This window comes from Isoptericola sp. NPDC055881 (assembly GCF_053615895.1).
Genome location: NZ_JBSHCR010000038.1, coordinates 1 through 43279 on the forward strand (window position 1 = coordinate 1; position 43279 = coordinate 43279).

Annotated in this window: 42 protein-coding genes, 1 other RNA gene and 1 pseudogene; 28 read left to right on the forward strand and 16 right to left on the reverse strand. The window is 73.3% G+C overall.

The features are described from left to right. Positions 1-40: 40 nt before the first annotated feature. The 6 genes from ACWGKI_RS12670 to ACWGKI_RS12695 form a co-directional block, all read right to left on the reverse strand. Positions 41-1825 (reverse strand): ATP-binding protein, encoded by a 1785-nt coding sequence (locus tag ACWGKI_RS12670; protein ID WP_380242175.1) that lies wholly within the window; start codon positions 1823-1825, stop codon positions 41-43. Between the two features lie 189 nt (positions 1826-2014). After that, entirely contained in the window at positions 2015-2662 is a 648-nt protein-coding gene (locus ACWGKI_RS12675; RefSeq protein WP_452187409.1) for a Maf family protein, read from the reverse strand. Between the two features lie 55 nt (positions 2663-2717). Continuing rightward, positions 2718-3644 carry an AEC family transporter gene (locus ACWGKI_RS12680; RefSeq protein WP_452187411.1) on the reverse strand — a complete coding sequence of 309 codons (927 nt, stop codon included), beginning with the start codon at positions 3642-3644 and terminating at the stop codon, positions 2718-2720. 30 nt (positions 3645-3674) lie between these two features. Next, complete coding sequence (locus tag ACWGKI_RS12685) at positions 3675-5432, reverse strand: DUF885 domain-containing protein (RefSeq protein ID WP_452187413.1); 1758 nt, start codon at positions 5430-5432, stop codon at positions 3675-3677. Between the two features lie 67 nt (positions 5433-5499). Next, positions 5500-5721: a DUF6458 family protein gene (locus tag ACWGKI_RS12690; RefSeq protein ID WP_380242183.1), complete on the reverse strand. Its 222-nt coding sequence runs from the start codon at positions 5719-5721 to the stop codon at positions 5500-5502. A gap of 102 nt (positions 5722-5823) precedes the next feature. Next, positions 5824-6870 (reverse strand): LacI family DNA-binding transcriptional regulator, encoded by a 1047-nt coding sequence (locus tag ACWGKI_RS12695; protein WP_452187415.1) that lies wholly within the window; start codon positions 6868-6870, stop codon positions 5824-5826. A gap of 248 nt (positions 6871-7118) precedes the next feature. Between ACWGKI_RS12695 and ACWGKI_RS12700 the strand changes: the two genes are divergently transcribed. From ACWGKI_RS12700 to ACWGKI_RS12715, 4 genes are all read left to right on the forward strand, one after another. Beyond that, positions 7119-8111, forward strand: a complete 993-nt coding sequence (locus tag ACWGKI_RS12700) for an ABC transporter permease (protein WP_452187417.1) — start codon at positions 7119-7121, stop codon at positions 8109-8111. Then, positions 8108-9058, forward strand: a complete 951-nt coding sequence (locus tag ACWGKI_RS12705) for a carbohydrate ABC transporter permease (RefSeq protein ID WP_452187418.1) — start codon at positions 8108-8110, stop codon at positions 9056-9058. The genes ACWGKI_RS12700 and ACWGKI_RS12705 overlap by 4 nt, the downstream gene beginning before the upstream one ends. A gap of 63 nt (positions 9059-9121) precedes the next feature. Beyond that, a complete protein-coding gene (locus ACWGKI_RS12710) occupies positions 9122-10768 on the forward strand; it encodes an extracellular solute-binding protein (protein ID WP_452187420.1) in 1647 nt (548 codons plus the stop codon). A 71-nt stretch (positions 10769-10839) separates the two neighbouring features. Further along, positions 10840-12033: a glycerate kinase gene (locus ACWGKI_RS12715; protein WP_452187422.1), complete on the forward strand. Its 1194-nt coding sequence runs from the start codon at positions 10840-10842 to the stop codon at positions 12031-12033. Between the two features lie 24 nt (positions 12034-12057). On the opposite strand, the gene ACWGKI_RS12720 is transcribed toward ACWGKI_RS12715, so the two are convergent. From ACWGKI_RS12720 to ACWGKI_RS12735, 4 genes are read right to left on the reverse strand one after another with little or no spacing between them, the layout of a single operon-like run. Further along, the gene (locus tag ACWGKI_RS12720) at positions 12058-12627 is read right to left on the reverse strand and encodes a hypothetical protein (protein WP_380242195.1); all 570 of its coding nucleotides are present in this window, start codon (positions 12625-12627) and stop codon (positions 12058-12060) included. After that, positions 12624-12890 carry an acyl-CoA carboxylase epsilon subunit gene (locus tag ACWGKI_RS12725; protein WP_380242198.1) on the reverse strand — a complete coding sequence of 89 codons (267 nt, stop codon included), beginning with the start codon at positions 12888-12890 and terminating at the stop codon, positions 12624-12626. Before ACWGKI_RS12725 ends, ACWGKI_RS12720 begins: the two co-directional genes overlap by 4 nt. Continuing rightward, positions 12887-13459 carry a hypothetical protein gene (locus tag ACWGKI_RS12730; protein ID WP_452187424.1) on the reverse strand — a complete coding sequence of 191 codons (573 nt, stop codon included), beginning with the start codon at positions 13457-13459 and terminating at the stop codon, positions 12887-12889. Before ACWGKI_RS12730 ends, ACWGKI_RS12725 begins: the two co-directional genes overlap by 4 nt. A gap of 25 nt (positions 13460-13484) precedes the next feature. Further along, positions 13485-15101: an acyl-CoA carboxylase subunit beta gene (locus ACWGKI_RS12735; RefSeq protein ID WP_380242203.1), complete on the reverse strand. Its 1617-nt coding sequence runs from the start codon at positions 15099-15101 to the stop codon at positions 13485-13487. A 144-nt stretch (positions 15102-15245) separates the two neighbouring features. On the opposite strand from ACWGKI_RS12735, the gene ACWGKI_RS12740 reads away from it, so the two are divergent. Further along, on the forward strand, positions 15246-16121 hold the full coding sequence (locus ACWGKI_RS12740; RefSeq protein ID WP_452187426.1) for a biotin--[acetyl-CoA-carboxylase] ligase: 876 nt from the start codon (positions 15246-15248) through the stop codon (positions 16119-16121). A gap of 19 nt (positions 16122-16140) precedes the next feature. Continuing rightward, positions 16141-17199 carry an adenylate/guanylate cyclase domain-containing protein gene (locus tag ACWGKI_RS12745; protein ID WP_452187428.1) on the forward strand — a complete coding sequence of 353 codons (1059 nt, stop codon included), beginning with the start codon at positions 16141-16143 and terminating at the stop codon, positions 17197-17199. A gap of 13 nt (positions 17200-17212) precedes the next feature. Here ACWGKI_RS12745 and ACWGKI_RS12750 read toward each other — a convergent pair whose 3' ends face one another. Then, entirely contained in the window at positions 17213-18001 is a 789-nt protein-coding gene (locus ACWGKI_RS12750; protein ID WP_452187430.1) for an SOS response-associated peptidase, read from the reverse strand. Positions 18002-18093: 92 nt separating this feature from the next. Between ACWGKI_RS12750 and ACWGKI_RS12755 the strand changes: the two genes are divergently transcribed. Continuing rightward, positions 18094-19323: a multidrug effflux MFS transporter gene (locus ACWGKI_RS12755; protein ID WP_380242211.1), complete on the forward strand. Its 1230-nt coding sequence runs from the start codon at positions 18094-18096 to the stop codon at positions 19321-19323. Positions 19324-19436: 113 nt separating this feature from the next. Here ACWGKI_RS12755 and ACWGKI_RS12760 read toward each other — a convergent pair whose 3' ends face one another. Further along, on the reverse strand, positions 19437-20792 hold the full coding sequence (locus ACWGKI_RS12760) for a permease prefix domain 1-containing protein (RefSeq protein ID WP_380243380.1): 1356 nt from the start codon (positions 20790-20792) through the stop codon (positions 19437-19439). Continuing rightward, positions 20792-21175 carry a PadR family transcriptional regulator gene (locus tag ACWGKI_RS12765; protein ID WP_380243381.1) on the reverse strand — a complete coding sequence of 128 codons (384 nt, stop codon included), beginning with the start codon at positions 21173-21175 and terminating at the stop codon, positions 20792-20794. The genes ACWGKI_RS12760 and ACWGKI_RS12765 overlap by 1 nt, the downstream gene beginning before the upstream one ends. Before the next feature lie 165 nt (positions 21176-21340). Here ACWGKI_RS12765 and ACWGKI_RS12770 point away from each other — a divergent pair, with 165 nt between their 5' ends. Continuing rightward, entirely contained in the window at positions 21341-23659 is a 2319-nt protein-coding gene (locus ACWGKI_RS12770) for an esterase-like activity of phytase family protein (RefSeq protein WP_452187433.1), read from the forward strand. Between the two features lie 85 nt (positions 23660-23744). Next, on the forward strand, positions 23745-24995 hold the full coding sequence (locus ACWGKI_RS12775; RefSeq protein ID WP_452187435.1) for an LCP family protein: 1251 nt from the start codon (positions 23745-23747) through the stop codon (positions 24993-24995). Positions 24996-25063: 68 nt separating this feature from the next. Here ACWGKI_RS12775 and ACWGKI_RS12780 read toward each other — a convergent pair whose 3' ends face one another. Further along, a complete protein-coding gene (locus ACWGKI_RS12780; RefSeq protein ID WP_452187437.1) occupies positions 25064-26011 on the reverse strand; it encodes a LysR family transcriptional regulator ArgP in 948 nt (315 codons plus the stop codon). A gap of 85 nt (positions 26012-26096) precedes the next feature. Between ACWGKI_RS12780 and ACWGKI_RS12785 the strand changes: the two genes are divergently transcribed. Next, positions 26097-26720, forward strand: a complete 624-nt coding sequence (locus tag ACWGKI_RS12785) for a LysE/ArgO family amino acid transporter (protein WP_452187439.1) — start codon at positions 26097-26099, stop codon at positions 26718-26720. Positions 26721-26864: 144 nt separating this feature from the next. Here ACWGKI_RS12785 and ACWGKI_RS12790 read toward each other — a convergent pair whose 3' ends face one another. Next, positions 26865-28088, reverse strand: a complete 1224-nt coding sequence (locus tag ACWGKI_RS12790) for a pyridoxal phosphate-dependent aminotransferase (RefSeq protein ID WP_452187441.1) — start codon at positions 28086-28088, stop codon at positions 26865-26867. Positions 28089-28624: 536 nt separating this feature from the next. On the opposite strand from ACWGKI_RS12790, the gene ACWGKI_RS12795 reads away from it, so the two are divergent. The 11 genes from ACWGKI_RS12795 (at position 28625) to ACWGKI_RS12845 (ending at position 36359) form a co-directional block, all read left to right on the forward strand. Continuing rightward, positions 28625-29407: a hypothetical protein gene (locus ACWGKI_RS12795; protein ID WP_452187442.1), complete on the forward strand. Its 783-nt coding sequence runs from the start codon at positions 28625-28627 to the stop codon at positions 29405-29407. 293 nt (positions 29408-29700) lie between these two features. Next, positions 29701-30963, forward strand: a complete 1263-nt coding sequence (locus ACWGKI_RS12800; RefSeq protein ID WP_452187444.1) for a CpaF family protein — start codon at positions 29701-29703, stop codon at positions 30961-30963. Next, on the forward strand, positions 30963-31820 hold the full coding sequence (locus ACWGKI_RS12805; protein ID WP_452187446.1) for a type II secretion system F family protein: 858 nt from the start codon (positions 30963-30965) through the stop codon (positions 31818-31820). The genes ACWGKI_RS12800 and ACWGKI_RS12805 overlap by 1 nt, the downstream gene beginning before the upstream one ends. Beyond that, positions 31817-32758 carry a type II secretion system F family protein gene (locus ACWGKI_RS12810; RefSeq protein WP_452187448.1) on the forward strand — a complete coding sequence of 314 codons (942 nt, stop codon included), beginning with the start codon at positions 31817-31819 and terminating at the stop codon, positions 32756-32758. The genes ACWGKI_RS12805 and ACWGKI_RS12810 overlap by 4 nt, the downstream gene beginning before the upstream one ends. Before the next feature lie 90 nt (positions 32759-32848). Next, on the forward strand, positions 32849-33040 hold the full coding sequence (locus tag ACWGKI_RS12815) for a hypothetical protein (RefSeq protein WP_380243390.1): 192 nt from the start codon (positions 32849-32851) through the stop codon (positions 33038-33040). A gap of 1 nt (position 33041) precedes the next feature. Continuing rightward, complete coding sequence (locus ACWGKI_RS12820) at positions 33042-33446, forward strand: VOC family protein (protein WP_452187450.1); 405 nt, start codon at positions 33042-33044, stop codon at positions 33444-33446. Then, positions 33446-33844 carry a TadE family protein gene (locus ACWGKI_RS12825; RefSeq protein ID WP_380243392.1) on the forward strand — a complete coding sequence of 133 codons (399 nt, stop codon included), beginning with the start codon at positions 33446-33448 and terminating at the stop codon, positions 33842-33844. Before ACWGKI_RS12820 ends, ACWGKI_RS12825 begins: the two co-directional genes overlap by 1 nt. After that, positions 33841-34368 (forward strand): pilus assembly protein, encoded by a 528-nt coding sequence (locus tag ACWGKI_RS12830; protein WP_452187452.1) that lies wholly within the window; start codon positions 33841-33843, stop codon positions 34366-34368. The genes ACWGKI_RS12825 and ACWGKI_RS12830 overlap by 4 nt, the downstream gene beginning before the upstream one ends. Further along, positions 34365-34862 carry a hypothetical protein gene (locus tag ACWGKI_RS12835; RefSeq protein ID WP_452187454.1) on the forward strand — a complete coding sequence of 166 codons (498 nt, stop codon included), beginning with the start codon at positions 34365-34367 and terminating at the stop codon, positions 34860-34862. The genes ACWGKI_RS12830 and ACWGKI_RS12835 overlap by 4 nt, the downstream gene beginning before the upstream one ends. A gap of 91 nt (positions 34863-34953) precedes the next feature. Then, a complete protein-coding gene (locus ACWGKI_RS12840; protein ID WP_452187456.1) occupies positions 34954-35079 on the forward strand; it encodes a hypothetical protein in 126 nt (41 codons plus the stop codon). A 65-nt stretch (positions 35080-35144) separates the two neighbouring features. After that, a complete protein-coding gene (locus ACWGKI_RS12845; RefSeq protein ID WP_452187458.1) occupies positions 35145-36359 on the forward strand; it encodes a globin domain-containing protein in 1215 nt (404 codons plus the stop codon). 5 nt (positions 36360-36364) lie between these two features. On the opposite strand, the gene ACWGKI_RS12850 is transcribed toward ACWGKI_RS12845, so the two are convergent. Then, complete coding sequence (locus tag ACWGKI_RS12850) at positions 36365-36901, reverse strand: putative glycolipid-binding domain-containing protein (protein WP_452187460.1); 537 nt, start codon at positions 36899-36901, stop codon at positions 36365-36367. 68 nt (positions 36902-36969) lie between these two features. Between ACWGKI_RS12850 and ACWGKI_RS12855 the strand changes: the two genes are divergently transcribed. From ACWGKI_RS12855 to ssrA, 7 genes and pseudogenes are all read left to right on the forward strand, one after another. Beyond that, positions 36970-37338 (forward strand): ankyrin repeat domain-containing protein, encoded by a 369-nt coding sequence (locus ACWGKI_RS12855; RefSeq protein WP_452187462.1) that lies wholly within the window; start codon positions 36970-36972, stop codon positions 37336-37338. A 31-nt stretch (positions 37339-37369) separates the two neighbouring features. Beyond that, positions 37370-38485 carry a peptide chain release factor 2 gene (prfB, locus tag ACWGKI_RS12860; RefSeq protein ID WP_380243399.1) on the forward strand — a complete coding sequence of 372 codons (1116 nt, stop codon included), beginning with the start codon at positions 37370-37372 and terminating at the stop codon, positions 38483-38485. 184 nt (positions 38486-38669) lie between these two features. Further along, a pseudogene (ftsE, locus tag ACWGKI_RS12865) lies at positions 38670-39347 on the forward strand (cell division ATP-binding protein FtsE); the annotation flags it as partial. Between the two features lie 389 nt (positions 39348-39736). Beyond that, positions 39737-40648 carry a permease-like cell division protein FtsX gene (gene ftsX / locus ACWGKI_RS12870; RefSeq protein ID WP_380243400.1) on the forward strand — a complete coding sequence of 304 codons (912 nt, stop codon included), beginning with the start codon at positions 39737-39739 and terminating at the stop codon, positions 40646-40648. 8 nt (positions 40649-40656) lie between these two features. Next, entirely contained in the window at positions 40657-42153 is a 1497-nt protein-coding gene (locus tag ACWGKI_RS12875; protein ID WP_452187465.1) for a peptidoglycan DD-metalloendopeptidase family protein, read from the forward strand. 96 nt (positions 42154-42249) lie between these two features. Then, the gene (gene smpB, locus ACWGKI_RS12880; protein WP_380243402.1) at positions 42250-42750 is read left to right on the forward strand and encodes an SsrA-binding protein SmpB; all 501 of its coding nucleotides are present in this window, start codon (positions 42250-42252) and stop codon (positions 42748-42750) included. A gap of 128 nt (positions 42751-42878) precedes the next feature. Further along, positions 42879-43246, forward strand: a transfer-messenger RNA (tmRNA) gene (gene ssrA, locus ACWGKI_RS12885). The last annotated feature ends 33 nt before the right edge of the window (positions 43247-43279 follow it).

Below are 43279 nucleotides of genomic sequence, written 5' to 3' on the forward strand. Positions count from 1 at the left end.
CATTCGGCCCGCATGAGGATCAGGTCAGCACGCACGATGCTCAGTCGACGATCTCGCAGATGACGGCGCCGGCCGTGACGGTGGCGCCGGGGGCGGCGGACAGCGACCGGACGGTGCCGGCCCGGTGCGCCAGGAGCGGCTGCTCCATCTTCATGGCCTCGAGCACGACGACGAGGTCGCCCTCGGCCACCTGGGCGCCGTCCTCGACGGCGACCTTGACGATGGTGCCCTGCATCGGGGACGCGAGCGTCTCGCCGCTCGCCGCGGCGGACGCGCGGGCGCCCTGGCGGCGGGTCGGACGGCGCGCCGCGTTGGCGCGCCGGGCGCGTCCGGCGGCGACGCCGAGGCCCGCGGGCAGCACGACCTCGAGCCGGCGCCCGCCGACCTCCACGACGACGCGCTCGGCGAGCTCCTCGGACGGCTCGTCGGCGTCGGGCGCGGGGGTGGGGGCGGGCGCGAGGGAGCTCAGCTCGCCCGCGAAGTCGGTCTCGATCCAGCGCGTGTGCACGCGGAACGGGCCGTCGGCGGGGACGAAGTCGTCGGACTCCATCACGGCGCGGTGGAACGGCACGACGGTGGGGATGCCCGCGACCTCGAGCTCGCGCAGCGCGCGGCGGGCGCGCTGCGCCGCCTGCGCACGGGTGGCGCCGGAGACGATCAGCTTGGCGATCATCGAGTCGAACGCGCCGGAGATCGTGTCGCCCTCGACGACGCCGGTGTCGACGCGCACCCCGGGACCGCTCGGCCAGCGCAGCGTGCTCACGGTGCCGGGCGAGGGCAGGAAGCCTGCGGCAGGGTCCTCGCCGTTGATGCGGAACTCGAAGGAGTGGCCGCGCACGGTCGTGGAGTCGTAGCCGAGGGGCTCGCCGGCGGCGATGCGCAGCTGCTCGCGCACCAGGTCGATGCCGGTGACCTCCTCGGTGACCGGGTGCTCGACCTGCAGCCGGGTGTTCACCTCGAGGAAGGACAGGGTGCCGTCGGTGCCGACGAGGAACTCGCACGTGCCGGCGCCCACGTAGCCCGCCTCGCTGAGGATGGCGCGCGACGCGCGGTCCAGCTCGGCCTCCTGCTCCGGGGTGAGGAAGGGCGCGGGCGCCTCCTCGACGAGCTTCTGGTGCCGGCGCTGCAGGGAGCAGTCGCGGGTGGACACCACGACGACGTTGCCGTGCGCGTCGGCCAGGCACTGCGTCTCGACGTGCCGCGGGCGGTCGAGGTAGCGCTCCACGAAGCACTCGCCGCGCCCGAACGCGGCCACGGCCTCGCGCACCGCGGACTCGTACAGCTCGTCGATCTCGTCGGCGCTGCGGGCGACCTTGAGGCCCCGGCCGCCGCCCCCGAACGCCGCCTTGATCGCGATGGGCAGCCCGTGCTCGGCGGCGAAGGCGTGCACCTCGTCGGCGCCCTGCACGGGGTCGGGCGTGCCCGGGACCAGCGGGGCGCCGGCGGCCTGCGCGATGTGCCGCGCGCTCACCTTGTCGCCGAGGGACTCGATCGCCGCGGGCGGCGGGCCGATCCACACCAGGCCGGCGTCGAGCACCGCCTGCGCGAACTGCGCGTTCTCCGACAGGAAGCCGTAGCCCGGGTGCACCGCGTCCGCGCCGGAGCGCCGTGCGACGTCGAGCAGCTTGGCGACGTCGAGGTAGGTGTCGGCGGCGCGCTGGCCCTGCAGCGCGAAGGCCTCGTCGGCGAGCCGGACGTGCAGCGCGTCGCGGTCGGAGTCGGCGTAGACGGCGACGGAGGCGATCCCGGCGTCGGTGCAGGCACGGGCGATGCGGACGGCGATCTCGCCGCGGTTCGCGACGAGGACCTTGCTGATGGTGGGCACGGCTCACGGTAACGCGTGCTCCGTCGTCGTCCTGCACCTGCGGGCCGCCCGCGCAGAAGTCTGTGCCCGGTGCCAACGGCGATCCGGGCCGTTTGGAGGGATCCCACATGGACCTGGGGCATGACGGGTGTCGGACCTGCTCCCCGTTGGTGGTTTCGACAGCCCGGCCGCCCGGCGGGGGTGCGGTCGTCAGTCGCGCAGGTGGCGCCAGGGCACGTCCAGCTCGCCGAGGAGCTCGCGCAGCAGCGGGAGGCTGAGCCCCACCACGCCGTGGTGGTCGCCCTCGACCCGCTCGACGTAGGGGCCGCCGAGCCCGTCGATCGTGAAGGCGCCCGCCACCTCGAGCGGCTCGCCGGTGGCGACGTAGGCGTCGATCTCGTCGTCGTCCAGGTCGGCGAAGTGCACGGTCGTGGCCGACGACGCGCCGAGGGTCGCGCCCGTGCCGCCGTCCTCGTCGTCCCGGAGGTCGACCAGCCAGTGACCGGTGTGCAGCACGGCGGCGCGGCCGCGCATGGCGCGCCAGCGGCGGCGGGCGTCCGCGGCGTCGGCGGGCTTGCCGACGACCTCCCCGTCGAGCTCGAGCATGGAGTCGCACCCGAGCACGAGGGCGGACACGTCGTCCTCCACCTGCCGGCTCACGGCCTCCGCCTTGGCCTGCGCGAGGACGAGGACGGCGTCCGCGGGCTCCAGGTCGTCCTCGGCCCGGCCCCGTGCGGCCGCGAGCACGGCGGGCTCGTCGACGTCGGAGACGACGACCTGCGGGGTGACGCCTGCCGCAGCCAGGGTGGCCAGGCGGGCGGGGGAGCGGGAGGCGAGCACGAGGCTGACGGTAGGCACGGTCGCACCCTACCCACCGGGACCCACCGTGCCGGCCTGCGGAGCGGGGACCGGGTCAGCCCGTGTGCAGCAGCAGGCTCGACACGAGCAGCACGACCGGCGACGCGATCGTGGTGACCAGGACGGTGTCGCGCGCCAGCATCTCGCCCGTACGGAAGCGGGCGGCGTAGTTGTACACGTTCTGCGCGACCGGGAGGGCGGCGAGCGTGACCGCCGTGGCGACCTGCGCGGCGTCGAGCCCGACCACGTACCGGGCCAGGACGAACGCGACGGCCGGCATGACGACCGCCTTCAGGGTGGCTGCCACGACCACCGCCGACCGTCCGCCGGGCTGCTGGAACGGGCGCGCGCCGTGCAGCGACATCCCGAAGGCCAGCAGGATCATCGGCACGGCGGCGCCGCCGAGGATCTCCAGCGGGGCGAGCACCGGCGCCGGCACGCTCCACCCGGTCACGGAGACCACCGCCCCCGCCAGGGAGCCGAGGATGATCGGGTTGCGCACCGGCTGGCTGAGCACGAACCGCACCGACACCCGCCCGGACGTCTGCGCGTCCAGCACGAGCAGCGTCACGGGCGCGAGGACCAGCAGCTGCAGCAGGATCACCGGGACGACGGCGGCCGGGTCGCCCAGCACGTAGACCGCCACCGGCAGGCCGATGTTGTTCGCGTTGACGTACCCGGACGACACCGCCCCGATCGTCGCCTCCGCGGCCGGGCGGCGCAGCCACAGCAGGTTGAGGACGACGAACGCCCCGGCCATCGTGACGGCCGCGACGGCCTGCACGAGCAGCGGGGCCTGGAACAGCTCGCCCACGTCGGCCCGTGCGATGACCGTGAAGAGCAGCGCCGGGCTCGCGACGAAGAACCCGATCCGGTTGAGCGCGGTGCCGGCGTCGGGCCCGCCGAGGCGCAGGCGCGCCGCGACGTACCCGACGCCGATGACCACGCCGATGATCGCGAAGCCGGTGAGGATGCCTTCCATGCGGGGCCGGGCGCCTGGGGGGCCCCGCCGTCAGGCGCGGGGGTCGCGGAGCGCGCCGGTCAGCACGTCGAGGCCCACCGAGCCCAGGCTCAGCGCCTGCGCGTGGAACTCCCGCAGGTCGAACTGGGTGCCGCGGGCGGTCGCCGCGGCCCGGGCGTCCTCGCGCGCCTGCTCCCACAGCCGCTGGCCCACCTTGTAGGAGGGCGCCTGGCCGGGCCAGCCGAGGTACCGGTTGAGCTCGAAGCGCACGAACGACTCGGGCATGTTGACGTTCGCCCGGAGGAACGGCCACGCCTTCTCCGCGTCCCAGGTGCCCCCGCCCCACGCCTCGGGGGCCTTCTTGCCCAGGTGGACGCCGATGTCGAGCACGACGCGGGCGGCGCGCATGCGCTGCGCGTCGAGCATGCCGAAGCGGTCGCCGGGGTCGTCGAGGTGGCCGAGGTCCGCCATGAGTCGCTCGGCGTACAGGGCCCACCCCTCGCCGTGCCCGGAGACCCAGCACATGAGGCGGCGCCAGGAGTTGAGCGTGTCGCGCGCGACCACGGCGGCGGCGCACTGCAGGTGATGGCCCGGCACGCCCTCGTGGTAGACGGTCGTCTTCTCCCGCCAGGTGTTGAACTCGGTGACGTCCGCGGGCACCGACCACCACATGCGGCCCGGCCGCGAGAAGTCGTCGCTCGGCGGCGTGTAGTAGATGCCGCCGGTCTGCGTGGGGGCGATGCGGCACTCGATCGTGCGCACGGGACCCTCGATGTCGAAGTGGGTGCCGGCGAGGTCCTCGATCGCGGCGTCGGCGGTCTCCTGCATCCAGCGACGCAGGGCGTCCGTGCCGTGCAGGGTGCGGGCCGGGTCGGCGTCGAGCGCGGCCACGGCGTCCTCGACGCTCGCACCCGGACCGGCGATCTGGCGCGCCACCGCCTCCTGCTCGGCGACGATCCGGGCCAGCTCGTCCAGGCCCCAGGCGTACGTCTCGTCGAGGTCGACCTCGGCGCCGAGGAACTCGCGGGAGAAGCGCGCGTACCGGTCGCGGCCCACGGCGTCGGCCTCGGGGGCCTGGGGCGCCAGGTCGCGCTCCAGGAAGTCGGCCAGGCGGCCGTACGCGGCGCGGGCGGCGTCCGCGCCACGCTCCAGCTCGGCCCGCACGAGGCTGCAGGCCGCGGAGTCGTCCAGCACGGCGGCAGCGTCCTCGCCGCGCACCAGCCCGCGGAAGAAGGACTCCTCCCCGGCGAGCTCGCGCGACTGCGACACGCCCTCGCGCACCTGGCGGATCGCGGCGACCTGGCCCCGGCGGGCGGCCTCCGTGAGCGAGGCGACGTAGCCCTCGACCGCGTCGGGGACCGCGTTGAGCCGGGCGGCGACGTTCTCCCACGCCTCCACCGAGCCGGTGGGCATGAGGTCGAACACGTCACGCAGCTCCTGCACCGGCGACGCGATGTTGTTGAGGCTGGCGAGCGGCTCGCCCGCCTCGTGCAGCTCGAGCTGGAGGCCGACCCGCTCGCGCATCGCCGCGAGGGTGACGCGGTCGACGGCGTCGAGCGGGCCGCCGGCGCGCTCCGCGGAGTCGAGCTCGCGCAGCACCGCGCGGTCGCTCTCGGCGCGGGCGTCGTGGCCGGCGGGGGACAGGTCGGTCATGAGGTGGTCGAACCCGGACAGGCCGATCGACGTGGCGAGCAGCGGGTCGAGCTCGGCGGAGCGCGCGACGTACGCGTCGGCGACGGCGTCGACGGCGGAGGGCGTGCGCCCCGTCCCACCGGACGGGGTGCTGGAGGTCGGGGTGTGCTGAGTCACACGCCGCAGCCTAGCCCGGCGGGCCAGGCTGCGGCCGCCGGCGGGCGCCGACCGTCAGCGCCGCCCGTCAGACCGGCGGGGGAGTGCGGTCGTCGTACCGCTCGACGCGGTGGCTGGTGTGGGTGCGCTGCCGGTTCTGGACGAGGCCGAGGATCAGGGCGAGCACGCCCGCTCCGATGCAGATGTACCCGACGATGTTCAGGTTCACGACCTCCCACGTGTCCGGGGCGATCGCGAAGGCGAGCACGGCGCCGACGACGATGAGGAAGATGCCGAGTCCGATTCCCATGAGCGTGCCTCCGTTCCTGGTGCGCGGCGGTGTCCGACGCACCGCTCACCCCGATCATGTCGAGCACGGCTCCTCCTCGCGCGTCCTGCGCTGCGTCGTCGCCTATCGGGCGGACGCCTCGCCGCCGCGTCCGTCGCGGACCGGGCCGGTCGACCCGCGCCAGATGATGGTGTTGAGCGGGTCGCTGGGTGGGTCCGGGGTGGGCTCTCCGCGCAGGGTCGCGACCATGCGTGCCATGGCCGCACGACCCAGCCGGTGGTGGTCGACCTGGACGGTCGTGAGGGTCGGCTCGAGGTAGGCGCCGAGCTGCTGGTTGTCCCAGCCCGTGACGCTGAGGTCCCCGGGTATCGACCACCCGCGCTCGCGCGCTCCCTGCACGACCCCGCCCGCGACGGTGTCGGAGGCGGCGACGACGGCCGTCGGACGGTCCTCCGCGGGCAGGGCGTGGACCGCGGCGCGGCCGGAGGCGGCCGACCAGTCGCCCTCGTGCACGAGCGCCGGGCCGAGGCCGAGCCGCTCGACCGTGGCGACGAAGACGTCGCGGCGCCCCCGGGCGGACGCGAAGTCCAGCGCACCGGTCACGTGCAGGAACCGCCGGTGGCCGAGGTCCGCGAGGTGCTCGACGAGCTCGGCGACGGGTGAGCCGTCGGCGAGCTCGCCGACGCCCCGGAAGCTCTCGTCGTAGTCGGCCGACGCGACGATGGCGGCGCGCGCTGGCACCCGGTGCTCGGACGCCGGCGGCAGCGGGGCGAGGGCGAGGACACCCTCGACCTGGCCCGAGTCCGCGAGCTCCAGCACGCGGTCGAACCGCTCCGCGGCCGTCCCCTCCACGGTCAGGGCCTCGATCGTGTACCCGTGCTCGTGCGCGACCTCGATGACGCCGCCGAGGATCTGCGGAGGGCCGTAGGTCGCCACGGCGGGCAGGAGGACGGCGACCCGACCGCTGCGGCGCGTGCGCATCGAGCGGGCCGCGAGGTTCGGCCGGTAGTCGAGCTCCTGGATCGCGCCGGCGACGCGCGCCACGGTCTCCGGACGCATCCGCGGGTCGTCGCGCAGGTAGCGGGAGACGGTCTGGTGGGACACCCCGGCGGCCTTGGCGACCTCCCAGATCGTCGCGCGGCGCTCCTGCCCCGTGCGCTCCTCCGTCATGCCTCGTCCTCGCTGGTCATGGGGCCTCCTCGGCCTGGCGTCCGGTCATTCTGGCACGCCGCGCGACGCCGGGGCGCGAGGCCAGGTAGTTGCGGTGTGATCGATCACCTTCTACGGTGTCGGCCTGAAGTGATCGATCACTTTAGCATCGGTGCGCCGGCACGAGCCGAGGCCCTGACGCACACCGCTCGACGACGAGAGGACCGACCCATGGCACCACGCCCACCCCTCCGGCCGCGGAGGGACGGATGACGGCGCTCGAGGAGGCCACGACCCGGGACAGGCAGGGCACCGCGCCGTCCGCCGACGCCCCCGGTGCCCCGCGCCGGCCGCTGCCGTGGTGGCGCCGGATGGTGCGCGACCGGGCCGTGCTGCTCCTCGCCCTGCCGGCGATGGCCGTCGTCATCGTGTTCCAGTACCTGGCGCTCGGCGGCAACGTCATCGCGTTCCAGGACTACCAGCCGTACCTCGGCATCGGGCGCAGCCTGTGGGTGGGCCTCGAGAACTTCTCGATCCTCTTCTCCGGCGACCCCGAGTTCCTCAACGCGCTGCGCAACACCCTGGTCATCACGCTGCTGCAGACGGTGCTCGTCTTCCCCGCGCCGATCGTCCTGGCGCTGCTGCTGCACAGCCTCGTGTCCAACCGGGTGCGCCAGTGGGTGCAGTCGGTGCTGTACCTGCCGCACTTCCTGTCCTGGGTGATCGTGGTCGCGGTCTTCCAACAGGTGCTCGGCGGGGCCGGCCTCATCAACAACTTCCTGCGGGCGCACGGGTGGCAGCCGATCGACGTCATCGGCAACTCCGACGCGTTCTACGGGCTCGTGACCTCCCAGGTCATCTGGAAGGACACCGGCTGGGCGACCATCCTCTTCCTCGCCGTGCTCGCGGGGATCGACAAGTCGCTGTACGAGGCCTCGGCCGTCGACGGCGCCACCCGGTGGCGCCAGACCTGGCACATCACCCTGCCCGGGATGCGGCCGATCATCATCATGCTGCTGATCCTCAAGCTGGGGGACTCCCTCAGCGTCGGCTTCGAGCAGCTCCTCCTCCAGCAGGACGCCGTCGGGCTCGGCGTGTCCGAGGTGCTGGACACCTACGTCTACAACCAGGGCGTCGTCGGCGGGTACTGGGGCGTCGCGGCCGCCGTCGGGCTGGTCAAGGGCGTGCTCGGCCTCGTCCTGGTGCTCGTCGCCAACAAGGTCGCCCACCTGTTCGGCGAGGAAGGGGTCTACCGCGCATGACCATCACCCGAGAGCCCGTCGCGCCCGCCGCGCCCGCAGGCGTCCCGCCCCGCCGACGGCGCGCCGTCGTCGACGGCGTGGCGATGCCCGGCCCCGCCGAGCGGGCCGTCAAGGCCGTCGTCCTCACCGTCGCGTGCGCGGTGGTGATCCTGCCCTTCGTGGGGATCGTCTCGACCAGTCTCGCGACGCCCGAGCAGGTCACCCGGGCGGGCGGGTTCGTCCTGCTGCCCACGGGGATCGACCTCAGCGCCTACCGGATGATCTTCGCCGGGGGCGTCGTGACGCAGGCCCTGTGGGTCAGCGTCATGGTCACCGCCGTCGGCACCGCGATCAGCCTCGCCCTCACGACCACGCTCGGCTGGGCCCTGAGCCGGCGGGGCGCGTTCGGCGTCCGGGGGATGCTGCTCCTGGTGCTGGTCAGCCTGCTGTTCAACCCCGGCATGATCCCCAGCTACCTGGTGGTCCAGCGGCTCGGCCTGCTCGACAGCCTCTGGGCGCTGATCATCCCCACGTCGGTCTCGGCGTTCAACGTCGTCGTCGTCCGGGCCTTCTTCGTCCAGCTCCCGAACGAGATCATCGACAGCGCCCGCATCGACGGCGCCACCGAGTGGCAGCTGTTCCGCCGTATCGGCCTGCCCCTGTCGAAGCCCGTGCTCGCCGTGGTCGGCCTCTTCTACGGCGTCGGCTACTGGAACGCCTTCTTCAGCGCCCTGCTGTACATCTCCGACTCCAGCAAGTGGCCGCTGCAGCTCGTGCTGCGCACCTACGTGGTGGACGGGTCGCAGCTCGGCTCGCAGGACCTGGGCATCGACGCCTCGGCCCTGCCACCACAGACGTCCCTGCAGATGGCGATCCTCGTGGTCTCCGTCGTGCCGGTGCTCGTGGTCTACCCGTTCCTGCAGCGTCACTTCGCCAAGGGGATGCTCACCGGCGCCGTCAAGGGCTGACGCGCCCTGTCCCCACCCGCACCCGTCAGCGCACCGCCACCCGCTCAACGAGGAGTCCTTCGCATGATCCCCACCCCGCTCGCCGAGGCCCGGATGTCCCGCCGCAACCTGCTGCTCGGCGGCCTCGGCCTGGGCGCGTCCGCCATGCTCGGCACCGCCGCGTGCAGCAACGAGGGCCGCGGCGTCGCCGCGGTCTCCGCCGCCCAGAACGCCTCCGTGCTGCCGAAGTACATCCCCTACACCGGCGTGAAGATCGACATCAAGGGCACCCGGGGCGTGCCCGACACGATGCTCCGGTACCCGGCCAGCCCGAAGAAGGCGGCCTCCGGCCAGCCGGGCGACGGCGAGGACGTGTCGGTGTTCACGATGACCAACAGCCCCGTCCCACCCGCGCTGGAGAAGAACGAGTACTGGCAGGAGCTCAACTCCCGCCTCGGCTTCGCCCTCTCCGTCGCGCTCACGCCGTCCGGCGACTACAACGACCGCTTCCAGACCACGGTCGCCGGCGACCGGCTGCCCGACATCTTCTCCTTCTTCCCGGGCTCGGTCCCCGGCCTGCCGAGCCTCCTGCAGGAACGGGCGACCGACCTCACCGACCTGCTCGCCGGCGACGCCGTCGAGAAGTACCCCTTTCTCGCGAACATCCCCACCGAGAGCTGGCAGAACTGCCTCTACAACGGCAAGGTCATGGCGGTGCCGGTGCCGCGCGGCCCCGCCCAGAGCGGCGTGTTCTACGCCCGCCAGGACTGGTTCGCGTCCGAGGGCATCGACCCCCAGGTGAAGTCCGTGGACGAGTTCCACGCCCTGTGCCAGGACCTCACGGGCGGGAACACGTGGGCGCTCGGACGCGTGCCCCTCGGCTTCCTGCGGCAGATGTACGAGATCCCGAACGGCTGGTCGGACGACGGCGGCACGCTCACCAGCGCGAACCTGCACGAGGCGCAGGAGGAGGCGCTCGAGGCCGCGCGCAAGCTGGTGGCCGCCGGTCTCGTGCACCCCGACGGCGTGACCGCGCAGCAGCCGCAGCGCAAGACGTGGCTGGTGAACGGCACCATCCGGTTCCTCGACGACACGTTCAGCGCCTGGCCGGACTTCTCGAACTACCCGCTCGGGGAAGGGTTCGAGCTCGCGGTGGTGCCCCCGCCGCTCGCCGCGGGCGGCGGCACCGCAGGCATCCACCTGGGCGCGCCCGTCCAGAACGTCACGTCGATCAGCGCGAAGTCCGCCGACCGCGTCGAGGCCCTGCTGGACGTCATCAACTACCTCGCCGCCCCGTTCGGCACCGAGGAGCACCTGTTCAAGACCTACGGCATCGAGGGCGTGCACTACGAGCTCGACGGCACCGACCCGGTGCCGACGGAGAAGGGACGCACCGAGGTGCAGCTCGGCCTCAAGTACGTGGTCGAGGGGCCGTGGGTCAACTTCCAGGCCGGCGACCCGGACGTCGCGCAGGCCGAGCACGACGCCCAGACCGCCGTCGTGCCCACCGCCGTGAAGAACCCCGTGCAGGGCCTGTTCAGCGAGACCGACAGCCGCAAGGGCGGCCAGATCGGCGAGCGGCTCGGCTCGGTGGAGGCGGACATCCTCGCCGGGCGCAAGCCGGTCAGCGCCTGGAAGCCCGCCGTCGCCGCCTGGCGCAAGGGCGGGGGCGACACGATCCGCACCGAGTACGAGGCGGCGCTCGCGGACCGGAAGAAGGCGCAGGGCTGACCGGGCGCCGGGCGCGGGCGGTCGCGAGACGCCCGCGCCCACGCCCGCTCGAACGGCTAGCCTCGTCCTTCGTGCACGAGGACGTGAAGGACATCCCCGACCCGCAGGCCCGCCCCCTGAGCGTGGTGGTCGCGCCCGACTCCTTCAAGGGCAGCGCCACCGCGACGCAGGTCGCCGAGGCGCTCGCCGCCGGGGCCCGCACGGCCCTGGGGGAGGGCGCTCGCGTCCGCACCGTGCCGTTCGCCGACGGCGGCGAGGGCACGCTCGACGCGATCCTCGGGGCGTGGGGGGCCGAGGCCCGCACCTGCCCCACGTCGGACGCCCTGGGTCGCCCGACGACGGCTCGCTACGGCGTCTCCCCCGACGGTCGGACGCTCGCCGTCGAGGCCGCGGAGGCGTACGGGCTGCCCAAGGTCGCCGACGTGCCGCTGCGCGCGCTCGACGCGACCAGCCACGGCGTCGGCACCGTGGTCCTCGCCGCACTCGACGACGCCCCGGCGGCGCAGGAGGTCGTGCTGTTCGTCGGCGGCTCCGCCAGCACGGACGGCGGGGCCGGGCTGCTCACGGCGCTGGGCGCCCGGTTCCTCGACGCGTCCGGCCAGGCCGTGCCGGAGGGCGGTGGCGGGCTGCGGTCCCTGGCCCGCGTCGACCTGTCCGGCATCGACCCGCGCGCCCGCGGGCTGCGGTGGCGCATCGCGTGCGACGTCGACAACCCGCTGCTCGGCCCGCGCGGCGCGGCCGCCGTCTTCGGGCCGCAGAAGGGGGCGACTGCCGCCGACGTGGTCGCGCTCGAGGACGGGCTCGCGCGGCTGGCCGACGCGCTCGCCGGGTCCACCGGGCACGACGCGCGCGACCTGCCCGGCGCGGGCGCGTCGGGCGGGCTGCCCGTGGGCCTGTCCGCCGCGCTGGGGGCGGCGCTGGTCCCCGGCGGCGAGCTCGTCGCCGACGCCGTCGGTCTCGTGGGTGCGCTCGAGGGCGCCGACCTCGTGCTCACGGGGGAGGGGAGGCTCGACGAGCAGTCCCTGCACGGCAAGGTGGTGGACACCGTGGTGCGGCTCGTCGCCGGCCGGGCGGCGGTCGTCGTCGTCGCCGGGGGCGTGGAGCTCACGCCCGGGCAGGTCGCGGACGCCGGGATCGCCGCGGCGTTCTCGCTCGCGCCGGGACCGCGGACGCTCGCGGAGCTCTCCCGGGACGCCGTGGTGGAGCTGGAGCGCACCGCGGCGCACGCGTGCCGGCTGTTCGCCGCGGGACGCGCGTCCCGCTGAAGGCCGCGGCTGCGGCGTCGAGGCTCAGCGACCCCCGGCGCGCCGGCGCAAGGAGTCGGCCCAGCCGCGGTGGTACCGGGCCACGACCGTGTCCGTGCCCGGCGCCCACCAGACCGCCACGGGGTCGCCGTCGCGCGGCGGCAGCGTCTCGTCGTCCGTCGCGCGCACGAGGTACGAGAACGGCTGGTCGTCCGTGCCGTCGTCGGTCGGGTACGCGACGACGCCGCTGAGCAGCAGCCCGGACGACGTGCGCCGCTCCCGCACCAGGACCGAGCCGGTCACCGACCGTGCCCCGGCGGCGAAGGCGGCCGCGGACCGCTGCTCGACGCCCTGCCGCTGGTCGTCGCGATAGCGAACCAGCGCGGCGACGGCGGTGACCATCAGGCCCGCCAGCATCCCCATGAACAGCCACAGCTCGACCGGGCCCGACGGGTCCTCGATCGTGCGGCGCAGCACGTAGAGCGCGACGCTCACCACGAGCGCCGGGGCCCACAGCCAGCGGCGCAGCCAGCCCGGGGGCGGCGGTGCGGGGAACTCGTCCAGCGGGGCGTCGACGTCCTCGGCCCGGTCCACCTGCTGCCAGACGACACTCACGAGTGCAGGCTCCAGCGCCACGCGTCGGCGTTGTGACGGCCCCACCGGCCGCCGAAGCTCTTGGCCGTGACCCCGGCCCCGTTGCCGCGCACCGTGCGGGCGCGGTTGGTCCACTCCTCGACGGGCGTCTCGTCGTCCGGCAGGCCCGGCGCGGACGCGACGGCGGCGAGCCCGGCGACCAGCGCCGCGACCTCGACGTCGTCGGGCCGGCCGCGGACGACGCGCACCTCGCCGCCGGTCTCGCCCTGCCGCTCGCCGGTCATCGCGTGCCCCCCGGCTCGTCGCCGTCCTCGTCCGTGAGCTCGTCGTCGAGGTCGTCGTCGCCGAACTCCACGGCGGCGCCGCGCGAGGTGGCCCACTCCGCGACCTCGTAGCCGCCGTCGAAGAGCCGCTGCGCCACGTCGCCGCCGGCCTCGTCGAGCAGCTCCACCACGCCGTCGAGGGTGGCCGGCGCACCCGGTGCCGGGTCGGCCACGACGAAGCCGAGGTAGAACACCTCGGCCGGCACGGCCCCCTCCGGCGTGTCGTGCGCGTGCTCCGGCTCGTCGTCCTCGTCCGCCTCCCACACGGAGCTCGTGAGGTCGGGGTGCATGCCGAGGCTGTCGTGCAGCGCGTCGAAGACGGCGGCGTTGAGCTGCCCCACGCGGTTCTCCAGGGCGAGCACCCGCGGGTCCTCGTCGGCCTCCGCCGCACCGAACTCGGCGCGCACCCCGACCGCGGTCTGCACGTACTCGTGCAGCGCGGCCGCCAGCGCGTCGACCGCGCGGTGCATCGGTTCGGGGTCCGTCGACCCCAGGGGTGCAGGTCCGTGCGTGGCGTCCTCGTGGCTCATCAGGCGATTGTCCTCCAACCCGGACTCAGAGCGGAATGTTGCCGTGCTTCTTGGGCGGCAGGCTGGCGCGCTTGGTGCGCAGGGCGCGCAGCGCGCGCACCACCTGCACGCGCGTCTCCGACGGCCGGATGACGGCGTCCACGTAGCCGCGCTCGGCGGCGTCCCACGGGTTGACGATCGCGTCCTCGTACTCCGCGACCAGGCGCGCGCGCTCGGCCTCGACGTCGCCGCCCGCCTCCGCGACCTCCTTGAGGGCGGACCGCTGCAGGATGTTCACCGCGCCGGACGCCCCCATCACCGCGACCTGCGCCGTCGGCCAGGCGAGGTTGACGTCGGCGCCGAGCTGCTTGGAGCCCATGACGATGTACGCGCCGCCGTACGCCTTGCGGGTGATGACCGTGACCAGCGGGACCGTGGCCTCCGCGTACGCGTAGATGAGCTTGGCGCCGCGGCGGATGATGCCCTGGTGCTCCTGGCCGACGCCCGGCAGGAACCCGGGCACGTCGACGAACGTCAGGACCGGCAGGTTGAACGCGTCGCAGGTGCGGACGAACCGGGCGGCCTTCTCGGCGGCGTCGATGTCGAGCGTGCCCGCCATGGACAGCGGCTGGTTCGCGATGATGCCGACCGACTGGCCCTCGACGTGGCCGAACCCGATCAGCACGTTCTGCGCGAACAGGGGCTGCACCTCGAGGAACGAGTCCGGGTCGAGGACCGCCTCGACCACCGCGCGCATGTCGTACGGCTGGTTGTCGCTGTCGGGGACGATGACGTCGAGCGCCTCGTCCTCGGGCGTGACCTCCAGCACGGTCTCGTCCTCGGGCGGGAACGACGGCGCGTCGCCCAGGTTGTTCTGCGGCAGGTAGCCCACCAGGTGGCGCACGTAGTCGATCGCGTCGTCCTCGTCCGCGCCGAGGTAGTGCGCCACACCGGACGTCGTGTTGTGGGTGCGGGCGCCGCCGAGCGTCTCGAAGTCGACGTCCTCGCCCGTGACGGTGCGGATCACGTCCGGCCCGGTGATGAACATGTTCGACGTGCCGTCGGCCATCACGATGAAGTCCGTCAGGGCGGGGGAGTACACGGCGCCGCCCGCGCTGGGGCCGAGGATCAGCGAGATCTGCGGGACGACGCCCGAGGCGGCGACGTTGCGACGAAACATCTCCGCGAACTGGGTGAGCGCGGCCACGCCCTCCTGGATGCGCGCCCCGCCACCGTCGGAGATACCGATGATCGGCACGCCCGTGCGCAGCGCGAGGTCCTGCACCTTGGCGATCTTCTGGCCGTGCACCTCCCCGAGCGACCCGCCGAACACGGTGAAGTCCTGGCTGAACACGCACACCTGGCGGCCGTCGATCGTGCCGTGGCCGGTCACGACGCCGTCGCCGGCGACGCGACGCTTGTCGAGGCCGAAGTTGCGGCTGCGGTGCATGGCCAGCGCGTCCAGCTCGACGAAGCTGCCCTCGTCGAGCAGCGCCTCGATGCGCTCGCGGGCGGTCTTCTTGCCGCGGGGGTGCTGTCGCGCCTGCGCCTTCTCCTCGGCGTCGGCGACGGCCTCGGCGCGGCGTCGCTCCAGGTCGGCGAGCTTGGCGGCGGTGCCGGGGCGAGCCGCGGCCTGCTCCTGGGCGGTGGTGGCGTCGTTCACCCGACCGACCCTAGTTGGTGGGTTGCCACGCATCGATGCGCGACAGGCTGCGCCGGACCGCGATTCTTTGGAGGGACCCCACAACGTGTCGTCGCGGACAGGCGCCGGACAGGTGCCGGACAGGTGATGCGGCAGGATCGGGGCGTGAGCCGCGCCCCCCTGGACGTCCCCGCCCTGCGTCGCGACCTGCTCGCGCCGTCCGGCCCCCTCGCGCGGCTCGACGTCGTCGACGTCGCCGCCTCCACCAACACCGAGCTGGTGCAGGCCGTGCGGCGCGACCCGGGCGCGTGGGGCGCCCCCGCCGCGCTCGTCGCCGAGCACCAGCAGGCGGGCCGCGGCCGGGCGGGGCGGGAGTGGCAGACGCCCCCGCGCGCCGCGCTCACCATGTCGGTGCTGCTGCGCCCGCGGCTGCCGGGCGCCGCGCTCGGCTGGCTGCCGCTGCTCGCAGGCCTGGCGGTCGCGCGCACCCTGGAAGCGGCCGGGGTGGTCGGCGCCACCCTGAAGTGGCCGAACGACGTGCTGCTGCCCGCCGCGGACGACGTGCCCGGCCTCGGCCGGGCCAGGAAGGTGGCGGGCGTCCTCGCGGAGGTGGTGCCCGGGGTGCCCGGCCTCGCCGTCGTCGTCGGGGTCGGGCTGAACGTCGACCAGACGGCGGCCGAGCTGCCCGTGCCCACCGCGACGTCCCTCGCCCTGTCCCGACCGGTGTCCCGCCCTGGCGACGCTCCCGGTCGCGGTGCCTTGCTCGGCACCCTGGTGCGCGAGCTCGTCGGGCTCGCCGCAGCCCTCGAGGGGGCGGGCGGCGACGCCGCGGCGGCCGGGCTGGCCCGGCGGTACGCGGCGGCGTCGGCCACGCTGGGCAGGCCGGTGCGAGCCGAGCTCGCCGGGCGGGACGACGTCGTCGAGGGGACGGCGGTGCGTGTCGCGAGCGACGGCTCCCTGGTGATCGCGACGGCCGCGGGCGAGCGGGGCGTGACCGCGGGCGACGTGCACCACCTGCGCACCCAGCGGGGCACCAGGTGACGCTGGCTACAGTGGGGGCGTGACGAGCGACACCACCACCGGACCCGACCTGCCCACCGACGACGGGGCGCGGCGGTCCGGGGACACGGCGGCGCGGCTGGACGAGGAGATCCTCGGTGGTCCGCGGCGGTACACCCTGTCGGACCTCGTGGAGGGGACCGGCCACTCGCAGGAGTTCATCGAGAACTACTGGCGGTGGCTCGGGCTGCCCGTCACGCACCCGGCGGAGGTGGGGTTCACCGACGCCGACATGGAGGCGCTGCGCGAGATCGGCGAGCTCGTGGACACGGAGCGGCTGGACGAGCAGGCGCAGATGACGCTGATCCGCTCGCTGGGGCACACCACGGACCGGCTCGCGCTGTGGCAGGTGGAGGCGTTCGTCGAGCACCTCAGCCGGCGCGACGGCCTGGACGACGTGAGCGCCCGGCTCGCCGCCCTGGACCGCGTGCCCGAGATGGCCGACCGGCTCTCCCGGCAGCTCGAGCACGCCTGGCGGCGCCAGCTCGCCGCGCTCACCGGCCGGCTGGCCACCGAGTTCGGCGGCGCCCGCGGCACGCACGCCGCGCACGGCGACGAGCTGCCCCTGCCACGCGCCGTCGGGTTCGCGGACATCGTGTCGTTCACCAAGCGCACGGCGGGGCTGGGGTCGCAGGAGCTGTCGGAGTTCGTGCAGCTCTTCGAGTCACGGGCGCGCGACGTCATCACCGAGGCCGGTGGCCGGGTGGTCAAGACCATCGGCGACGCCGTGCTGTTCGTGGCCGACGACGTGACGACGGGGGCCGAGGTGGCGCTGGGGCTGGCCGCTCCGCACGCCACGGAGAAGGAGATCCCGGTGCGGGTCGGGTTCGTGTGGGGGCGCGTGCTCTCGCGTTTCGGCGACGTGTTCGGCTCCGACGTCAACCTCGCGTCGCGCATCACCGAGCTCGCCGAGCCCGCCACCGTGCTGGTGGACCCCCACACGGCGTCGCTGCTCGCGTCGTCGTCCCGCTACGCGCTGACCGCGCAGCCCGCGCAGGAGGTCCAGGGCATCGGCGAGATCACGCCGGTGCGGCTGCAGCGCGCCTACACCGGCGCCTGAGCCCGGGGGCGCACTACCTCGGGGTGGTGCCGACCACGTCCGGGTCCCGCGGGTCCGGGTCGGGGTCGATCAGCGACGGCCGGTTGTTCTGCACCGAGCCGACGGCGTCGCCGACGGGGCGCGTGGCCATGGCGACCTGCGGGCCGGTGACCAGACCCATGGCCTGCTCGGCGCCGACCGCGGGATCGAGCCACGCGTCCCACGCGGCGCGGGGGAGCACGACGGGCATCCGGTCGTGGATGCGCTCGAGGTCGGCCGACGCTGCCGTGGTGATCACCGTCGTGGACACGAGCCAGCGGTCCGGGTCGTCGTCCGCCTTCGACCGGTCGCGCCAGAACTCGTAGAGCCCGGCGAGCGCGGCGAGCCCGCCGTCGTCCGGGTGGATCCAGTACGGCTGCTTGGGCACCTTCGCCCGTGCCGGCGCGCCCTCCGGCAGCGCCAGCCTGCGCCACTCGTAGTAGCCGTCCGCCGGCAGCAGGCAGCGCCGGACGCCGAGCGGCTTCGCGAACGCCGGCTTGTCGAGCAGGGTCTCGGTGCGGGCGTTGATCATGCGCGCGCCCACCGACGGGTCCTTCGCCCAGGAGGGGACGAGGCCCCAGCGCGCGAGCTGCAGGGTCCGGGTGATCTCCCCTGTGGCGCCCCCCTCGAGCCGGCGCGGGCGCTCGACGACGATGCGCACGGGGTCGGTCGGAGCCACGTTCCACGAGGGTGGGAGGAGACGGGCGTCCTCGGCGATCTCGGCGAGCGCGAGGTCGTCGGCGATGTCCTGGGCGTCGCGGAAGGACGCGTAGCGGCCGCACATGGATCCATCGTGACGCATCCCACCGACAGTCCGGGGGCGCAGCCCCGACATTCCTCTGGGCACGGTCGTATCGTTTCGATAGCATGGGTGCCATGCCCGACGCCTCCGTGAGACTTCCGCGCGCCCGCTCTCCGTTCCGTTGGGTCCTCATGCTCGGTGCGCTCGCGGCCCTCCCGGCGTTCACCGTCGACATGTACCTGCCGTCCCTGCCCCAGGTGGCGGCCGACCTCGGCTCCTCGGCGTCGTTCGCGCAGCTCTCGGTCTCCGTCATGCTCCTCGGTGGCGCCCTCGGCCAGCTCACGATCGGTCCGCTGTCGGACCGCTTCGGGCGCCGGACGCCCCTGATGTGGGGGCTCGCGCTGCACGTCGTCACGTCGCTGCTGTGCGCCTTCGCCCCGAACATGACGGTGCTCGTCGGGCTGCGCCTGCTGCAGGGCTTTTTCAACGCCGCGTGCGGCGTCGCCTCGATGGCCGTCGTGCGAGACCGCTTCGTGGGGGCCGAGGCGGCGCGCATCCTGTCCCGCCTCATGCTCGTCATCGGCGTCGCGCCGATGCTCGCGCCGACGTTCGGGTCGGCCGTGGCGGCGGCCGCGAGCTGGCGCTGGGTGTTCGGCGTCCTCGCGCTCGCGGGCGTGGCGATGGCGGTCGTGGTGTGGCGGTTCATGCCGGAGACGCTGCCCGCCGTGCGTCGCCAGGCCGGCGGCGCGCGCAGCGTCTTCGCCGGCTACCGCACCCTGGTCCGGGACAAGCAGTTCATGGCGCTCGCCGTGATCCCGGGGCTCGGGCAGGCGGTCCTCATGAGCTACGTGGTCGGCTCGCCGTTCATCTTCCAGGAGGGCTACGGCCTGACCCACGGCCAGTTCGCCCTGCTCTTCGCCGTGAACGGTCTCGGGCTCGTGCTGTCCGCGCAGGTGAACGCCGCCCTGGTGCGGCGGGTCGCGCCGATCCGGCTGCTGCGGGCCGCGCTGGCGATCCAGGGGGTGGTCGGCGTCGGGCTGCTCGTGGTCGCGCTGACCGGCGCGGGCGGTCTCGTCGGCCTGCTCGCCGTGCTCTGGCTGGTGCTGGCCTTCCAGGGCCTCGTCCCCGCCAACGCGTCGGCGATCGCCCTGTCGCGGCACGGCGAGCGGGCGGGCACCGCCGCGGCCGTCATCGGCGCCGTGCAGTCCGGCATCGCCGGCCTGGTCTCGCCGCTGGTCGGGGTGCTCGGCGGAGACGCGGTGGCGATGTCCTGGGTGATGCTCGCCGCCCTGGCGTGCGCGCTGTCCGTGCTCGCGTTCGCCACCCCGGCCTTCCGCCGGGACGGCTGGGTCAAGCTGGCCTGAGCCGCCCCCCGCCCCCAGCCCCCGCCCCCGGCCCCCGGCACCCGGCCCGACGCCGAACAGGCGGTTGTACACCTTCTGACGCGTCAGTAGGTGTACAACCGCCTGTTCGGCCGCTACGCGAAGGCGAAGAGCGGGCCGAAAGCCACGACGACGACGGCCGCCCACACCGGGTAGGCCGGCAGGAAGCGCGTCTGCCAGCGGGTGAGCGCGCCGAACGACCGGCGGTCGCGCAGGAACCCGAGCAGCAGCCAGCCCGAGCGCGCCAGGTGCACGAGCAGCAGGAGGTTGAGCCCGAGGGCGGCCGCCTTATTGGGGCTGACGCCGAACTCGGCGATGCGGGTCAGCATCGCCGTCAGGGCGACGGCGTCCACCGCGAGGGCGGCGACGACGAGCGCCAGCTGCAGGGCGTCGAACCAGCCCGGGCGGGCGAGCGAGTCGCGCGCGGACACCGAGTAGAGCAGCAGGCACAGCACCAGCACGAGGATCGCGTCCATGAGGATGAGCAGGTCGCGGTCCGTGTCGGCGAGGTTGCCGGCCGTGAGCAGCACGACCAGCGTCACCAGGAGCATGACGAGCGTCAGCGGTGTGAACACACGGGTGAGCACCGGGGCGATGTTCTCCACGACGTCCTGCTTCGCCTCGACCAGCCATGCCCCGACGACGACGGCGCCCGGGACCGCGAAGGGCAGGATCCAGTTCTGCATCGCGGGTTCGATGTCCACGCCGACCAGGTTGAGGGTGGCCGCCGTGAGGCCCAGGAGCACCCCGCCGCCGATGGCGAGGAGCGTGACGTACACGACCAGCTCGCCGGTGAACCGTGCGAAGTCCATGCGCGGCTCCTCGGCCCGCCACCGGCCGCCCACGTAGGTGACGCCGACGAGCGCCCACAGCACGAGCGGGGCGTGGATCGCCGCCAGCAGCACGGTGGAGCCGCCGAGGTCGTACGGGTAGACGTTGAGCACCACGGCGAGCGCGGCGAACGGCACCAGCAGCCACAGCAGGACGCGCGCCGAGACGCGGCGCTTCCACGCGAAGTAGGCGGCGAGGAAGGGCGCGGTGAGCAGCGGCAGGTTGCGCACGAGCGCGGTGTCCTCGTGGATCGCGGCGAGGCCGATCTTCGCCGCGACGCCCGCCCCCACCGCGAGCGCGAGGACGACGGCGAGCTCGCGCCAGGTCGGGCCCGCGGCGCCCTCGGGGGCGTCGTCCGGCACGAGCACGAGCTGCTTCCACAGCCGTTCGGAGTGCTCGCGGGCGAACTCGCGGGAGACCGCGTCGAGGTTGCCCATGCGCCGGACCGCGACGAGGAACGCCTCGCCGTCGTCGAGCCCGGTGGCGGTCAGGTCGCTCACCTGCCCGCGCAGGTGGTCCTCCATCTCGTCGACGTCGGCGGCGGAGATGGCGCGGCGCCGCTGGACGTAGGAGCGCCACTGGTCGATCTGCGCCTCGAGGCGCTCGTGCTGCTCGGCCATCACGCCCACCCGTCCGCGAGCGCCGGGCGGGAGGCCGGGCCGGAGCCGGGTGCCTGGGCGGCTCGCCAGACGTGCTGGAGCACGTCCGCGACGACGGACCACTGCTGCTGCCGCTCGGCGAGGGCGTCCCTGCCTGCGGGGGTGATCGCGTAGTGCTTGCGGCGGCGGCCGGCCTCGGAGGTGCCCCAGGTCGCGACGACCAGGTCGAGCCGCTCGAGCCGGTGCAGCAGGGGGTACAGCATCCCGTCGGTCCACTGCATGCGGCCGCCCGACAGCTCGGTGACCCGCTTCAGGATGGCGTACCCGTAGGACTCGCCCTCGGCGAGGATGCCCAGCACGAGCGGGGTGGCGGACGCCGCCACCAGGTCTTTGTCGAAGCGCACGTGGGCTCCCGATATCTAGAAGTACTAGGGGTGCTGAACCTAGCAGATCTAGGGGTGTGACAACAGTGCCCGCGAGAGACCGGCGGGACGGATCGTCATCCAGCGGACCTTCAGGGTTCATCCGGGGTTGGGCGGGCCGTCGCGGGGCGTCGGTGTCATCGGTCCATGACTCGCTCACAGACGCACGCCCGCCTCCTGCGGACGGTCGCTGCGGCGACCGCCGCGGTCGTCGCTCTCACGGCTGCCGGCTCCGCAGCGGCTGCCGGCGGCCGCCCCGACGGTGCCGGCGCCGAAAGCCCCCATCACCGCGGGGCAGCCAGCACCCACCTCGTCCCCACCCTCGAGGGCCGTGCCACCCTGTCGGCCGACTACCTCGCGGAGGGCCCGCCGTCGGGCGCCGCGGCCTCGGCGGGCAACGGTCGCCAGGGGCCGTGGGACGGCCAGGTCGTCCCCGGCTTCTCGGCCATGGTCGACAACGGGGACGGCACGTTCTGGGCCCAGCCGGACAACGGCTTCGGCGCGAAGGGCAACTCCGCCGACTTCCTGCTGCGCAGCTACCTGGTGCGTCCCGACTGGGACACCGGCCGCTCCGGCGGCACGGGCCGCAAGGGTGGGTCGGGGTCGGGACAGATCAAGGTGCTGGACCACATCTCCTACAACGACGCGAACGGACTCCTGGACTTCGACATCGTGCGCGGGGACACGCGCGAGCGGCTGCTCACGGGCGCCGACTTCGACATCGAGTCCGTGGCGCGCGCCGACGACGGCACGCTGTGGGTGGGCGAGGAGTTCGGACCGTTCCTGCTGCACTTCGACGCCGACGGGACGCTGCTCGACAAGCCCTACCCGCTGCCGGGCGGCCTGAAGTCCCCCCAGAACCCGTACCTCGCCGCGGGCGAGACCCCGACCGTGCGCGCGAGCCGCGGCTTCGAGGCCATGGCGCGCTCCGGGCGCTACCTCTACCCGGTGCTCGAGGGTGCGCTGACCACCGACGCGGACCAGCGCCGTCGCGTGATCCACGAGTTCGACACCCGCCGCGGGCAGTACACCGGCCGCACGTGGGCGTACCAGGCCGACCAGGAGGCGAACGTCGTCGGGGACGCGTTCACGGTCGGCAAGAACCGCTTCTGGGTGGTGGAGCGGGACGACTTCGAAGGCCCCGCGGCGGTCACCAAGCGCGTCTACGAGATCGACCTGACGCGTACCGAGCCCGACGGCTCCGGCGGCCGCTACGTCCGCAAGGACCTCGTCCTCGACGCGCTGCGCGTCGCCAACCCGCGCGGCATCGACGCGGGGGAGGGGTACGGCCTCGGCGAGACGTACGCGCTGCCCGTGCAGTCGTTCGAGACGGTGCTGCGCCTGCGCGACGGACGCATCCTCATCGCCAACGACAACAACTACCCGGGCAACTCCGCCCGCCGGCCCGGCACGCCCGACGACACCGAGATGGTCGTCATCGACCTGCGCAAGACGCGGACGCCCGACGACGGCGTGACCGTGATCGGGCACCGGGGGGCGTCCGGGTACCGGCCCGAGCACACCCTCGCCTCCTACGAGCAGGCGATCCTGCAGTGCGCGGACGTCATCGAGCCCGACGTCGTGCCCACGAAGGACGGCGTGCTCGTCGCACGGCACGAGAACGAGATCGGTGGCACGACCGACGTCGCGAAGCACCCCGAGTTCGCCGCGCGCCGCACCACCAAGACGGTCGACGGCGCGGCGGTGACCGGCTGGTTCACCGAGGACTTCACCCTCGCGGAGCTGCGCACCCTGCGGGCCGTGGAGCGCCTGCCCCAGGTGCGGCCGGGCAACAAGGCCTTCGACGGTCTCTACCAGGTGCCCACCCTCGACGAGGTGCTCGACCTCGCCCGGCACTCCCAGACGTGCGACGGCCGCCCCGTCGGCGTGGCCCCAGAGACCAAGCACCCGACCTACTTCGCGTCGATCGGGCTCTCGCTGACCGCGCCTCTCGTGGCGGAGCTCGACGCCCACGGCTACGACTCGCCCCGCGACCCGGTGGTCGTGCAGTCCTTCGAGACCGGGAACCTGCGCGAGCTCGACAGGCTGACCGGCGTGCGCCTGGCCCTCAACGTGTCCGCGAGCGGCGCGCCGTACGACCTCGTGGCGGCGGGCGACCCGCGCACGTACGCCGACCTCGTGACGCCCGCGGGCCTGCGGGGCGTGGCCCGGTACGCCGACATCGCCAGCCTGGAGAAGAACGTCGTCGTCCCGCGCGACGCGGACGGCACGCTCGGCGAGCCCACCTCCGTGGTGCGAGACGCTCACCGGGCCGGGCTCGACGTGTACGCGTGGACGTTCCGCGCGGAGAACCAGTTCCTGCCCGCCGAGTACCGCTCCTCGGCGGACCTCACGGCCCACGGTGACCTGGCCGGCGAGCTCGACGCGTTCCTGGACACCGGCCTGGACGGCGTCTTCGCGGACCAGCCCGGGCTCGCCGTCGCCGCGCTCGCCGCGCGGGACTGACGAGCACTCACGGCACGCGCGGGGGTCGGCGGGTGAAACCGCTGTCCCCCGCGCGTCCGCGCTGCTCACGGCCTAGTATCGCGCTGTGCGGACCCTGCCGCGTCACGCGACCTCTTTCGCCTCGCACCGAGTCGTCCGCTCGACCGCCCTCGTCCTCACCGCGGTGGTGGCGTTCGGGACGGCGACGGCGGTCGCGTCGTTCGTCGACCTGCGCTCCCAGATCGACGTGTCCGACGTCGACGACCTCCTCGCGGAGGACGACCGCCCGCCCGCGGTCGCGACCGAGCAGGACCCGAGCGACCCGTTCGCCGGCAAGGACCTCAACATCCTCGTGATGGGCACCGACTTCCGCGACGCGGCGAACGCCGAGATCGCCGGCGCGGGCGACGAGTTCCACTCCGACACGACGCTGCTCGTGCACATCTCCGGGGACCGCAGCCGCATCGAGGCGGTCTCGATCCCGCGCGACTCCCTCGTCGACATCCCGTCCTGCAAGCTCCCGGGCGGTGGCAGCACCGCGCCGCAGACGAACGCCATGTTCAACACCGCGTTCGCCCTCGGCGGTGGTCCCGGCAAGGACGTCACCGGCGCGGCGGCCTGCACGATCCACACGGTCGAGAAGCTCACGGGCGTGCGGATCGAGGACCACGTCGTCGTGCAGATGAACGGCGTCATCGGCGTCGTCGACGCCATCGGCGGCGTCACCATGTGCCTGCCCGAGGCGGTCAAGGGGCAGCGGGTGGACCTCGACCTGAAGGCCGGGCGGCAGAAGCTCGACGGCTACACGGCGATCAACTTCCTGCGCGCCCGCAAGGGCGAGGGCATGGGCCTCGAGATCGGCAGCGACCTCAAGCGCATCGAGCGGCAGCAGGCGTTCTTCGACGCGACGATGCGCGAGATCCTGTCGCAGAACGTCATCACCGACTCGCCGCGGCTGTACCGCATGGTGCGGAAGATCCTCGGCTCCATCTCGACCGACCCGGACCTCGCCAGCCCGACGGCGCTCGCCGGCCTGGCGTGGAGCATCCGCGACATCGACCCCGCCCGGATCGTGTTCACCTCCGTGCCCGTCGTCGACTCCGTGAGCCAGCCCGGCCGGGTGGAGTGGACGCCCGCGGCGGACGAGATCTGGGCGCGCATCCGCGCCGACAAGGCCCCGCCCGGCACGCCGGCAGCGGAGAAGAAGAAGGGGGCGAAGGCATCCTCCTCGCCGAAGCCGACGGGCGCGACGCCGGTCGACGACGACGTCGCGTCCCCCGGCAAGCAGGCGGGCGAGAAGTCCTCCTCGCCGTCCCCGTCGCCCAGCCCCTCGCTGCTGCCGGGCGTCTGCGCCTGACCCTGGGGGTCTCTCCGTCTGCGCCTGGCCCTCGGTCGTGCCGACCTCGGGCCGACCTCGGGCCGAGCTCAGCGCTGCGGGAGGACGCGGCGCGCCTCGGCACGCAGGGCGCCGGTGACGCGGTCGAGGACCTCCGAGCGCAGCTTCCACTGCTGCAGGTAGACCGGCACGTCGACGACGGCGTCGTCGGCAAGGGTCCGCACCTCGCCCCGCTCGAGGGCGTCCCCGAGCACCGGGAACCGGGCGTCCGGGCCGGGGAGCGGTCCCCACATGCCCCAGCCGAGGCCGCGGCGCACCGCGTCGAGGTACTCGGCCGTGCTCGGCACGTGATGGCGGGGCGGGTCCGGCACCGCCGCGCCCGTCGCGGCGGCACGGTCGCGCAGCCAGACGTCCTGCAGGTCGTCGCCGCGGTTGAAGACGACGACGGGCGCGCGGCCGAGCGCGTCGGCCGTGGGGCCGTCGGGGAACCAGCGCTCGATCATGGCGGGGGTCGCGACGGGGCGGTACCGCGTGATCCCGAGCGGGGCGGAGCTGCAGCCCTGCACGGGCTCGCGCTGGGAGGTGATCGCGGCCATGACGACGCCCGCGGGCAGCAGGTCCACCGTGCGGTCCTGGTCCTCGCGGTACAGGTCGAAGCAGACCCCCTCCACCTGGGCGAGGGCGGGCAGCACCCAGGTGGCCAGGGAGTCGGCGTTCACGGCCAGCGGCACGGTGACGGGCCGGCGGGCGTCGCCGGGATCGCCGCCGTCGTGCGTGGCGCCGGGGCCGAGCGCGCGGCTCGCCTCCGCCCCGAGCAGCTCGACCTGCCGTGCCAGGCGCAGCATCGTGCGGCCCGGCTCCGTGGGGGCGACCGGACGAGTGCGGCGCACCAGCACCGACCCCGCCGCGTTCTCCAGCGCGCGCACGCGCTGGCTCACGGCCGACGGCGTCACGTGCAGCGCCCGCGCGGCGCCCTCGAACGAGCCCTCGGTGATGACGGCGGCCAGCGCCTCGAGCTGGCGGGAGTCCCATCGCACCTCCCCACCGTAGATGAAGCTGTGCTGCATCAGCGGAAGAAACCGTAGATGGACTTCAGCGGGTGGGACTGCCTAGCGTCGTCGCGTGCTCACCGTCCTCGCCGGCCTCGCCTTCGGCCTCTCGCTCATCGTCGCCATCGGCGCGCAGAACGCCTTCGTGCTGCGCCAGGGCGTGCGCCGTGAGCACGTCGGCGTCGTCGTCGCCGTCTGCGCCGCCTCCGACCTGCTCCTGTACGCGGCGGGGACCGCGGGGCTCGGTGCGCTGGTCGTGAGCCACCCGGCCGTGGTGGAGGTCGCGCGCTGGGCAGGTGCCGTCGTCGTCCTCGGCTACGGGGCCCTCGCCGCCCGGCGGGCCTGGCGAGGCGACGAGGCCGGCCTGGAGGCGGCGACTGACCGCAGCGTCCCCGACGCCGGCCGGCGGGTGCGGCCCGTGCTGCTCACGGCCCTCGCGCTCACCTGGCTGAACCCGCACGTGTACCTCGACACGGTGGTGCTGCAGGGGTCGCTCGCCGCGTCGCACGGCGACGCGCGCTGGCTGTTCACCGCCGGGGCGATGGTCTCCAGCGTGCTGTGGTTCGTCGGCCTCGGGTACGGTGCGCGGCTGCTGGCCCCCGTGCTCGCACGGCCGGGCGCCTGGCGCGTCGTGGACGCCGTCGTCGCGGCCATCATGCTGGTCGTCGCAGTCAGCCTGGTGCTGCCCGCGCTCTGACCTCCCGAGCCGAGCTGCTCCCCACCGTGCCGAGGTAGCACGCACGCCGCTGAGGTAGTGCCACCCATGCCGAGGTAGTGCCACGGCTGCCGAGGTAGCACGCGAACTGCCCAGGTAGAGCGGAGTGGCGCGAGGTAGTGCGGGCTAGCGCGGGAGCCGGTGGAGTCGCTCGACCGCCTCGCGCAGCACGTCCTCGCGCTTGACGAACGTGAACCGCACGCGCGCCACGAGAGCGCTCGCCGTGGGGGAGCCGGTGCGGCAGAACGCGGACACGGGAATGCCCACCACCCCTGCGAGCTCCGGCAGCCGCCGGGACAGCTCGTGCCCGTCTGTGACACCGAGTCGCTCGGCAAGATGCTGCCCGTCGGCCACCACGAAATACGTGCCCTGGGGGACGACGACGTCGAGGCCGGCGGCCGTCAGCCCCTCGCACAGCAGGTCGCGGCGGGAGGCGAGCGACGCCGCGAGGGCGCGTGGGGCGGCGTCGTCGTCGAGCGCCTGGGCGATGGCGGGCTGGAAGGGGGCGCCCGAGGTGTAGGTGACGAACTGCTTGACCGTGCGCACCGCGGTGACGAGCTCCGCCGGACCGTGCACCCAGCCCACCTTCCAGCCGGTGAGGCTGAACGTCTTGCCGCTGGAGGACACGGTGAGCGTGCGTTCGCCCATGCCGGGCAGGGTGGCGATCGGCACGTGGGTGGCGTCGTCGAACACGAGGTGCTCGTAGACCTCGTCGGTGAGGACCAGCAGGTCGGCGTCGCGCGCGACGGCGGCGACCTGCTCCAGCTCGACGCGCGTGAGCACGGTGCCCGTGGGGTTGTGCGGGGTGTTGAGGACGATGAGCCGCGTGCGCGGGGTGACGGCGGCGCGCAGGGCGGCGGCGTCGAGCCGGAAGTCGTCGGCGGTCAGCGGCACCGGCACGTGCGTCGCGCCGGCCAGCGCGATCCCCGCGGCGTGCGAGTCGTAGAACGGTTCGAGCGTGATGACCTCGTCCCCCGGTCCGACGAGCGCGAGGAGCGCCGTGGCGATCGCCTCGGTGGCGCCGGTGGTGACCAGCACCTGGGAGTCCGGGTCGACGTCGAGGCCGTAGTGGCGGCGCTGGTGGTCCGCGATCGCGCGGCGCAGCTCGGGCGCGCCGTCGCCCGGTGCGTACTGGTTGCGACCGGCGTCGATCGCGTCCTTGGCTGCCGACCGGATGAACTCCGGCCCGTCGACGTCGGGGAAGCCCTGGCCCAGGTTGATCGCGCCCGTGCGCGCGGCGAGCGACGTCATCTCGGCGAAGATCGTCTGCGCGACGGCGTCGTCCGCGCCGAGCAGTCCTGTCGCGCGCGCGACATCGGTCCAGCGGCCGGGCGGGGGAGAGGTCGGCATGGCTCGACCCTAGCTCTCGGGCAGGGGGGCGCAGCGGCCGCGCTCACAGGCCCCGCGGCGCTCCGCTGGCTGGAGATCGTATCGAGTGGGCCAGGGGCGGCAGGAGCGTGTCCCCGGGCCCACCCGCGTCGACGGCAGAGCGGGATCCACCTATCTGGAGAGCAGAGATCGACTGCCAGGAAAGGGGCGTGATTTCTCGACAATCTGGAAGGGCTTGCTTATTTGAAATTCGTGCGCAATGGAGGTTGCTTTGCAAAGAATTATGGGTACGCGCGGAGAATTCTACATCCGGGGCTCCCGGACTGAAGTCGTTGTGCAGAGTTTGCACGTAGGTCGCCTCGACGTGCAGGCGCAGCGTGGGCGTGGCTCACTCGAACTCGGTCGCTGGACGCTCAGGCGGCGCCTGACGGGGGTGCATAGGCGCAGTGCGCTGATACTCAAGCGCCATTCCTGGCGCAGTCGCGATCCGAGCCGATGAGCCGGGGCCCGGGATGTGCTGCACGTCGCAGTGACGACACCTTCTGAAGGGAGAGCGCATGACGTTCGACGACGTGGCGCGAACCGTCGCAGCCGTCGCGATGGTCGCGGCTGTCGCGATCAACTGGGGTAATCCCGGGGCGATGGAGACGTCCTGCATCGCCGTCCTGCTCGTGCTGTCCGCCGTCCTGAACTGGTGGGCCCGGCGGCGCGCTTCGGCCGCAGGTCCGGATTTCGCGCGAGACGACGCCGACGCCAGTGCTGACTCCAAGATGGACACAGGCACGGCGCGGGCCGAGCGTGACGGCGCGGGCCGCCGGCTGACGCGCCCCGGTGGTGTCATCCTTCTCGCAGTCGTCGTGGCGCTGTCGGGTTGCACGCTCTCAGTCGGCGCCAACAACGGGCCGATCGACCTGTCGACCAACGCCACCATGAACTGTGGCCCGACCAGCAAACCCGTGCAGTCGGACGGTGAGCTCATCCTCGAGAACACCGGTGGCGACACGGTCGTGATCACCCGCGTCGATCTCGTGGACGCGGACGGCGTCGAGCTCGATGGTGCCTACGTCACCGATCTCGCCCTGCAGGGCGACGCGCAGGAAGCCTTGTTCGGCATCGGACTGCCTGTGCCGAAGGCCGGGGAGAACTGGCTGTGGGACGAGCGGCGGGATGCGGTCGGTGCCGAGATCGAGCCCGGCGGCATGTACAGCTTCTTCACGTTCCTGACGCCCGATGCTTCGGGCGGATCGTTCACGGCGACCCGGGTCACCTACAGCTCTGACGGAGCACGGCACCAGATTGCCCAGACAGACATCGCCTGGACGTTTCAGGAGGAATGCTGACCGAGCGGCGGGGTGCTCTCGCTGATGGCGGAGGGGTGGCGCACGCCGTGTAAAGGAAACCCGGCACAGCGACCCTGGGCGCGCGCGTCACGGAAGTCGACGCATGCCCCTCAATATCAATTCCACTTTTCAGATTGTTCACACGTCGTCGAAATGGGCGTCTCGGTGGTCATTCGCCGGCGGAGCGTCACGCGAGTTCGTTTATCCACAGGGGCCCGCGAGTGGCCGCTCGGAATGTCTAATCTGGGGCAGCATTCGCCGCCGGGTGCGGCCATTCGACGAGAGGGAGATCAGTGCCGAACGACGCCCTGGCGCCCACCGGCGCCGCCGCGATCCTCGAGTACGAGGTCCGCGAGCTGGTGCGCCGGCGCGCGCTCGACCCCGTCCGCGACCGCGCAGGGCTCGAACGCCTCGTCTCCGAGGCGGTGGCGGACTACGCCGACCGCGCCACACGGGGCATCGTGCCTCCTCTCATGGATCCGCAGGAGGCGGCCCGGGCCGTGGCCGACTCCCTCGGTGGCCTCGGCCCGCTGCAGCGCTATGTCGACGACCCGGAGGTCGAGGAGATCTGGATCAACGCACCCGCCAAGGTGTTCGTCGCCCGACGCGGGGTGCCCGAGCTGACGACGACGCTCCTCACGACGGGACAGGTGCGCGACCTCGTGGAGCGGATGCTCAAGGCGTCCGGGCGTCGGCTCGACCTCAGCAGCCCGTTCGTGGACGCGTCGCTGCCGGGCGGCGAACGCCTGCACGTGGTCATCCCCGATGTCACGCGTGAGCACATGGCCGTGAACATCCGCAAGCACCTGGTACGGGCGGACCACCTGGACCACCTGGTGCGGCTCGGCTCCCTCACGTCGCACGCCGCAGCGTTCCTCGACGCGGCCGTGCGGGCAGGCCTGAACGTCCTCGTCTCCGGGGCGACGCAGGCAGGCAAGACGACGATGCTCAACGCGCTCGCAGGCTCCATCCCGGCCGGCCAGCGGGTCATCTCGTGCGAGGAGGTCTTCGAGGTCCGTTTCGCCGCCCGCGACCACGTCGCGATGCAGTGCCGCCAGCCCAGCCTCGAGGGCACCGGCGAGATCCCGTTGCGCCGCCTCGTGAAGGAGGCGCTGCGGATGCGGCCGGACCGCATCGTCATCGGCGAGGTGCGCGAGGCGGAGAGCTTCGACATGCTCGTGGCGCTCAACGCCGGGATCCCGGGCATGTGTACGGTGCACGCCAACTCGGCCCGCGAAGCGGTCACCAAGATGTGCACGCTTCCCCTCCTGGCGGGCGAGAACGTGTCCGATCGCTTCGTGGTGCCCACCGTGGCGTCCGCGATCGACGTGGTGGTGCACCTCGACGTCGCGGCGGACGGCGCACGTCAGGTGCGGGAGATCGTGGCCGTGACGGGCCGCGTCGAGGCCGACCGCGTCGAGACCGCCGGGCTGTTCCACCGGCTGCCCGCCGAGCAGGGCGGTGACCTCGTGCGCGGCGACGGCTTCCCGCCCGGTGCGGAGCGGTTCGCACGGGTCGGGGTCGACGTTCGCGCTCTCCTGACGGGCGGACGTTGATGGGAGTGGTGGTCGGCCTCCTGCTCGGGGCGGGTCTCGCGTGCGTGTGGCTGTCGTTCTGGGAGCCGACCGGGCGCCCGCGCCGCCGCGCGGGCCGAGTCGTGGCCGTCCAGGACCTGCTGGTCCAGGCGGGGGCACCGTCGGTCACCCCGGCGGCTCTGTGGTGGCTCAGTGCCACGGCCGGGCTGTTCGTGCTGCTCGCCGGGTTCGCGCTGACGCGGTCCCCGGCCATCTCCGCCTGCTTCGCCCTGATGGCCGCCGTCGCACCTGAGGCCCTCGTCCGGGTCCGCGCGCGCCGGCGCCGGCTGGACCTGCGCGACGTCTGGCCCGAGGTGGTCGACCACCTCGCGTCCGGCGTGCGCGCCGGCCTGTCGCTCCCCGAGGCGCTCGCCCAGCTCGCCGAGCGCGGCCCGGTGGAGCTGCGCGAGCCGTTCGCCCGCTTCGCGGCGGACTACCGGGCGACCGGACGCTTCGGCGACTGCCTGGACCTGCTCAAGGCCCGTCTCGCGGACCCTGTCGCCGACCGGATCGTCGAGGCGCTACGGCTCACCCGCGAAGTCGGTGGTACCGACCTGGGACGCCTGCTGCGCACCCTGTCGTCGTTCTTGCGCGAGGACGCCCGCACGCGCGGGGAGCTCGAGGCGCGCCAGTCGTGGACGGTGAATGGGGCTCGCCTGGCTGCTGCGGGCCCGTGGGTGGTGCTGGCGTTCCTCGCTTCCCGGCCGGAGACCGCGCAGGCGTACGACTCGGCCGCGGGCGTCGCCGTCCTCGCGGCAGGGGCGGGGACGTCCGCCGTGGCCTACTGGTTGATGCGCCGTCTCGGTCGCCTCCCCGAGGAGGGGCGGGTGCTGCGATGACGAGCCTGTCCTTCTCCGTGACCGGAGCCCTGTTGGGCTTGCTCGGCGGCATCGGCCTCCTGCTGGTGGTCGGGGGGCTGCGCGCACGGCGCATCACGCTCGACCAACGCCTCGCCCCGGCGCTCCGCCCCCGCGACGCGACCTCCGGCCTGCTGCGCGAGCAGCCGGTCCGCACGCCGTTCCCGGTGATCGAGCGGTTGCTCGCCCCCTGGGTCGCCGACGCCTCGCACTGGTTCGAGCGGCTCGGCTCCACGCGCGCAGACGTCCGACGACGTCTGGACCGTGCGGGCTGGACGGAGAGCGTCGAGGCGTTCCGTACCCGGCAGGTCGTCTCGGCCGCCCTCGGGCTGGCGGCCGGCCTCGTGCTGGCGCTCGTGCTCGCCACGACCCGGGGCTCCTCGCCGGTGCCGCTCGCGGCGCTCGTGCTGCTGTGCGGGGCGGGTGGCTTCGTGCTGTGCGACCAGTGGCTCAGCCGCGCCGTGCGCCGCCGTGAGGAACGGATGCTGGCCGAGTTCCCCACGAGCGCCGAGCTGCTCGCCCTCGCGGTGACCGCCGGGGAAGGCCCGGTGCCCGCCCTCGAACGAGTGGCCTCGACGGCGCGCGGCGAGCTCTCCGGCGAGATCGCGACCATGCTCGCCGACGTGCGCGCCGGCGCACCGATCGCCGTCGCGCTCACCGTGATGGCCGACCGCACCGGCCTGCCCTCCCTCACCCGGTTCGCCGAAGGAGTGGCCGTCGCCATGGAACGCGGCACCCCGCTCGCCGACGTCCTCCGGGCGCAGGCACAAGACGTGCGGGAGTCCGGCAGGCGTGCCCTCATGGAGGCCGGCGGCAAGAAGGAGGTCGCGATGCTCGTCCCTGTCGTCTTCCTCATCCTCCCGGTCACCGTCGTCTTCGCCGTGTTCCCCTCGCTCGCCACCCTCCAGATCGGATTCTGACCGGTCGCACCGGCCACCGGCCCGCCACCAGTCGTCGACCACCTGCCACCGAACCCACCGCCGACCCGCGGTGCCACCGAAAGGACGACCATGCAGCACGACCAGACCACGAAGCACTCGCACGAGCGCCCCGCACCGGACGACCCCGAGCGCGGTGACGTGCCGGGCTGGGTGCTCGTCACCCTGATGACGGCAGGTCTGGTCGTCGCGCTCTGGGCGATCGCCGGGCCCCTCCTGGAGAACGCGTTCACGCAGGCGATCTCGAGCGTGACGGGACGATGAGATGGCGATCGGGCGACTGCACCATCTGATCGTCGACTGCCCCGAACCGCGGGCGCTCGCAGAGTTCTGGGCGGCGGTCCTCGGCGAGGAGATCACGTACGCGGACGACGACTTCGTCGTGGTCTCGCGCAGCGACCGGCACTCCGGGCTGGCGTTCCAGCGCGCGCCCGACCATCAGGCGCCGGACTGGGGCGACCCGCGAAGGCCGCAGCAGATGCACCTGGACGTCATGGTCGACGACGTGCCCGCCGCCCATCGCCAGGTGCTGGCCCTCGGCGCACGACGCCTCACCGCCGCCGCGCCGGGCGCGGGGGAGGGCGACGTCTACGCCGATCCTGCCGGGCACCCGTTCTGCCTCATCCCCCGCCCGGGGTGGGCCCCGCCGGTCGCCGGCGAGCACCGGTGATGCCGTGCCGGGTCGCCCCGGAGCAGTCAGACGACGAGGCCGGGTCGGCGGTCGCCGAGTTCGTCATGGTCGCCGCCCTGGTGCTCGCCCTCTTCCTCGGCGTGGTGCAGCTGGCGTTCGCGCTGCACGTGCGGGCGCTGGCGGTCGACGCCGCGGCCGAGGGTGCCCGTGTGGCGGCCCGTGCCGACCAGGACCTCGCCGGCGGGGCCGTCCGTACGCGTGAGCTCCTCGCCGCGGCGCTCAGCAGCCGCTACGCCGGTGACGTGTCCGCACGCAGCACGGTGCAGGACGGCCTGGACGTGGTCGAGGTGACGGTGCGGGTTCCCCTTCCCGTGGTGGGGCTGCTCGGCCCGTCGGGTGTCCTCACCCTGCGGGGGCACGCGTTGGAGGAGGCATGACCGCCCGGCTCTCCGGCGGGACCGCCCCCGCCCGAGCCCCCGACCTCGGGGCCGGGTCTGACCCCGAGGCCAGATCTGACCCCGAGTCCGGATCCGACCCGGAGTCCGGCGCCGCGCTCGTCGAGTTCCTCGGCACCGCGGTGCTGCTGCTGGTGCCGCTGGTCTACCTCGTGCTGACGGTCGCGCAGGTCCAGGCGGGAGCGTTCGCGGTCGAGGGCGCGGCGCGGGAGGCGGGCCGGGCGATGGTGACGGCCGACTCGTCCGCGGCCGGCGGCCAGCGCGCGCGGGCCGCCGCCGGCATCGCGTTCGCCGACCAGGGCTTCGCGACGACGGACGGGTCCGTCTCCCTCGAGTGCTCGGCGGACCCGTGCCTGACACCCGGCGCGTCGGTCTCCGTCCGTACCCGCCTGGTGGTGCCGCTGCCGTTCGTTCCCGCCGCGCTGCGCGGCTGGGTGCCCCTGGAGATCCCGGTCACCGCGACGCACGTCGCCACGGTGGACGAGTACGGGCAGGCGCGCCCATGACCGTGCACCGCGCCCACCGGCACCGGAAGGACCAGGGCACGGGCGAGGACGGCCGCATCATGCTGCTCACGGCGGGCGTGGTCGCCCTGGCGCTGATGATCGTCGGCATGGTCGCCTCCGTCACGGCGGTCCACCTCGACCGCAAGCACCTGTACGACCTGGCGGACGCGCTCGCGGCCGACGCCGCCGACGCGATCCCGCCCGAGCGGGCCTACTCAGGCTCGCCCGGCCAGGCGGGCTCGTCCGCGGGTGAAGGGTGGCGCGTCCTCACGTCCGCCGACGTCGAGGCGTCGGTGCACGACTACCTCGCGACGCATCCGGCACAGTCGGCGAACCTCGACGGGCTGCGGCTGGTGGAGGCGTCGTCCCCGGACGGCCGGACCGCGCGCGTGGGCCTGGCCGCGACGTCCCACCCGCCGCTGCTCCGCTGGTTCACGGACTCCGTCGGCGGCGGCTTCACCGTCGCGGCGACGTCGTCCGCCCAGGCCGGCTGAGGTCGGAGCTCCCCCGGGAGCCGGCCCGCGAGGGGCGGGCACCCCACTTCCGCCACGGCGATTCACCCTCGGACTTGGCTAGCCTGCGAAGGTGCAGCCCACCACGTCGACGGACCTCCGACTGCACGACGTGATGCGTCTGGCGGTCCGTGACGGCGAGGCGTCCCTGACCACCCGGGACCTGCTCCCGCGGGTCGGAGCGCGGCCGCCCGGCTGAGACCTCCGCCGCGGGTCCCGACCGGGCCTCGCGACGCGACCGAAGAACAGACAGAGGAGTCCCGCATGCTCACACCGCAGTCCGCCGCCGTCGTCCGTGCCACGCTGCCCGTGGTCGGCGGCGCGATCGGCGACATCACGCCGATCTTCTACCGCCGCATGTTCGCCGCCCACCCCGAGCTGGAGCGCGACCTGTTCAACCGCGGCAACCAGGTCCGCGGCGACCAGCAGCGGGCGCTCGCTGGGGCGGTCGCCGCCTACGCGACGCTCCTCGTCGACGACGGCCCGGACCCTCGCACGGTGCTGGCGCGCATCGCGCACAAGCACGCGTCGCTCGGGATCCTGCCGGAGCAGTACCCGATCGTGCACGAGCACCTGTTCGCCGCGATCGTCGAGGTGCTCGGCGACGCCGTGACGCCGGAGGTGGCCGCCGCGTGGGACGAGGTCTACTGGGACATGGCGGACGCGCTCGTCGAGATCGAGCTGGGCCTGTACGCCGAGGCAGGCGTGACTCCCGGCGACGTGTGGCGAGAGGTCCTGGTGCGCCGCCGGGTGATGGAGTCGCCCGACACGGTCTCGTTCGAGCTCGTCGCCCCCGACGGCGGGCCGTTGCCGGACGCGCGGCCCGGGCAGTACCTCTCCGTAGCCGTGACCCTGCCCGACGGGGCCCGGCAGGTGCGCCAGTACAGCCTGACCGGCGGTGCTGCGCCCCATGCCTGGACCATCTCGGTCAAGGCGGCCCCTGGCGGGACGGACCTCGCGGGGCTCGCGCCCGCGGGGGAGGTGTCGAACCACCTGCACGCCGGCGTGTTCGAGGGCGACGTGCTGGAGGTGTCCTCGCCGTTCGGTGAGCTGACGCTGTCCGACGGCGAGAACCCGCTCGTGCTCGTCTCCGCGGGCATCGGGATCACGCCGATGATCGGCTTCCTGCACCACCTGCGCCGCGCGGGCACCACGCGCCGGGTCGTGGTGCTGCACGCCGACCGGTCGCCCGCCCGGCACGCGCACCGCGCCGAGCTGCGCGCGCTCGTCGACGACCTTCCGACCGCGGAGCTGCACCGCTGGTACGAAGACCTGGGCACGCGTCCGGTGGAGGACCGGCTGCGCGCCGGGTACCTCGACCTCGACGGGGTGGACCTGCCGCACGACGCGGACGCCTACCTCTGCGGCCCGGCGCCGTTCATGACGATGGTCCAGGCCGGTCTCCTGCGTCAGGGCGTCGCGCCCGACCGGATCCATCACGAGGTCTTCGGGCCCGGCACGGAGATCGCCGTCGCCTGACCGGCTCAGCCGCCGCCGGGCAGGCGCACGAACAGCCCCGGGTAGTCGACGACGAACCCGTCGTCGTCCACGGTGACCTCGCGCAGGAAGTCGCCGTCGCGGGACTCGTACACATAGCGGTCGCGGGCGGTCCGGGTGTACCGCTGCGGGTCGAGGGTGACCTCGAACGTGCCGCCGTCCACGTACGCGGTGACGATGTCGGCCGCCGCCTCGACCGCCAGGCCGAGACGGTGGACCGGCAGCGTGTTCGTGAACGGGGAGAAGGACAGGTCGACGTCGACGGCGTCGGCCAGGTCGGGCCGCTCCGAGCCGTCGACGCGCCACGTCCCGTCCGCATCCCGGGCCAGGTCGAGCTGCCGACCCGCGCCGGACCACAGCCGCAGCACCCGGAACTCCCACGCGGGCGTCAGCTCCATCGCATATTCGAGCCGCTCGGGCCCGAGGTCCACCAGCGACCGGGCGCGCAGCACGCCCTCGCGCAGGTCGAGGTCGAGGTGCTCGACGCTGCCCGACGCGAGCCCCCGCCACCGGTACGTCGCCATCGCGGACCACCTCCTCGTGCCCCAGCATCGGACGGGAGCGACGTCCCCGCGCGGGTAGATTCGCGCGCATGACCGCCGACAAGCTGCCCGTGGACCTGGACCAGATGTTCGACCTCGCCCGGGCGGGCGCCGACCTGCTCCTGGAGTTCGTCGACGCCGGGGTCCCGGTCGACCACGCGGACGCACAGGGCAACACCCTGGTCATGCTGGCGGCCTACCACGGGCACGCCGGTCTGGTGCGTGGCCTGGCCGAGCGCGGAGCCGACGTCGACCGCGTCAACGCCCGGGGCCAGTCGCCGCTCGCCGGCGCCGTGTTCAAGGGTGCGGACGACGTGGTCGCGGCGCTCGTCGCCGCGGGTGCGGACCCGGACGCCGGCACGCCGAGCGCCCGCGACACGGCCCGAATGTTCGGGCGGACCCTGCCGCCGGGGGACTGACGCCCGCGGCGGGCGGGTAACCTTGAATCTCGTGGCCACCATCGACTTCCCCGCAGAGATCAAGGCGCTGCGCGCCACCCTCGAGTCCATCGAGGCCGTGAGCGACCCCACCGCCCTGCAGGCGAAGATCGCCGACCTGACCGAGCAGGCGTCCGCCCCCGACCTGTGGGACGACCCCGAGCAGGGGCAGAAGGTCGCGTCCGCGCTGTCCACCACGCAGAACGAGCTGCAGCGCGTCGAGCGCCTGGGCCAGCGCATCGACGACGTCGAGACCCTCGTCGAGATGGGTCTCGAGATGGAGGACGAGGACACGCTGACCGAGGCCGAGGGGGAGGTCGCCGGCATCCGCAAGGACCTCGACGCCCTCGAGGTCCGGACCCTGCTGGCTGGCGAGTACGACGCCCGCGAGGCGGTCGTCACCATCCGCGCCGGGGCCGGTGGCGTCGACGCCGCCGACTTCGCCGAGATGCTCATGCGCATGTACCTGCGCTGGGCCGAGCGCCACGGGTACCCGACCAAGGTCATGGACACCTCGTACGCCGAGGAGGCCGGCCTGAAGTCGGCGACGTTCGAGGTCAACGCGCCGTACGCGTTCGGCAACCTGTCCGTGGAGGCCGGCACCCACCGTCTGGTGCGCATCTCGCCGTTCGACAACCAGGGGCGCCGCCAGACGTCGTTCGCCGCCGTCGAGGTCGTGCCGCTCATCGAGCACACGGACTCCATCGAGATCCCCGAGTCCGAGCTCAAGATCGACGTGTTCCGGTCGTCCGGCCCGGGCGGCCAGTCGGTCAACACGACGGACTCCGCCGTGCGCATGACGCACATCCCGACCGGCACCGTCGTGTCGATGCAGAACGAGAAGTCGCAGATCCAGAACCGCGCCGCCGCCCTGCGCGTCATGCAGTCCCGCCTGCTGCTCATCCGGCAGCAGGAGGAGGCCGCGAAGAAGAAGGAGCTCGCGGGCGACATCAAGGCCACCTGGGGTGACCAGATGCGCTCGTACGTGCTGCAGCCGTACCAGATGGTCAAGGACCTGCGGACCGAGCACGAGTCGGGCAACACGCAGGCCGTGTTCGACGGCGCGATCGACGACTTCATCGAGGCCGGGATCCGCTGGCGTCGCTCCGGCGGCGCCGACGCCGCCTGACGGCCCCGGACGCGACCGGACGACCACATCGTCGCCCCGGTCGACCATCCGGACCCGGGACACACCGGCGTGTCCTTCCTGTGACCCTCCTCCCCGGGTGCGACTCTCGGAAATCGGGCGGCCCGGCCCGGACGTGACCTGACGCCGGTGCCGCACGGTCGACCTGGCAGGGGAGAGGCACGTCGTGATCCGGTTCGAGAACGTCTCGAAGGTCTATGCCCGAGGGGCGCGGCCTGCGCTCGACGACGTCTCCGTCGACGTCTCGAGGGGCGAGTTCGTGTTCCTCGTGGGTGCGTCCGGCTCGGGCAAGAGCACGTTCCTGCGGCTGGTGCTGCGCGAGGAGCGCCCCACCGGCGGCAGCGTGTACGTGGCGGGCCGTGACCTGTCGCGGCTGTCGAGCTGGAAGGTGCCGTCGCTGCGTCGCAGCATCGGGGTGGTCTTCCAGGACTTCCGGCTGCTGCCGAACAAGACCGTCTACGAGAACGTCGCGTTCGCCCTGCAGGTGATCGGCAAGCCGCGGCACACGATCCGGACCACGGTGCCCGAGGTGCTGGAGATGGTGGGCCTCGACGGCAAGGAGAAGCGGCTGCCGCACGAGCTCTCCGGCGGCGAGCAGCAGCGGGTCGCCATCGCGCGGGCCTTCGTGAACCGGCCGCAGATCCTGCTGGCCGACGAGCCGACGGGCAACCTCGACCCGACCACCTCGCTGGGGATCATGCGCCTGCTCGACCGGATCAACCGCACGGGCACCACGGTGGTCATGGCGACGCACGACGACGAGATCGTCAACGAGATGCGCAAGCGCGTCGTCGAGCTGTCCACCGGGTCGGTGGTCCGGGACGAGGTGGACGCCGTCTACGGCGAGCGGGAGTCGATCCTGCCGCAGGTGGGCCAGACGCCGGTGCTCGACGCTCCGGGCCGGGGTGCCCGAGCCGTCGCGCCGCGGGTGCAGGTCTCGCCCGAGCCGGCGGACCTGGAGGCCGAGCGCGCCGCGGAGGCCGCGGCCGCCCGCGCCCAGGCGTCGGAGGACGGTGCCGGCGAGGTGCAGGTGCCCGAACCGTTGCCCTCGCCCACCCCGGAGGTACGTCCGGAAGACGCCCCGACGCTTCGACCAGCGCCAGGCGCGGGGTCGGCACCGTCCACCCCGCCGGCCACCACCGCGCCGGCCACCACCGCGGCGTCCGCCGACGAGGTGGTGCAGCAGGTGCTGCGCGAGCACGAGCGCGTTCGCGCGGGACGGGAGGCCTGAGCGTGCGGCTCCAGTTCGTCGTCACCGAGGTCCTCGGCGGCCTGCGACGCAACCTGTCGATGGTGATCTCCGTGATCCTCGTGACGTTCGTGTCCCTCACCTTCGTGGGCGCGGCCGCGCTGCTGCAGACCCAGGTGACCAAGCTCAAGGGGGACTGGTACGACCTCGTCGAGGTCTCCGTCTTCCTCTGCCCCGAGGGTTCCACCGCGCCGACCTGTGCCGACGGCGAGGCGACGCCCGAGCAGGTCGACGCGCTCCGTGACGTCATCGACACCGAGCTGTCCGACGTGGTGGCCACCACGTACTTCGAGAGCAAGGCGGACGCGTTCAAGGCCTTCACCAAGATGTACCCGGACGGGTACCAGGGCACCCAGCTGACCGAGGACGACATGCAGGCCTCGTTCCGGCTCAAGCTGGTCGACCCTGAGCAGTACCAGGTGGTGGACGACGTCCTCGAGGGGCGCACGGGCGTCGAGGTCGTGGAGGACCAGCGGGAGGTGTTCGAGCCGTTGTTCCTCGCGCTCGGGCGGGCGTCCCTGCTGGCGGCCGGCCTGGCCGGCGTCATGCTGCTGGCCGCCGTGCTGCTGATCACCACCACGATCCGGCTGTCCGCGGTCTCGCGCCGTCGGGAGACGGGCATCATGCGGCTCGTCGGCGCGTCGAACCTGTTCGTGCAGCTGCCGTTCATGCTCGAGGGCGCCATCGCCGCGCTGGTGGGCGCCCTGCTCGCCGTGGGAGGGCTCTGGCTCGCCGTCCAGTACCTGGTGACGGACTGGTTGCAGGACTCCGTCGACTGGGTGGCGTACGTGGACGTGGGCGACGTCCTCCTCATCGCGCCGCTGCTCATCGGCATCGCCGTGCTCCTGGCGGTGGTGTCGTCCGTGGTGACGCTCAACCGGTACACGAGGGTGTGAGATCGCAGATGACGACCCCAGGGACGACCCCGGGCCGGGACCGGGGCCGCGGACGACGCGTGGTGGGCGGGCTCGTCGCCGCCGTGCTCGTGCTCGGCGGTGCGACGACGTCCGCCACCGTGACGGCGGGCGTCACGGCCCGGTCGGCGGCCGCGGACGACATCGACGACCAGCGGGCGGCGGCGGAGGCGAAGCAGCGCGCGAAGGAGCGCGAGCGCGACAGCCTCCAGGAGGAGCTCGAGGACACCAACGCCAAGTTCCGCCAGGCGGTGCTGGACCTCAACGAGGTCGAGGGCCGGCTGCCGGTGGCGCAGGCGGCGCTCGACGCGGCCGAGGCGCGGCTCGAGGAGGCGCGGCGCAAGGCCGCGATCCTCGCGCAGCGGCTGTCCGACGCGGAGGCGGAGGAGGCGTCCGTCTCCGACCAGATCGACGCAGGCAAGGGCAAGGTCGAGGCTGCGCGCGCGGACGTGGTGCAGATGGCGCGCCAGGCCTACCGCAACGGCGACGACACCAGCACGATCGGCATCGTCACCGGCGCCCAGTCGACGGAGGACTTCCTCGCCGAGTACGCCGTGTCGTCCTCGGCGGCGCGCAGCCAGGCGCGCACCCTCACGGACCTGCAGGACGCCGAGGCGGTGGCCCGCAACCAGCAGGCACGCCTCGACGCGATCCGCTCCGCGATCGCCGACCTCAAGCGTGAGGCGGACGCCAACGTGGTCGCGGCCGAGAAGGCGCAGCGCGAGGCCGCGGACCGGAAGGCCGAGGTCGAGCGCCTCATCGCCAAGCAGCAGGCGCTCAAGGCCTCCATCGAGTCGCAGAAGGCGAACGCGCTCGCGGAGCTCAAGCAGAACGAGCAGGCGCAGCAGACCCTCGAGTCCGAGCTCAAGGTGATCATCAAGAAGCAGAAGGCCCGCGACGCCCGGCTCGAGGAGCAGCGGCGGAAGGCCGAGGAGGAGGCGCGTCGCAAGGCTGCCGCCGAGCAGAAGAGCAGCGGCGGCGGGGGCGGTGGCTCCGGCGGCGGTGGCTCCTCCGGGGGCAGCGGCGGCGGCTCCGGCGGAGGCGGCGGTGGCGGTGGGGGCGGTTCGTCGTCCCCGTCGTCCGGCTCGTTCCTCGGGTGGCCGACCAACTACCACGTGGTGACCAGCTCGTACGGGATGCGGTTCCACCCGATCCTGCACTACTGGCGCCTGCACGCCGGGACGGACATCCGGACCTACTGCGGTACGCCCATCTACGCCGCGCAGAGCGGGTACGTCGAGCGGGCCTACTACGGCAGCGGGCCGGGCAACAACGTGCTCATCAACCACGGCACCTACCGCGGCAACAACGTCATGACGCGTTACCTGCACCTGACGTACGACACCGTGCACGTGGGCCAGTACGTCGACAAGGGCCAGGTGATCGGCTACTCCGGCTCGACGGGCACCGCGGAGGCGTGCCACCTGCACTTCGAGGTGTACGTCAACGGCAGCACGACGGACCCGATGGGCGGCTGGCTGAACTGACGGGCGTCCGCGGAGCGCGGAAAAGCCCTGGCCGTCGGCCCGCGCTCCCGTATCCTGGGACGTCGCGAGACCGCGACCCCCCGGGAGGAGGAGATCATGTCCAGGGCCAACGGCGGGGCCAAGAAGAAGCAGGGCGACCCGCGCACGATCGTGGCGAACAACAAGAAGGCCCGCCACGACTACGTGATCGAGGACGTCGTCGAGGCCGGGATCGTGCTGTCCGGCACCGAGGTGAAGGCGCTGCGGATGGGCCGGGCGTCGCTGCTCGACGGGTACGCCGCGATCGACCACGGCGAGGCCTGGCTCGAGAACGTGCACATCCCGGAGTACTTCCAGGGCACCTGGAACAACCACGCGCCGCGGCGCAAGCGCAAGCTGCTGCTGCACCGTGAGGAGATCGACCGGCTCGGCGTCAAGTCCCGGGAGAAGGGGCACACCCTGATCCCGTTGAGCCTGTACTTCCTGGACGGCCGTGCCAAGGTCGAGATCGCCCTGGCGCGAGGCAAGAAGGAGTACGACAAGCGGCAGACGCTCCGCGAGAAGCAGGACATGCGCGAGGCGCAGCGCGCCATCCGGCACCAGGAGCTCCTGGGCTGAGCGCGCGCCCGCCCTGGGCTGTGGAAATAACGGCGCGGGCGCGGCGGTTGATCCTCTAGACTGGAGGACGTCGGCACGGGGTTGCTCGTGGCCGGCAGGGTCGGCAGACCTTGGTTGACAAATGCATAGGGGCTGATCGGTTTCGACGGTGGTCGTGCTTCGAGGAGAAGCGGGCCGAGGATGCAGGCTCATCTCGTGAACGCGTGCCTGCAAACCTATAGGTGCCGATAACAAGCGCACCGACTTCGCCCTCGCCGCCTGAGCGAGTCCCGAAGTCCGTGAGCCCGGGATTGCTCTCGACCCGGTAGCTCACGTCATCTAGAGAGCCACTGCTCGTCGCCCTCGTCACCGGGGCGGCGGGGACACCTAGGTGACTGAGCCCGTCCGCACCTTGTCTGCGTGAGTGCGGGGGCCGAGAAAATCACAGCAGACTGCGCCCGGAGAAGTCCTCGAATGGCGCCACCGGACCCGGGTTCGATTCCCGGCAGCTCCACGTCACGACGACGACCCGCCCGGCTTCTGCCGGGCC

What these genes read in the sequence shown, in the direction of transcription:
- ACWGKI_RS12680 (WP_452187411.1), bottom strand. Translation starts at nt 3,644, where the DNA reads ATGGAAGGCATCCTCACCGGCTTCGCGATCATCGGCGTGGTCATCGGC.
- ACWGKI_RS12690 (WP_380242183.1), bottom strand. Translation starts at nt 5,721, where the DNA reads ATGGGAATCGGACTCGGCATCTTCCTCATCGTCGTCGGCGCCGTGCTC.
- ACWGKI_RS12695 (WP_452187415.1), bottom strand. Translation starts at nt 6,870, where the DNA reads ATGACGGAGGAGCGCACGGGGCAGGAGCGCCGCGCGACGATCTGGGAG.
- ACWGKI_RS12700 (WP_452187417.1), top strand. Translation starts at nt 7,119, where the DNA reads ATGACGGCGCTCGAGGAGGCCACGACCCGGGACAGGCAGGGCACCGCG.
- ACWGKI_RS12705 (WP_452187418.1), top strand. Translation starts at nt 8,108, where the DNA reads ATGACCATCACCCGAGAGCCCGTCGCGCCCGCCGCGCCCGCAGGCGTC.
- ACWGKI_RS12710 (WP_452187420.1), top strand. Translation starts at nt 9,122, where the DNA reads ATGATCCCCACCCCGCTCGCCGAGGCCCGGATGTCCCGCCGCAACCTG.
- ACWGKI_RS12725 (WP_380242198.1), bottom strand. Translation starts at nt 12,890, where the DNA reads ATGACCGGCGAGCGGCAGGGCGAGACCGGCGGCGAGGTGCGCGTCGTC.
- ACWGKI_RS12730 (WP_452187424.1), bottom strand. Translation starts at nt 13,459, where the DNA reads ATGAGCCACGAGGACGCCACGCACGGACCTGCACCCCTGGGGTCGACG.
- ACWGKI_RS12750 (WP_452187430.1), bottom strand. Translation starts at nt 18,001, where the DNA reads ATGTGCGGCCGCTACGCGTCCTTCCGCGACGCCCAGGACATCGCCGAC.
- ACWGKI_RS12755 (WP_380242211.1), top strand. Translation starts at nt 18,094, where the DNA reads ATGCCCGACGCCTCCGTGAGACTTCCGCGCGCCCGCTCTCCGTTCCGT.
- ACWGKI_RS12760 (WP_380243380.1), bottom strand. Translation starts at nt 20,792, where the DNA reads ATGGCCGAGCAGCACGAGCGCCTCGAGGCGCAGATCGACCAGTGGCGC.
- ACWGKI_RS12770 (WP_452187433.1), top strand. Translation starts at nt 21,341, where the DNA reads ATGACTCGCTCACAGACGCACGCCCGCCTCCTGCGGACGGTCGCTGCG.
- ACWGKI_RS12790 (WP_452187441.1), bottom strand. Translation starts at nt 28,088, where the DNA reads ATGCCGACCTCTCCCCCGCCCGGCCGCTGGACCGATGTCGCGCGCGCG.
- ACWGKI_RS12795 (WP_452187442.1), top strand. Translation starts at nt 28,625, where the DNA reads ATGACGTTCGACGACGTGGCGCGAACCGTCGCAGCCGTCGCGATGGTC.
- ACWGKI_RS12805 (WP_452187446.1), top strand. Translation starts at nt 30,963, where the DNA reads ATGGGAGTGGTGGTCGGCCTCCTGCTCGGGGCGGGTCTCGCGTGCGTG.
- ACWGKI_RS12810 (WP_452187448.1), top strand. Translation starts at nt 31,817, where the DNA reads ATGACGAGCCTGTCCTTCTCCGTGACCGGAGCCCTGTTGGGCTTGCTC.
- ACWGKI_RS12815 (WP_380243390.1), top strand. Translation starts at nt 32,849, where the DNA reads ATGCAGCACGACCAGACCACGAAGCACTCGCACGAGCGCCCCGCACCG.
- ACWGKI_RS12820 (WP_452187450.1), top strand. Translation starts at nt 33,042, where the DNA reads ATGGCGATCGGGCGACTGCACCATCTGATCGTCGACTGCCCCGAACCG.
- ACWGKI_RS12825 (WP_380243392.1), top strand. Translation starts at nt 33,446, where the DNA reads ATGCCGTGCCGGGTCGCCCCGGAGCAGTCAGACGACGAGGCCGGGTCG.
- ACWGKI_RS12830 (WP_452187452.1), top strand. Translation starts at nt 33,841, where the DNA reads ATGACCGCCCGGCTCTCCGGCGGGACCGCCCCCGCCCGAGCCCCCGAC.
- ACWGKI_RS12835 (WP_452187454.1), top strand. Translation starts at nt 34,365, where the DNA reads ATGACCGTGCACCGCGCCCACCGGCACCGGAAGGACCAGGGCACGGGC.
- ACWGKI_RS12845 (WP_452187458.1), top strand. Translation starts at nt 35,145, where the DNA reads ATGCTCACACCGCAGTCCGCCGCCGTCGTCCGTGCCACGCTGCCCGTG.
- ACWGKI_RS12850 (WP_452187460.1), bottom strand. Translation starts at nt 36,901, where the DNA reads ATGGCGACGTACCGGTGGCGGGGGCTCGCGTCGGGCAGCGTCGAGCAC.
- ACWGKI_RS12855 (WP_452187462.1), top strand. Translation starts at nt 36,970, where the DNA reads ATGACCGCCGACAAGCTGCCCGTGGACCTGGACCAGATGTTCGACCTC.
- ACWGKI_RS12875 (WP_452187465.1), top strand. Translation starts at nt 40,657, where the DNA reads ATGACGACCCCAGGGACGACCCCGGGCCGGGACCGGGGCCGCGGACGA.
- smpB (WP_380243402.1), top strand. Translation starts at nt 42,250, where the DNA reads ATGTCCAGGGCCAACGGCGGGGCCAAGAAGAAGCAGGGCGACCCGCGC.